Annotated in this window: 58 protein-coding genes (2 of these 58 running past the window's edge); 29 read left to right on the top strand and 29 right to left on the bottom strand. The window is 62.9% G+C overall.

Annotated elements, in window-relative coordinates; genetic code table 11:
• On the top strand, positions 1-684 hold the 3' portion of the coding sequence (locus D3242_RS23075; protein WP_064982729.1) for a GNAT family N-acetyltransferase. The gene continues 447 nt to the left of window position 1, outside the view; 684 of the gene's 1,131 nt are visible here — the last part of the coding sequence; its start codon lies beyond the left edge, outside the window; its stop codon occupies positions 682-684.
• Between the two features lie 50 nt (positions 685-734).
• Here the strand turns inward: D3242_RS23075 and D3242_RS23080 are convergent, their stop codons facing one another.
• The gene (locus D3242_RS23080) at positions 735-1,202 is read right to left on the bottom strand and encodes a peroxiredoxin (protein ID WP_038646379.1); all 468 of its coding nucleotides are present in this window, start codon (positions 1,200-1,202) and stop codon (positions 735-737) included.
• 95 nt (positions 1,203-1,297) lie between these two features.
• Here D3242_RS23080 and D3242_RS23085 point away from each other — a divergent pair, with 95 nt between their 5' ends.
• Entirely contained in the window at positions 1,298-4,678 is a 3,381-nt protein-coding gene (locus D3242_RS23085) for a DUF3971 domain-containing protein (protein ID WP_019857745.1), read from the top strand.
• Between the two features lie 6 nt (positions 4,679-4,684).
• Here D3242_RS23085 and tyrS read toward each other — a convergent pair whose 3' ends face one another.
• Positions 4,685-5,938: a tyrosine--tRNA ligase gene (tyrS, locus tag D3242_RS23090; protein WP_064982731.1), complete on the bottom strand. Its 1,254-nt coding sequence runs from the start codon at positions 5,936-5,938 to the stop codon at positions 4,685-4,687.
• A gap of 367 nt (positions 5,939-6,305) precedes the next feature.
• Between tyrS and D3242_RS23095 the strand changes: the two genes are divergently transcribed.
• The 4 genes from D3242_RS23095 (at position 6,306) to D3242_RS23110 (ending at position 9,932) form a co-directional block, all read left to right on the top strand.
• Positions 6,306-7,040, top strand: coding sequence for a glycosyltransferase family 2 protein (locus D3242_RS23095; RefSeq protein ID WP_027051599.1), 735 nt, complete (start codon positions 6,306-6,308; stop codon positions 7,038-7,040).
• Positions 7,033-7,365: a lipid-A-disaccharide synthase N-terminal domain-containing protein gene (locus tag D3242_RS23100; RefSeq protein WP_010909058.1), complete on the top strand. Its 333-nt coding sequence runs from the start codon at positions 7,033-7,035 to the stop codon at positions 7,363-7,365. The genes D3242_RS23095 and D3242_RS23100 overlap by 8 nt, the downstream gene beginning before the upstream one ends.
• Before the next feature lie 41 nt (positions 7,366-7,406).
• Complete coding sequence (locus tag D3242_RS23105) at positions 7,407-9,056, top strand: ArnT family glycosyltransferase (protein ID WP_064982732.1); 1,650 nt, start codon at positions 7,407-7,409, stop codon at positions 9,054-9,056.
• A 285-nt stretch (positions 9,057-9,341) separates the two neighbouring features.
• Positions 9,342-9,932: a phosphatase PAP2 family protein gene (locus D3242_RS23110; RefSeq protein WP_223217740.1), complete on the top strand. Its 591-nt coding sequence runs from the start codon at positions 9,342-9,344 to the stop codon at positions 9,930-9,932.
• Here D3242_RS23110 and D3242_RS23115 read toward each other — a convergent pair.
• On the bottom strand, positions 9,929-10,579 hold the full coding sequence (locus D3242_RS23115; protein ID WP_038646392.1) for an FMN-binding negative transcriptional regulator: 651 nt from the start codon (positions 10,577-10,579) through the stop codon (positions 9,929-9,931). The genes D3242_RS23110 and D3242_RS23115 overlap by 4 nt on opposite strands.
• Before the next feature lie 21 nt (positions 10,580-10,600).
• A complete protein-coding gene (locus D3242_RS23120) occupies positions 10,601-11,275 on the bottom strand; it encodes an alpha/beta hydrolase (RefSeq protein WP_027046762.1) in 675 nt (224 codons plus the stop codon).
• Between the two features lie 240 nt (positions 11,276-11,515).
• On the opposite strand from D3242_RS23120, the gene D3242_RS23125 reads away from it, so the two are divergent.
• From D3242_RS23125 to sufA, 7 genes are all read left to right on the top strand, one after another.
• Positions 11,516-12,679 (top strand): cysteine desulfurase family protein, encoded by a 1,164-nt coding sequence (locus D3242_RS23125; protein ID WP_064983521.1) that lies wholly within the window; start codon positions 11,516-11,518, stop codon positions 12,677-12,679.
• Between the two features lie 187 nt (positions 12,680-12,866).
• Complete coding sequence (gene sufB, locus D3242_RS23130) at positions 12,867-14,384, top strand: Fe-S cluster assembly protein SufB (RefSeq protein ID WP_019857752.1); 1,518 nt, start codon at positions 12,867-12,869, stop codon at positions 14,382-14,384.
• 27 nt (positions 14,385-14,411) lie between these two features.
• Positions 14,412-15,167, top strand: a complete 756-nt coding sequence (gene sufC, locus D3242_RS23135) for a Fe-S cluster assembly ATPase SufC (RefSeq protein ID WP_064982734.1) — start codon at positions 14,412-14,414, stop codon at positions 15,165-15,167.
• Between the two features lie 19 nt (positions 15,168-15,186).
• Positions 15,187-16,455: a Fe-S cluster assembly protein SufD gene (gene sufD, locus D3242_RS23140; RefSeq protein WP_051112893.1), complete on the top strand. Its 1,269-nt coding sequence runs from the start codon at positions 15,187-15,189 to the stop codon at positions 16,453-16,455.
• A gap of 4 nt (positions 16,456-16,459) precedes the next feature.
• The gene (locus D3242_RS23145) at positions 16,460-17,704 is read left to right on the top strand and encodes a cysteine desulfurase (protein ID WP_064983522.1); all 1,245 of its coding nucleotides are present in this window, start codon (positions 16,460-16,462) and stop codon (positions 17,702-17,704) included.
• An 8-nt stretch (positions 17,705-17,712) separates the two neighbouring features.
• The gene (locus D3242_RS23150) at positions 17,713-18,105 is read left to right on the top strand and encodes an SUF system Fe-S cluster assembly protein (protein ID WP_027046765.1); all 393 of its coding nucleotides are present in this window, start codon (positions 17,713-17,715) and stop codon (positions 18,103-18,105) included.
• A gap of 102 nt (positions 18,106-18,207) precedes the next feature.
• Positions 18,208-18,588, top strand: coding sequence for a Fe-S cluster assembly scaffold SufA (gene sufA, locus D3242_RS23155; protein ID WP_023810316.1), 381 nt, complete (start codon positions 18,208-18,210; stop codon positions 18,586-18,588).
• 127 nt (positions 18,589-18,715) lie between these two features.
• Here the strand turns inward: sufA and D3242_RS23160 are convergent, their stop codons facing one another.
• A complete protein-coding gene (locus D3242_RS23160) occupies positions 18,716-19,213 on the bottom strand; it encodes a GFA family protein (protein ID WP_064982735.1) in 498 nt (165 codons plus the stop codon).
• 89 nt (positions 19,214-19,302) lie between these two features.
• Here D3242_RS23160 and D3242_RS23165 point away from each other — a divergent pair, with 89 nt between their 5' ends.
• Positions 19,303-19,626, top strand: coding sequence for a TfoX/Sxy family protein (locus D3242_RS23165; protein WP_010909072.1), 324 nt, complete (start codon positions 19,303-19,305; stop codon positions 19,624-19,626).
• A gap of 1 nt (position 19,627) precedes the next feature.
• On the opposite strand, the gene D3242_RS23170 is transcribed toward D3242_RS23165, so the two are convergent.
• Both D3242_RS23170 and D3242_RS23175 read right to left on the bottom strand, forming a co-directional pair.
• Entirely contained in the window at positions 19,628-20,545 is a 918-nt protein-coding gene (locus D3242_RS23170) for a pseudouridine-5'-phosphate glycosidase (RefSeq protein ID WP_027046767.1), read from the bottom strand.
• 64 nt (positions 20,546-20,609) lie between these two features.
• Positions 20,610-21,554 (bottom strand): carbohydrate kinase family protein, encoded by a 945-nt coding sequence (locus tag D3242_RS23175; protein ID WP_019857763.1) that lies wholly within the window; start codon positions 21,552-21,554, stop codon positions 20,610-20,612.
• Between the two features lie 281 nt (positions 21,555-21,835).
• On the opposite strand from D3242_RS23175, the gene recA reads away from it, so the two are divergent.
• The 4 genes from recA to D3242_RS23195 all read left to right on the top strand — a co-directional run bounded on the left by recA (position 21,836) and on the right by D3242_RS23195 (position 27,641).
• Complete coding sequence (recA, locus tag D3242_RS23180; protein ID WP_010909075.1) at positions 21,836-22,933, top strand: recombinase RecA; 1,098 nt, start codon at positions 21,836-21,838, stop codon at positions 22,931-22,933.
• 259 nt (positions 22,934-23,192) lie between these two features.
• Positions 23,193-25,859, top strand: a complete 2,667-nt coding sequence (alaS, locus tag D3242_RS23185) for an alanine--tRNA ligase (RefSeq protein ID WP_064982737.1) — start codon at positions 23,193-23,195, stop codon at positions 25,857-25,859.
• Between the two features lie 10 nt (positions 25,860-25,869).
• Entirely contained in the window at positions 25,870-27,165 is a 1,296-nt protein-coding gene (locus tag D3242_RS23190; protein ID WP_064982738.1) for an SDR family oxidoreductase, read from the top strand.
• On the top strand, positions 27,162-27,641 hold the full coding sequence (locus D3242_RS23195; RefSeq protein WP_019857766.1) for a DUF2269 family protein: 480 nt from the start codon (positions 27,162-27,164) through the stop codon (positions 27,639-27,641). Before D3242_RS23190 ends, D3242_RS23195 begins: the two co-directional genes overlap by 4 nt.
• A 14-nt stretch (positions 27,642-27,655) precedes the next feature.
• Here the strand turns inward: D3242_RS23195 and D3242_RS23200 are convergent, their stop codons facing one another.
• The 3 genes from D3242_RS23200 to D3242_RS23210 all read right to left on the bottom strand — a co-directional run bounded on the left by D3242_RS23200 (position 27,656) and on the right by D3242_RS23210 (position 30,868).
• Positions 27,656-28,282, bottom strand: coding sequence for a glutathione S-transferase family protein (locus D3242_RS23200; protein ID WP_064982740.1), 627 nt, complete (start codon positions 28,280-28,282; stop codon positions 27,656-27,658).
• 80 nt (positions 28,283-28,362) lie between these two features.
• Positions 28,363-29,574 carry an NADP-dependent isocitrate dehydrogenase gene (locus D3242_RS23205; protein ID WP_038646407.1) on the bottom strand — a complete coding sequence of 404 codons (1,212 nt, stop codon included), beginning with the start codon at positions 29,572-29,574 and terminating at the stop codon, positions 28,363-28,365.
• Positions 29,575-29,890: 316 nt separating this feature from the next.
• Positions 29,891-30,868: a right-handed parallel beta-helix repeat-containing protein gene (locus tag D3242_RS23210; protein WP_064982741.1), complete on the bottom strand. Its 978-nt coding sequence runs from the start codon at positions 30,866-30,868 to the stop codon at positions 29,891-29,893.
• A gap of 549 nt (positions 30,869-31,417) precedes the next feature.
• Here D3242_RS23210 and D3242_RS23215 point away from each other — a divergent pair.
• Both D3242_RS23215 and murI read left to right on the top strand, forming a co-directional pair.
• Entirely contained in the window at positions 31,418-32,329 is a 912-nt protein-coding gene (locus D3242_RS23215) for an RNA methyltransferase (RefSeq protein ID WP_064982743.1), read from the top strand.
• The gene (murI, locus tag D3242_RS23220) at positions 32,322-33,110 is read left to right on the top strand and encodes a glutamate racemase (RefSeq protein ID WP_064982745.1); all 789 of its coding nucleotides are present in this window, start codon (positions 32,322-32,324) and stop codon (positions 33,108-33,110) included. The genes D3242_RS23215 and murI overlap by 8 nt, the downstream gene beginning before the upstream one ends.
• 81 nt (positions 33,111-33,191) lie before the next feature.
• On the opposite strand, the gene D3242_RS23230 is transcribed toward murI, so the two are convergent.
• Positions 33,192-34,574, bottom strand: a complete 1,383-nt coding sequence (locus D3242_RS23230) for an RNB domain-containing ribonuclease (RefSeq protein WP_064982747.1) — start codon at positions 34,572-34,574, stop codon at positions 33,192-33,194.
• A 162-nt stretch (positions 34,575-34,736) separates the two neighbouring features.
• Between D3242_RS23230 and D3242_RS23235 the strand changes: the two genes are divergently transcribed.
• Positions 34,737-34,925 (top strand): DUF3008 family protein, encoded by a 189-nt coding sequence (locus D3242_RS23235; RefSeq protein ID WP_010909084.1) that lies wholly within the window; start codon positions 34,737-34,739, stop codon positions 34,923-34,925.
• A 95-nt stretch (positions 34,926-35,020) separates the two neighbouring features.
• Here the strand turns inward: D3242_RS23235 and D3242_RS23240 are convergent, their stop codons facing one another.
• Positions 35,021-35,218, bottom strand: a complete 198-nt coding sequence (locus D3242_RS23240; protein ID WP_027042433.1) for a hypothetical protein — start codon at positions 35,216-35,218, stop codon at positions 35,021-35,023.
• Positions 35,219-35,589: 371 nt separating this feature from the next.
• Between D3242_RS23240 and rpsD the strand changes: the two genes are divergently transcribed.
• From rpsD to D3242_RS23260, 4 genes are all read left to right on the top strand, one after another.
• Positions 35,590-36,207: a 30S ribosomal protein S4 gene (gene rpsD, locus D3242_RS23245; protein ID WP_013895883.1), complete on the top strand. Its 618-nt coding sequence runs from the start codon at positions 35,590-35,592 to the stop codon at positions 36,205-36,207.
• A 134-nt stretch (positions 36,208-36,341) separates the two neighbouring features.
• The gene (ttcA, locus tag D3242_RS23250) at positions 36,342-37,208 is read left to right on the top strand and encodes a tRNA 2-thiocytidine(32) synthetase TtcA (protein ID WP_064983523.1); all 867 of its coding nucleotides are present in this window, start codon (positions 36,342-36,344) and stop codon (positions 37,206-37,208) included.
• Between the two features lie 10 nt (positions 37,209-37,218).
• Complete coding sequence (locus D3242_RS23255) at positions 37,219-38,046, top strand: inositol monophosphatase family protein (protein WP_064982748.1); 828 nt, start codon at positions 37,219-37,221, stop codon at positions 38,044-38,046.
• Between the two features lie 69 nt (positions 38,047-38,115).
• The gene (locus D3242_RS23260) at positions 38,116-38,523 is read left to right on the top strand and encodes a cell envelope integrity protein TolA (protein WP_064982750.1); all 408 of its coding nucleotides are present in this window, start codon (positions 38,116-38,118) and stop codon (positions 38,521-38,523) included.
• A 10-nt stretch (positions 38,524-38,533) separates the two neighbouring features.
• Here the strand turns inward: D3242_RS23260 and D3242_RS23265 are convergent, their stop codons facing one another.
• The 6 genes from D3242_RS23265 to D3242_RS23290 form a co-directional block, all read right to left on the bottom strand.
• On the bottom strand, positions 38,534-39,802 hold the full coding sequence (locus D3242_RS23265) for a multidrug effflux MFS transporter (RefSeq protein WP_019857778.1): 1,269 nt from the start codon (positions 39,800-39,802) through the stop codon (positions 38,534-38,536).
• A 137-nt stretch (positions 39,803-39,939) separates the two neighbouring features.
• The gene (grxD, locus tag D3242_RS23270) at positions 39,940-40,275 is read right to left on the bottom strand and encodes a Grx4 family monothiol glutaredoxin (RefSeq protein ID WP_019857779.1); all 336 of its coding nucleotides are present in this window, start codon (positions 40,273-40,275) and stop codon (positions 39,940-39,942) included.
• A 153-nt stretch (positions 40,276-40,428) separates the two neighbouring features.
• Positions 40,429-40,662 carry a BolA/IbaG family iron-sulfur metabolism protein gene (locus D3242_RS23275; RefSeq protein ID WP_010909092.1) on the bottom strand — a complete coding sequence of 78 codons (234 nt, stop codon included), beginning with the start codon at positions 40,660-40,662 and terminating at the stop codon, positions 40,429-40,431.
• A 122-nt stretch (positions 40,663-40,784) separates the two neighbouring features.
• Complete coding sequence (locus D3242_RS23280) at positions 40,785-41,309, bottom strand: hypothetical protein (protein ID WP_064982751.1); 525 nt, start codon at positions 41,307-41,309, stop codon at positions 40,785-40,787.
• Complete coding sequence (purL, locus tag D3242_RS23285) at positions 41,306-43,537, bottom strand: phosphoribosylformylglycinamidine synthase subunit PurL (RefSeq protein WP_064982754.1); 2,232 nt, start codon at positions 43,535-43,537, stop codon at positions 41,306-41,308. Before purL ends, D3242_RS23280 begins: the two co-directional genes overlap by 4 nt.
• Before the next feature lie 162 nt (positions 43,538-43,699).
• On the bottom strand, positions 43,700-45,112 hold the full coding sequence (locus D3242_RS23290; protein WP_064982755.1) for an aminotransferase-like domain-containing protein: 1,413 nt from the start codon (positions 45,110-45,112) through the stop codon (positions 43,700-43,702).
• A gap of 92 nt (positions 45,113-45,204) precedes the next feature.
• Here D3242_RS23290 and D3242_RS23295 point away from each other — a divergent pair, with 92 nt between their 5' ends.
• On the top strand, positions 45,205-45,456 hold the full coding sequence (locus D3242_RS23295; RefSeq protein WP_064982757.1) for a DUF1127 domain-containing protein: 252 nt from the start codon (positions 45,205-45,207) through the stop codon (positions 45,454-45,456).
• A 9-nt stretch (positions 45,457-45,465) separates the two neighbouring features.
• Here D3242_RS23295 and D3242_RS23300 read toward each other — a convergent pair whose 3' ends face one another.
• The 7 genes from D3242_RS23300 to purC form a co-directional block, all read right to left on the bottom strand.
• Positions 45,466-46,107: a Pr6Pr family membrane protein gene (locus D3242_RS23300; protein ID WP_019857785.1), complete on the bottom strand. Its 642-nt coding sequence runs from the start codon at positions 46,105-46,107 to the stop codon at positions 45,466-45,468.
• 2 nt (positions 46,108-46,109) lie between these two features.
• Complete coding sequence (locus tag D3242_RS23305) at positions 46,110-46,517, bottom strand: hypothetical protein (protein WP_019857786.1); 408 nt, start codon at positions 46,515-46,517, stop codon at positions 46,110-46,112.
• On the bottom strand, positions 46,514-47,179 hold the full coding sequence (locus D3242_RS23310; protein ID WP_027046772.1) for a glutathione S-transferase family protein: 666 nt from the start codon (positions 47,177-47,179) through the stop codon (positions 46,514-46,516). Before D3242_RS23310 ends, D3242_RS23305 begins: the two co-directional genes overlap by 4 nt.
• Positions 47,180-47,249: 70 nt before the next feature.
• A complete protein-coding gene (purQ, locus tag D3242_RS23315; RefSeq protein WP_064982759.1) occupies positions 47,250-47,918 on the bottom strand; it encodes a phosphoribosylformylglycinamidine synthase subunit PurQ in 669 nt (222 codons plus the stop codon).
• Positions 47,915-48,169, bottom strand: a complete 255-nt coding sequence (locus D3242_RS23320; protein WP_038646196.1) for a hypothetical protein — start codon at positions 48,167-48,169, stop codon at positions 47,915-47,917. Before D3242_RS23320 ends, purQ begins: the two co-directional genes overlap by 4 nt.
• An 18-nt stretch (positions 48,170-48,187) precedes the next feature.
• A complete protein-coding gene (gene purS / locus D3242_RS23325; RefSeq protein WP_023759521.1) occupies positions 48,188-48,430 on the bottom strand; it encodes a phosphoribosylformylglycinamidine synthase subunit PurS in 243 nt (80 codons plus the stop codon).
• Between the two features lie 43 nt (positions 48,431-48,473).
• Complete coding sequence (gene purC / locus D3242_RS23330; protein ID WP_010909103.1) at positions 48,474-49,268, bottom strand: phosphoribosylaminoimidazolesuccinocarboxamide synthase; 795 nt, start codon at positions 49,266-49,268, stop codon at positions 48,474-48,476.
• Positions 49,269-49,543: 275 nt separating this feature from the next.
• Between purC and D3242_RS23335 the strand changes: the two genes are divergently transcribed.
• Complete coding sequence (locus tag D3242_RS23335; RefSeq protein ID WP_010909104.1) at positions 49,544-49,864, top strand: DUF1476 domain-containing protein; 321 nt, start codon at positions 49,544-49,546, stop codon at positions 49,862-49,864.
• Between the two features lie 164 nt (positions 49,865-50,028).
• Positions 50,029-50,802, top strand: a complete 774-nt coding sequence (locus D3242_RS23340) for an HpcH/HpaI aldolase family protein (protein ID WP_019857791.1) — start codon at positions 50,029-50,031, stop codon at positions 50,800-50,802.
• Positions 50,803-50,840: 38 nt separating this feature from the next.
• Here D3242_RS23340 and D3242_RS23345 read toward each other — a convergent pair whose 3' ends face one another.
• On the bottom strand, positions 50,841-52,019 hold the full coding sequence (locus D3242_RS23345; RefSeq protein ID WP_019857792.1) for an acyltransferase family protein: 1,179 nt from the start codon (positions 52,017-52,019) through the stop codon (positions 50,841-50,843).
• A gap of 166 nt (positions 52,020-52,185) precedes the next feature.
• Positions 52,186-52,734, bottom strand: coding sequence for an RBBP9/YdeN family alpha/beta hydrolase (locus D3242_RS23350; RefSeq protein WP_064982760.1), 549 nt, complete (start codon positions 52,732-52,734; stop codon positions 52,186-52,188).
• A gap of 245 nt (positions 52,735-52,979) precedes the next feature.
• On the opposite strand from D3242_RS23350, the gene D3242_RS23355 reads away from it, so the two are divergent.
• A complete protein-coding gene (locus D3242_RS23355; RefSeq protein ID WP_064983524.1) occupies positions 52,980-53,792 on the top strand; it encodes a VOC family protein in 813 nt (270 codons plus the stop codon).
• Between the two features lie 79 nt (positions 53,793-53,871).
• On the opposite strand, the gene purB is transcribed toward D3242_RS23355, so the two are convergent.
• Both purB and D3242_RS23365 read right to left on the bottom strand, forming a co-directional pair.
• Positions 53,872-55,179 carry an adenylosuccinate lyase gene (gene purB, locus D3242_RS23360; protein WP_038646437.1) on the bottom strand — a complete coding sequence of 436 codons (1,308 nt, stop codon included), beginning with the start codon at positions 55,177-55,179 and terminating at the stop codon, positions 53,872-53,874.
• Between the two features lie 158 nt (positions 55,180-55,337).
• Positions 55,338-55,448, bottom strand: the end of a protein-coding gene (locus tag D3242_RS23365; RefSeq protein WP_038646439.1) for a hypothetical protein. It continues 402 nt past the right edge of the window; 111 of the gene's 513 nt are visible here — the last part of the coding sequence; its start codon lies off the right edge, out of view — the gene reads right to left on this strand; the stop codon is at positions 55,338-55,340.

A 55,448-nucleotide genomic window follows, 5' to 3' on the forward strand; every position in this document is an offset into this window, starting at 1 on the left:
GCCTCGCACCTTCGACCCAACCACCGCAGTGAAATCAGCTACCGTGTCGTCGGCCCCTGGCAAAGTGGGGCGGAATGGTTCGAGACGCTGTCCAAGAAGGCCCGGCAGAACTACCGTCGCGGCCGCAAATTCATGGAGGAAGGTGGGGCGGTGCGTTTCCGCCTGCTGGGTGCGGACGACCCGCGCGAGCCGGTGCTCGCACGGGTCGCGGTGCTGAAGCGCCTCTGGCTCGCCCGGCATGGCCGTGCCTCCGACCTGTTCGACGAGGGCTCGCCCGTTCTCGCCGCGCTGGTTTCGGTGCTGGCTGAGCTCGGGCTGTTGCGCATCTTCGTGCTGGAACTCGACGACACGATCATCGCCGTCTCGATCAATTTCGAGCAGCACGGCACGATGATGGCTTTCGTCACCACCTATGATCCCGAATATGAGCGCGCCTCGCCGGGCATGGTGCTGATGATGGACTATATCCAGTGGTCGCTCGACCGTGGCCTTGCCAAAGTCGATTTTCTCTGCGGCGGCGAGGATTTCAAGCGGCGCTTCGCCACGCAATCAGCCAGGCTGTCGTCGATGATCGGCGCGCGCGGTCTGCGCGGTCATCTCGCCGCGCTGGCTGATCGTGTGGTCCATGTCACGGAATCCTGGCGGGCACAGCCGCAGCCGAAAGCGCAAACGTCGGACGAGTAAGCCCATTCCCGCGCGACCGGAATTGTCGATAGCGTCCTGAGCTTTGACGCTCAAAGCGCGCGAACGGCTTCCAGCACTTCCTCGGCATGGCCCTTGACCCGGACCTTGCGCCAAATCCTGGCAATCCGCCCGTCACGGCCGATCAGGAACGTCGCTCGCTCGACGCCCATATATTTGCGGCCATACATCGATTTCTCGACCCACAGATGGTAGGCCTCGATCACCTTGCGCTCCTCGTCGGCGGCGAGGTCGACGGTGAGGTTGTATTTCGATTTGAACTTGTCGTGCTTCTTGACGTTGTCGGGTGACAGACCGATCACGACGGCGCCTGCCTTCTCGAATTCCGGTTTCAGCTGCGAAAAGCTGATCGCTTCCTGGGTGCAGCTTGTTGTGTCGTCCTGTGGATAGAAGTAGAGCACCACGGGTTTGCCGGCCGACGCGGTCAGGCTGAGCGAGCCGCCGCCGTCCCGCGGCAGATCGAATTGCGGCGCAAGATCGCCCACGTCGAGGTCAGCCATATCGATGCCCTTGTTTGAGGTTACGCGCGACGCCACACCGATATAGTGTCGACCGGGGATTCGTCCACGAGCGAATTTGTACAACGGAAGATTGCGTGGATCAGGAGCAACCGCAGCACGAGAAGATCCGGTTCAGGCGTGACGAGATCACCGACCTGGGGGCTTTGCCGTCCGCGTGCCGCGTTCCACCACTCGGCCAGGCGTCGATCGGCCGCGGCTTCCGCATCCTTTCGCGCGTGTTCGCCGGCATGGTCGCGTTCATGGTGCTGGCCGCGGTCGTTGTCTATCTGGTCGGGGCATCCGGGGTCGGCTCCGAGCGGCTTCGGGCGGAAGCGGAGACCGCCATCGAGAAACTCGCCGGTGTCGATGTTAATGTGGCGGTCGGGCCGGCGCGCATCACGCTCGACAGTTCGAGCTTCGTCGCGCTCCAGGTCAGCGACGTCAGCCTGAGGACATCAGACGACAAACCTATGGCGGACGCTGGTCGCGTCCGCTTCGGCATGCGCCTGATCCCGCTTCTTTGGGGAGAGGTGCGGCTGACCAGCGCCAGGATATCGGACGCACACATCGTTGTGGCGGCGATGCCGTCCGGCGGCGACTGGACAGCGCAATTGCGCAACGAGGACGGCCTCGTCGATCCGGAGAGACTGTCCGACGCGCTGTTCGGCAACATACATCGCGCGCTCGACGCCGTACGGGAAGATTCGATGCGCCGGATCGATCTCAGCAATGTCGAATTCCTGCTGCCCGACGCGGGGGCGATCAAGTTGGTCAAGATCGCCGACGCAACCGTCTTACAATCGGGGCCGGGCGCTGTGGAGTTTTCCTCGGAGGCGGATGTCGACGGCAGAAAGGTAACGGTTGCCGCCTCCGCCACCCGAGATGTCGCTGCGCATCGCGTGACGGCGCTGAATGCGAGCGTCGATCTGGTATCTGCCGACGAAACCGCTGCCGGCGCCGGGAAGCTGGGCGCGATCGCGTTGAAGCTGACAGGAGCTGAAGGGTCCGGCACCAATGAATCACGGCTGACGGCCTCTCTGTCGTCCGCCGGGTCGGTGCTCGATCTTGGCACGCGCGGCTTGCTCCCGGCCGATGTCGATGTCGACGCGACGCTTGTCCACGGCAGCAACAAGATCCAGGTCGACAGGCTGCTGCTGAAAACCGGCCGGTCTTCTTTCAATTTCGGCGGCTCGATAGGGCCAAAGCCGGCGACAGGGGCGGCGGGCGAGGAACCCTCCTATCGCTATGACCTGACCAGCGACGGGTCGACCCTGGCGCCATCGGAATCGCCCGAGCCCGCGCTGACCTTCCTCGCCCGCATTGCCGGCGTCTATCAGACCAAGAGCCATAAATTGGTGGCCGAGCAGATCGCCGTTCGGTCCGCTGCCTCAGGCGAGGTGCTCGGCACCGCGGCCGTGGCGTTCGTTGACGGCAAGGCCCCCGGGGTCAATCTGGCGCTCAACGTCCATGACATGCCGGTCTCGCACGTCAAGCAGCTGTGGCCATGGTTCTCGGCGCGCAATGCGCGGTTGTGGGTGCTGGATAATCTGTTCGGCGGCCGCGTCGTCGACGCCGACCTCCAGTTCCAGGTCGTGCCGGATCGCCTCGGCAACGGCGTGCCGCTTTCGGCCGAGGAGGTGTTCGGCCGCTTCCAGATCGAAGGCTCGCGTTTTGATACGGCCGGCCGTATTCCGCCGATACGCGACGCCGTCGGCGTCGTCGCCTTCCACGGCAATGACGTCGACATTTCGCTCTCCTCGGGCACCGTTTACATGCCCAGTGGCCGCACCGTGGCGGCCAGCAACGGTACGCTGGCGGTCAAGGCGGCGAACCGCCCGCCGGTCATCGGCGCCCTCGACATCGATGTGGAGGGCGAAGCGCCGGCTGTCGCCGAACTCGCCTCCTACGAGCCGATCAACGCCATGCGCCATGTCGGCTTCCTACCGGAGGACCTGTCCGGCAGCGTCACCGGCCATGTCCGGGCGGACATTCCGCTGCAGTCCGGCGTCGATACCTCGAAACTCGACTGGCTGGTGTCGCTCGACTACACCGGCCTGTCGCTGGCCAAGCCGTTCGAGGGCCAGACCGTGACGGATGCCGACGGCTCGATCACCGTCGATCCCGAAAAAGCGGTGATCTCCGCCAAGGCAGCGCTCAACGGCATTCCTGCCGAACTCGACCTGATCGAGCCGTTGGCGGACAACGGGCCGGCGCGCAGCCGCAAGGTGGCCATGGTGCTCGACGACAAGGTCCGTGCCGCGGCCATGCCAGGCCTGACGCCGCTGCTTGGCGGAACGGTGAAGGTCGCGATCGACAAGAGCGGCGATGGCAACCAGAACGTGTCGGCCGACCTGACCAATGCCAGGCTGGACATTCCCTGGGCCGGCTGGAGCAAGGGGGCAGGGGTTCCCGCTAACGTCACCTTCGTCATGACCAAGGCCGGGGACACCACGACACTGTCCGATTTCAGCCTCGACGGCAAAACATTCTCGATCGACGGCAGCATCGTGCTGATCAACGGCGCCCTGTCGTCGGCCAAGTTCGGCAAGGTCACCTTGAACCGGGGTGACGATGTCGCGATTTCGGTGAAACGGTCAGGCAAGGGCTACGCCGTCGACATCAATGGCAACGCGCTCGACGCCCGTTCGCTCATCAAGCAGTTCACATCCGATGTGGACACCGCGACCAAGACGACCGGAACAGACAACATTTCCGTCAGCGCCGACGTCGAGCAGCTCACAGGCTTCCATGACGAGCAATTGTCCAATTTGAAGCTCGACTACAGCGCGGCCGGCTCAAGGGTGAACGGGCTGAAGGTCAGCGCCACGGCAAGTTCGGGCGCGGCCATCACCATCAGCAACACAACCGGCGACGGCCGGCGCTCGCTCAACGTGAAGTCAGCGGACGCCGGCGCGATATTGAGGTTCCTGAACGTCTACGAGCATATGGAAGGCGGCTCGATCATGCTGGCGCTGACCGGGGCCGGCGACGGGCCGATGAAGGGCAAGGTCGACACCAGCAACTTCTTCATCGTCAACGAACCGAAGCTCGCCTCCATCGTCTCGACCACGCCGGCCGGCGACAACCGCAGCCTCAACCAGGCGGTCAAGGGCAATCTCGACACGTCGCGGGTCAAGTTCGAACGCGGTTATGCCGAGATCGAGAAAGGCAGCGGCTATCTGAAGCTGGCCAATGGCGTGCTGCGCGGTCCGCGCATCGGCACGACGTTCCAGGGCATCCTCTACGACCAGAACAACAATATGGACATGACCGGCACCTTCATGCCGGTCTATGGCCTCAACCGCATCTTCGGCGAATTGCCCATCGTCGGCGCGCTGCTGGGCAACGGCCGCGACCGAGGCCTGATCGGCGTCACCTATCGGCTCAGGGGCAATGCCAACAAGCCGGTGCTCGACGTCAACCCGCTGTCGGTGATCGCGCCGGGCATATTCCGGTCGATCTTCGAATATCGATGAACGGCCTCAGGCCGGCCGCACCAGAACGTGTTTTTTCTTGCCCAATGAGAGCTTTACGACGTTTTCCGGACTCAAATCCTGTAGCGTGACCATACGGCGGTCGTCATTGACCGTCTGGTCGTTGATGCGAACCGCTCCGCCTTGGATGTGGCGCCGCGCCTCGCCATTGGACGAAGCCAGCCCGGCCGTGACCAGCAGCGACAGGATGCCGATGCCGGCTTCGAGTGCTGCCTTGTCGGCCCCGACGGTCGGCAATGTGTCGGCGAGCGCCCCTTCCTCGAACGTCTTGCGCGCGGTTTCCTCGGCCTGGTTTGCCGCCTCGCGGCCGTGGACGATCGCAGTCGTCTCCGTGGCCAGGATCTTTTTGGCCTCGTTGATCTCGGAGCCGCCAAGCGCGGCCAGGCGCGCGATCTCGTCGAGCGGCAGGCGGGTGAATATCTTCAGGAAGCGCTCGACATCGGCATCCTCGGTGTTGCGCCAGTACTGCCAGAAATCATAGGGCGAGAAGAGGTCGCCGTTGAGCCAGACCGCACCCTTTGCCGACTTGCCCATCTTGGCGCCTGACGATGTCGTGAGCAGCGGCGTGGTCAGGGCGTAAAGCTGCGGCGTGCCCATGCGATGGCCGAGATCGACGCCATTGATGATGTTGCCCCACTGGTCCGATCCGCCCATCTGCAGGCGGCAGTTCTGGCGCCGGGCGAGCTCGACGAAATCGTAGCCCTGCAGGATCATGTAGTTGAATTCGAGGAACGACAACGACTGCTCACGGTCGAGCCTGAGCTTGACGCTGTCGAAGGTCAGCATGCGGTTGACGGAGAAATGCCGGCCGACGTCGCGCAGGAACTCGACATAGTTGAGCTTCATCAGCCAGTCGGCATTGTTGACCATGATGGCGTCGTTCGGGCCGTCGCCGAAGCGCAGGATGCGGCCGAAGATGCGCTTGATGCCTTCGATGTTGGTGGCGATCGCCTCGGGCGTCAAAAGGCTGCGCTGGTCGTCGCGGAAGGACGGGTCGCCGATCATCGACGTGCCGCCGCCCATCAGTGCGATCGGACGGTGTCCGGTTTCCTGCAGCCAGTAAAGCATGGTCGCCGAGATCAGATTGCCGATATGCAGGCTGGTGGCGGTGGCGTCGTAGCCGACATAGGCGGTGACCGTTTCCTTGGCGAAAAGCTCGTCGAGGCCGGTCTCATCCGAAATCTGGTGGATGAAGCCGCGCTCGCTCATCGTGCGCAGGAAATCGGATTTGAAGGCAGGCATGTTTTCTTTCCCGAAAGCGTCCGCCCGGTCCGGCGGGGGCATATGTGAACGGGCGCGTTTAGCATCCAAGCGCGATCAGCAAAAGTGGAATCCGGTTTTGCGTCAGATCGCGCGCCAACCGGGAGGTTGCGATCAGCAAAAGTGGAATCCGGTCTTGCGCCGGATTGCCTCTGCGCCAAGGATCATGAGTTCCTGACGATCACCGGTTGTTGAAACGGTGCATCGCGCCTTACGGCACGAATGCTTGCTTCATCGTTTCGGCTGGCGTAATGAGGCGCCGCGCCAAAGGTTCTTGCAGCCCACGACCTCGAGCGGCACCGCACGGCATCCATCAATGCCACATTCGACGACAGAGCCCCGACGCGACATGCCGGACGCATTGATATCCATCGTCATTCCTTGCAGGAACGAGGCGGCAAACCTGCCGCTCTTGATCGACGAGATCGAGGCGGCGATGGCCGGGCGCGACTTCGAACTGATCATCGTCAATGACGGCTCGACCGACGAGACGGCTGCCGTGCTTACCGAACAGGCGGCGCTTCGTTCCTTTCCGGTGCGGGAACTGCGGCACCAGAAATCCGCCGGCCAGAGCCTTTCCGTGCGCTCGGGCGCCTGGGCGGCTCGCGGCGGCATCGTCGCCACCATCGACGGCGACGGCCAGAACGATCCGCAATACATTCCGGTGCTGGTCGACGCCCTGCGGCAGGCCGGGCCGGATTTCGGCGCCGCCCAGGGGCAGCGCCTCAAGCGCCGCGACAGCAAGGTCAAGCAACTGGCGTCGCGCTTCGCCAACTGGCTGAGAAACGCCATCCTGCATGACGAGACCCGCGACACCGGCTGCGGCCTGAAGGCGGTTCACACCGACATCCTGCGCAAACTGCCGTTCTTCGACGGCACCCATCGCTTCGTCCCGGCCCTGGTCATCCAGGAAGGCTATCGCGTCGTGCATTGCGATGTCGTGGATCGCTCGCGCCGGCACGGCAAGTCGAATTACGGCATTTTCGACCGCGGCCTGCAGGGCGCGCTCGATCTCGGCGGTGTCTGGTGGCTGCGCCGCAGGCGCCGCAGAATGCCAAAAGTAGAGGAAATCAAGCGTGTTTAACGTGCTTCAGGAACTGGGGACCTGGCTTCACCAGGTTTTCATCAAGCAATTCGATGCGTGGATCCTGCTCGGCTTCGTTGCGCAGTTCTTCTTCACCATGCGCTTCGTCGTACAATGGCTGGCTTCGGAAAAGGCCAAGCGCAGCGTCGTGCCGGTGGCCTTCTGGTTCTTCTCCCTGTTCGGCGGCGGCCTGCTTCTGATCTATGCCATCCAGCGCCAGGATCCGGTCTTCATCGCCGGCCAGGCCATGGGCATGTTCATCTATATCAGAAATCTCTGGCTGATCGCCAATGAGCGCAAGGCGGCGATGACCAAGGTCGATTGAGCGGCCCGTCACTGCGAGAAAATGGTTAGAGAGGCTGATGCATGGCGCTGAACAGGAACTACATTTTTCTCTTCCTGTTCAGCCTGGCGATGACGCTTTCGGGGCTGGCATCGCTGCCGCCGATCGACCGTGACGAGTCGCGCTTCGTTCAGGCGACCAAGCAGATGGCCGAGAGCGGCGACTATGTCGACATCCGCTTCCAGGAGGCCTCGCGCTACCAGAAGCCGATCGGCATTTACTGGCTGCAGTCGGCGGCGGTGACGCTGAGCGGCAAAGGCGCCGAGGCGCCGATCTGGGTCTATCGCACGATCTCGGCACTGGGCATTGCCATCGCGGTGCTGGCGATCGCCTGGACGGGAACCAATCTTTTCGGCGCCAATGCCGGCATCGCCGCCGGCCTGGTGATGGCGGCGATCTTCGCCACGGCCTTCGAGGGGCGCGACGCGAAGACCGATGCGATGCTGCTGGCCTGCTGCGTGGCGGCGCAAGGCGCGCTGGCGCAGATCTATTTCGCGTCGCGCCGCAATGAACCGGTCGCCGGTCATCTCTGGTGGATTTTCTGGATCGCGCAAGGCGCGGCGATCCTCATTAAGGGGCCGATTGCGCCGCTGTTGTCGGCGCTGACCATCGCGGTGCTGTTCGCGTTCGAACGTGACGGTCGCTGGCTGGCGAAGCTCAGGGTCGGACGCGGCCTGTTGCTCGTCGTGGTCATCGCACTACCCTGGCTTGCCGCGATCACCTGGAAAAGCCATGGCGCCTTCCTGCAGCAAGCCGTCGGCAAGGACATGCTCGGCAAGGTCGCGTCGGGCGAGGAATCACACGGCCTGCCCCCTGGTTTTTACATGCTGACCTATTCGCTGTTCATGTGGCCTTTCGGGCTGATCGCGGTCGGCGCCGGCCTCCAGGCCCTCAACCGTATGCGCGACGATGTCAGGCTGCGCTTCTGCCTCGCTTGGTACATCCCGTTCTGGCTGGTGTTCGAGCTGATCCCGACCAAGCTGCCGCATTATGTGCTGCCGGCCTATCCCGGCATGGCTCTGCTGATCGGCTGGCTGCTGATGTTGCAGCCTGAGGACGCCAATGCACCGCTCAAGCGCTGGCAGCAATGGCTGTGGTGGTCGACCGCATTTGGTCTCGTCGTGGTCAGCCTCGGCCTGGCGGCGGTCTGCATTGGAGCGCCGATCTATCTCACCCACAGCTTCTCCTGGTGGAGCATACCGGCGGCCGCCGCCGCACTGGGCACGGGCTATTTTGCCTTTTCGCGGCAGTTGCAGGTGCCGCTGCCCCGCATCGGAGCCACCGCCGCCTGTGCCGGCATCACCTATGCCCTGCTGTTCGGCGTCATCGCCCCATCGCTGAAGCCGATCTGGCTGAGCCCGGCGATCAAGCAGGCGGTGCTTGCCAACAAGCCTTGCGCCACGACGGTGCTGGCCTCGGCGCGTTATCAGGAGCCGAGCCTGGTGTTCCTGGTCGGCACCAAAACGGTGCTGACCGATGTCGGCGGCGTGGCACAGCATCTGCTTGCCGATCCTGCCTGCGCGCTGGGGCTGGCGCCGATCGAGGACGAGCAGAAACTGAATGGCATGCTGTCGGTGCAAGGCAAATCGATGAACCGGGTCGCGGAAGTTGATGGCCTCAACTATTCGTCGGGAGACAAATTGTCGCTCGGCCTCTATCGTGTGGCCCCATGACGGCTCGTCGATGCCCATGACGGCAACAATGGGGTCGAATTCCCAATGCTCGTAAAATCGCGCCCTACAGTTTCCGGTCGGCTCCTTGGGGTAGGGCGCCGATCCCTGAGCAATTTTCGCGACACCACGCAGATCGTCAGAAGGCGCTTTGCCGCTCGTCCCGCGCGCTACCCCAACATCGCATGGCCGGTCTGGCTCGTCGTTTGGGTGTTGCTGACGGCGGCGGCCTTTGTTCGCCTCGATACACCGGCAGGGATGGTCCACGGCCAATGGTCGGGAGCCGGGGTGGCTGAATTCCTGACCCAGTTCGCTCTCGGCGGCTGGTACCTGATCCCGTCGGCACTTTTGCTCGTTGGGGCCAATCTGACCGATTGGCGCAGCCTTTCACGGCGATCGCTGATGCTCGTCTACAACTGGACTTGCCTGGCTTTTCTGGTGCTGAGCGCCGTCGGCCTGTCGGGCCTGCTGGTCAATGTCCTGAAATATGCGATCGGCCGGGCCCGCCCGCTCTACTTCCAGGACTTTGGCGTGCTCGCCCTGCACCCCTTCGCCTTTGACGCGCGCTTCGCCGGTTTTCCATCCGGCCATGCCACGACGATGGGGGCGGTGTTCGGCGTTCTCCTGCTCTTGTTTCCGCGGCGTTGGTACATCGCCCTGGTGATCACCGCCTGCCTCGCCTCGACCAGGGTTTTCGTCGGCGCGCACTATCCGAGCGATACGGTGGCCGGCTTCGGCCTTGGCTGCACCTTCGCGCTGGCTTGCGGGCTGGTCTTTGCCCGGCTCGGCTTCATCTTCCGTCCGACGCCCTCAGGGTTGCCGGTCCGCAAGGCATCGTTCCGGCTGATTGCTCCGGAAAATAAGTCGTTGCCCGATTAATTGCTGTCCAGGCCGCCGTAGGACCTTACCAGGCGAGCCATGTCGGACGCGTCGGCGACTTCGCTTTCCAGCCCCTCCGCCACGCCGGCGCGATCGGCGACGGGGCGGTTCTGGCTGACCTTCCACTTGCCGTGGATCTCGCTGATCTCGATCTCCAGTCCGATGATGCCCTTGATCTGCGACTGGATGAAGGGCGGCGGCGCATCGGTCACCGCCCAGGGCGCCTCGCGGGCACCTTCCTGGGAAGCGGTCAGATCGCCGATCTGCCGCGCCAGCCACTCCTGGTCGTCGATTACCTTGGCCGCGCCGCGTACCTGCACGATGGCGTAGTTCCAGGTAGGCACCACCTTGCCGGTTTCGCGCTTGGTCTCGTACCAGGAAGGCGTCACATACGCGTCAGCGCCCTGGAAGACGATCAGCACGGGCGACGCCGGATTGTCGGCAATGAGGCGCCAGTGCGGGTTGGCCTTGGCCAGGTGAGCCCGCAGTCTCCCGTTCGGCGCCGCTGCGGCGTCGAGCAGGAAGGGAATGGCGTTGGCGACCGGGCCGTCAGGCCCGTTCGAGATCAGCATGCCGAGCGGATGCGCCCTGATCAGTCCATGCAGCACGTCGGGCCGCGTTTCCTGGAAATGGGGAGGCTCGTACATCGGTGCTGGCGCCTTTCCTGCTTATCTCAGCCGCTTGGGCCGCGGATCGGACAATTCGCCCGCCAGCCGGCGATCGAGATAGTCCGCGCATTCCTCGATCAAAAGATCGGCGTGGTTGGCGAAGAAGTGGTTGGCGCCGGGCAGGGTCTTCTGCGTGATGGTGATGCCCTTCTGCGTGTGCAGCTTGTCGACCAGGCCTTGCACATCCTTCGGCGGCGCCACCTTGTCGGCATCGCCATGGATGATCAGGCCCGATGACGGGCAAGGCGCCAGGAACGAGAAGTCATAGGTGTTGGGCTGCGGCGCGATCGATATGAAGCCCTCGATCTCCGGCCGGCGCATCAAAAGCTGCATGCCGATCCACGAGCCGAATGAATAGCCGGCGACCCAGCAGCTCTTGGAATCCGGGTGCAGCGACTGGACCCAGTCGAGTGCGGCGGCGGCATCCGACAATTCGCCGGTGCCGTGGTCGAATTCGCCCTGGCTGCGGCCGATGCCGCGGAAATTGAAGCGCAGCGTGGTGAAATCGCGCTTCTGGAACATATAGAAGAGGTCGTAGACGATCTTGTTGTTCATCGTGCCGCCGAACTGCGGATGGGGATGCAAGACGATGGCGATCGGCGCGCTCTTTTCCTTGGAGGGCTGGTAGCGCCCCTCCAGGCGGCCGGCCGGACCGGTGAAAATGACCTCAGGCATGAAATACTCCACTTGGGTAATACGAATGCGCGGCGCCCGGAACGAGTCTTCCTCTGGCCTTGACGCAGGGCGAGCGTCTTCTTAGAAGCTAGTTTAGAACTATTCAAAACTGAGTGACCAGACGTCGAGCCCGGCCACCCGCGCCGCAAGCCGCGTAAATAGGACGGCTCGCCTTGGAATTTCAAGGAAATAACGCCATACGACGACCGAATGGCTTCTGACGGGATCAACTGGACGAAAATGGCCGCAAAACGCGCCTATCTCGACTATAATGCCAGTGCGCCGCTGCTTCCAGCGGCACGCGAGGCTATGGTCGCGGCGCTTGACGTGGCGGCCAACCCGTCATCGGTCCATGCCGAAGGCCGCGCCGCGCGGCGCCTGATCGAGACGGCAAGGCGCGAGGTCGCGGCTCTGGTCAATGCCAGGCCCGAACATGTCGTTTTCACCTCGGGCGCGACGGAAGCCGCTTCGACTTTGCTGGCCCCTGAATGGCAGATGGGGCGCGGCAGCGTGCGCATGAGCCGGCTCTACGTCTGCGAGGCCGATCATCCCTGCCTGTTGAATGGCGGGCGCTTCCCGGCGGGGCAGGTGACGCGCATCGGCGTCGATGCCAACGGCATTGCCGACCTTGCGGCCTTGGCCGGGGCACTTGCAGGTCATGACAAGGCCGATGGCCTGCCGCTGGTCGCGATCCATGGCGCCAACAACGAGACCGGCGTGATCCAGCCGATCGATCGCATCGCCGAAATCGTCAAGGCCGCTGGCGGCATTCTTGTCGTCGACGCGGTTCAGGCCGCAGGCCGCGTTTCCATCGACATGTCAGCGGGTTACGCCGATTATTTGATTCTGTCTTCGCACAAGATCGGCGGTCCCAAGGGCATCGGCGCCATCGTCGCCGCCGCCGATCTGATGATGCCGAAGCCCCTGATCAATGGCGGCGGCCAGGAAAAGGGCCATCGCGGTGGCACGGAAAACCTCGCCGCCATATCAGGCTTTGGTGTCGCCGCACGCGAAGCACTGGCCGGACTGCCGGCGATCGATGCGGTGCGCCAGCACCGCGACGAGATCGAAGCCATCGTGAAAATGCTGGTGCCAGACGCGGAAATCTTTGGAACCGACGCGCCAAGGCTTGCCAACACGACATTCTTCGCTATTGCGGGCATCAAGGCCGAAACCGCGCAGATCGCCTTCGATCTCGCCGGTGTGGCGCTGTCGGCCGGCTCCGCCTGTTCGTCGGGCAAGGTCGGGCCGAGCCACGTGCTGAAAGCCATGGGCTATGGCGACAGTCTTGGCGCCTTGCGCGTGTCGATCGGTGCTGCGACGGGCGCCGAGGACATTGAATTGTTCCGAACCGCGCTGGCGGGAATTGCCCAGCGCCGTGCGGGCAGGGAACAGGCCGCCTGACGCGGTGAAAGGGAATTCAGGCTTCGCAGCCTGGTAGAGCCGTGCGTTTGCAAGTGGCCGGGTGAATTTCCGGTCGAAACGCACTATATGGAACTTACGCCACTTCGGCGCCTCCAGGGGCTGCCGTTCGCGGTGCCATAGTTTGAAAACTGCCGGGCCTTGACCCCGGCGTGGATGGAGAACGCATATGCCTGCTGTGCAGGACACGATCGATCGGGTCCGAAAGATCGACGTCGACCAATACAAATACGGATTCCAGACTGAAATCGCTGTCGACAAGGCCCCCAAGGGCCTGAGCGAAGACATCATCCGTTTCATTTCGGCCAAGAAGGACGAACCGTCCTGGATGCTGGAATGGCGTCTGGAGGCCTATCGGCGCTGGCTGACGCTGGAAGAGCCGACCTGGGCGCGCGTCCACTATCCGAAGATCGATTTCCAGGACATCTACTACTATGCCGCGCCCAAGAGCACGCCCGGCCCGTCCTCGCTCAGCGATGTCGATCCGGAACTCTTGAAGGTCTACGAAAAGCTCGGCATTCCGCTGCGCGAGCAGGAGATCCTCGCCGGCGTGCAGAAGACCGACGCCTCGGAGCTCGAGGAGCCCAGCGACAACGTCTACAAATCCGGCCGCGTCGCCGTGGACGCGGTGTTTGATTCCGTCTCCGTCGTCACCACCTTCAAGAAGGAGCTGGCGCAGGCCGGCGTCATCTTCTGCTCGATCTCGGAAGCCATCCGCGAGCATCCGGAACTGGTTCAGAAATATCTCGGCTCGGTCGTGCCGACCTCGGACAATTTCTACGCCACGCTGAATTCGGCTGTCTTCACCGACGGCTCGTTCGTCTTCGTGCCCAAGGGTGTGCGCTGCCCGATGGAGCTGTCGACCTATTTCCGCATGAACGAGAAGAACACCGGCCAGTTCGAGCGCACGCTGATCATCGCCGAGGAGGGGGCGTACGTCTCCTATCTCGAAGGCTGCACTGCGCCGCAGCGCGACGAGAACCAGCTGCATGCCGCAGTCGTCGAACTGGTGGCGCTCGACGACGCCGAGATCAAATATTCGACCGTGCAGAACTGGTACCCCGGCGACGCCGAGGGCAAGGGCGGCATCTACAATTTCGTCACCAAGCGCGGCGACTGCCGTGGCGACCGCTCGAAGATTTCGTGGACGCAGGTCGAGACCGGTTCGGCGATCACGTGGAAGTACCCGAGCTGCATCCTGCGCGGCGACGACTCTTCCGGTGAGTTCTATTCGATCGCCGTTTCCAACGGTTATCAGCAGGTCGACTCGGGCACCAAGATGATCCATCTCGGCAAGAACACGTCGAGCCGCATCATCTCCAAGGGCATCGCCGCCGGCTTCTCGCAGAACACCTATCGCGGCCAGGTCTCGGCGCACCGCAAGGCGACCAACGCGCGCAACTTCACTAACTGCGACAGTCTGCTGATCGGCGACCAGTGCGGCGCGCATACTGTACCTTACATGGAAGCCAAGAACTCGACGGCGCAGTTCGAGCATGAGGCGACGACTTCGAAGATTTCCGAGGACCAGAAATTTTACGTCATGCAGCGCGGCATTCCCGAGGAGGAAGCCATCGCGCTGATCGTCAATGGCTTCGTCAAGGATGTCATCCAGCAACTGCCGATGGAGTTTGCCGTCGAGGCGCAGAAGCTGATCGGTATCTCGCTTGAGGGCTCGGTCGGCTGACCGGACAGATATTCAGGAAACAAAAGAATGCTTGAGATCAAGAACCTGCATGCCCGCATCGTCGATGACGGCACCGAAATCATCCGCGGCCTGAATCTGACGGTGAAAGCCGGCGAGGTCGCCGCGATCATGGGCCCGAACGGCTCGGGCAAATCGACGCTGTCCTATATCCTTGCCGGCCGCGAGGACTATGAAGTCACCGAAGGCGACATCCTCTACAACGGCCGGTCGATCCTCGAAATGGATCCGGCCGAGCGCGCCACGTCGGGCATTTTCCTCGCCTTCCAGTACCCGATGGAGATACCGGGCGTGGCGACCATGGAATTCCTGAAAGTGGCCATGAACGAGCAGCGCAAGGCGCGTGGCGAAGAGCCGCTGAAAATCCCCGAATTCCTCAAGCGGGTGAAGGAAGCCGCAGCCTCGCTCAGCATGGACATGGCGATGCTGAAGCGCCCGCTCAATGTCGGCTTCTCCGGCGGCGAGAAGAAGCGCGCCGAGATCCTGCAGATGAAGCTGCTGGAGCCGAAACTGTGCGTGCTCGACGAGACCGATTCCGGCCTCGACATCGACGCGCTGAAGATCGTTTCCGACGGCGTCAACGCGCTGCGGGCACCCGACCGGGCCTTCCTGGTCATCACCCACTACCAGCGCCTGCTCGAGCACATCGTGCCTGATAGCGTGCACGTGCTCTATAGAGGCCAGGTCATCAAGTCCGGCGACAAGTCGCTGGCGCTCGACCTCGAAGCCAATGGCTATGCCGGCGTGATCGGCGAAGCCGCGTGAGATGCCAGAGGCAAGACTGATGAATATGCACACACAACCGCAGCGGACACCGGCCGAGACAGCGTTGATCGACGCGTTCGGCGACCGGCTCTCGCTGCTGCCGGGCGACGGCGCGGTGATGCTGAAGCGCGACGACGCGATTGAGGCGATCAAGCACGGCCTGCCGACGCGGCGCGTCGAATCCTGGCATTACACGGACCTGCGCCGGTTGTTGAGCGTGGTGCCGGACTTCGACCCCGCCGCCATGGCCAAGGCCATCGCGCCGATCGTCGAAGGCTCCGCCGTCCTGCCGGTCCTGAACGGCAAGTCCGACGCGAAGGTGCCGGCCATCGAGGGCGTTGCCGTCCAGTGCCTGTCGGAAAAGTTGATTGATGGCAGCATCGCGCCGGGGCTCGATCCCTATGGCAGCGACGATGCGATCGGAGCGCTGAACACCGCCTTCGTTGCCGATGGCTATTTTGTCGACATCGCCGATGGCGCCGAACTTGAAAAGCCGATCGAGCTGCAGAATGTGCAGGCCGGCGGCCAGACCCATGTGCGCCTGGCCGTTCGCGTCGGCGCCGGCGCCAAGGCCGTTATCGTCGAGCGTCAGGCGGGTGATGGCGCCGCGCTGGTCAGTTCCGTCAGCCAGCTGGTGCTTGGCGAGGGTGCCGAGGTGACATGGCTGATCGTCCAGGAGCAGCCGGACACGGCGACGCATCTGGCGCAGTTCAAGGCCCATATCGGCAAGAACGCGAAACTGACGCTTTTCGTGATGAACGCTGGCGGCAAGCTTGTGCGCCAGGAGGTCATGGTCAAGACGACGGGCGAAGGCGCTGATTTCAAGCTGCGCGGCATCAACCTTCTGGCCGGCGACACCCACTCCGACGTGACGATGGTGCTCGACCACGCCGTGCCGCATACGACCTCGACCGAGGTCATCCGCAACGTGGTGACGGGCAAGGCACGCGGCGTCTTCCAGGGCCGCATCAACGTCCACCAATATGCGCAGAAGACGAATGCCAAGATGGCCTGCAACACGCTGTTGTTGTCGGACGATGGCGAGTTCTCGACCAAGCCTGAGCTCGAAATCTTCGCCGACGACGTCGTCTGCGGCCACGGCGCGACGGTGACCGAGATCGACCACGACCATCTGTTCTACCTGATGGCTCGCGGTGTCGACGAGAAGTCGGCTCGCGGTCTGCTGGTCAAGGCCTTCGTGGCCGAGGTGATCGAGGAACTGGACGACGAGACGATCGTCGAGGCGCTGGAAGCGAGACTCGACGAATGGTTTGTGACGCACGGGTGAAATGATGAACGCTCCAGGCAAGATCGGAGATTTCTACGACGTCGAGGCGATCCGCCGCGACTTCCCGATCCTGTCGCGCGAAGTCTATGGCAAACCGTTGGTCTACCTCGACAATGGCGCCTCGGCGCAGAAGCCGCAGGTGGTGCTGGACACGATCCAGCATGCCTATTCCCAGGAATACGCCAACGTCCATCGCGGCCTGCATTTCCTGTCCAACGCAGCGACCGATGCCTATGAAAAGGCGCGCGAGACGGTGCGCCGCTTCCTCAACGCGTCGAGCACCGACAACATCGTCTTCACCTCCAACACGACCTCGGCGATCAACACCGTCGCCTATGGCTATGGCATGCCCAATATCGGCGAGGGCGACGAGATCGTGCTGTCGATCATGGAACACCACTCCAACATCGTTCCCTGGCATTTCATCCGCGAGCGGCAGGGCGCCAAGCTGGTCTGGGTGCCGGTCGACGATCTCGGCGTCTTCCACATTGAGGAGTTCGAGAAGCGGCTGACCGACCGCACCAAGCTAGTCGCCATCACGCAGATGTCGAATGCGCTGGGCACGGTGACGCCGATCAAGGAGATCGTGCGCATCGCGCACGCGCGTGGTATTCCCGTCCTTGTCGATGGCAGCCAGAGCGCCGTGCATATGCCGATCGACGTGCAGGATCTCGACTGCGACTTCTTCGTCTTCACCGGCCACAAGGTCTACGGTCCGTCTGGCATCGGCGTGCTCTACGGCAAGAAGGACATTCTCCAGGGCATGCGCCCCTTCATGGGCGGCGGGGAGATGATCGAGGAGGTGACGGAAGACATCGTTACCTACAACGAGCCGCCGCATCGCTTCGAGGCCGGCACGCCGCCGATCGTCCAGGCGATCGGGCTGGGTGCCGCCCTCGACTACATGGAAAAGATCGGCCGCGAACGGATCGCGGCGCACGAGGAAGACCTCAAGACCTACGCGCACGAGCGGCTGCGCGCCATCAACTCGCTGCGCATCTTCGGCGATGCGCCGGGCAAGGGCGCGATCATTTCCTTCGAACTGCAAGGCATTCATGCCCATGACGTGTCGATGGTGATAGACAGGCAGGGCGTGGCAGTGCGGGCCGGCACCCATTGTGCCCAGCCGCTGTTGAAACGCTTTGGTGTAACCTCCACATGCAGGGCATCGTTCGGCATGTACAATACCAGGGCCGAAGTCGACGCTTTGGCCGAGGCGCTTGAAAAAGCGCGAAAGTTCTTTGGGTGATGACGACCATGGACGATGTGAGCACAACCGAAGAGACCGCGCCGGAAACGGCTGCAAATGGCATCGTATCGGCCTCGGCCATTCCCGCCGACGAACTGGCGCGGCTGACCGACGACATCGTGTCGGCGCTGAAGACGGTCTACGACCCGGAAATTCCGGCCGACATCTACGAGCTCGGCCTCGTCTACAAGATCGACATCGAGGACGACCGCTCGGTCAAGATCGACATGACGCTGACCGCGCCGGGTTGCCCGGTGGCCGGTGAAATGCCGGGCTGGGTCGAAAATGCCGTCGGCGCCGTCGAAGGCGTGTCCGGCGTCGAGGTCAACATGACCTTCGACCCGCCCTGGTCGCCCGACCGTATGTCGGAAGAAGCGCAGGTGGCGGTGGGGTGGTACTAGCGTCGAGCCTGGTACACTTGCGCCAGGGGTAAAACTTCACCATTTTAGGTGAGGAATCATTCGGCAGGCCTTTAACCTGCATGGAATGGAGAAGGAAAGAGAATGGGACGCTTCGCCGTCATCACGATGACCGAAAAGGCCGCAGACCGGGTGCGCGAGATCGTGGCTACCCGTGACAACGCGCACGGCATCCGCCTCGGCATCAAGAAGGGCGGCTGCGCCGGCATGGAATATACGGTCGACCTGGTGACCGAGCCCAACACCAAGGACGACCACATCGAGCGCGACGGCGCCCACGTCTATGTCGCGCCGGAGGCCGCGCTTTTCCTGTTCGGCACCGAGATGGATTTCGAGCAGACGACGTTGCGCACCGGCTTCACCTTCCGCAACCCGAACCAGAGTTCGGCCTGCGGCTGCGGCGAGTCGGTCGAACTCAAGCCGGCCGACCTCAAGGCGCTGGCCGAAGCACGCGCTTCGGCCTGATCTTCCTTCGCCCCGTCTGCGGGGAGAAGGTGTCACGAAGTGACGGGTGAGGGGCAGCACTGGCCCCTCCAAGGTTGGCACCGCCGCGGCTAGCCTCATCTTGTCCCCGTAAACGGGGCGAAAGCCGCTAATCCACCCACATCCCCATCCGCTTGTGCCAGTCGGCGATCGATTCCTCGGGGTAGACGTCGAACGTCTTGTCGCCCTTGCCGATATCGGGTTCGACCCAGTTCGCCTTGTATTTCAGCATCAGATGCACCTTTTCAGGCGGCCTCGGCAGGTCGCTGTCGATGGCCGAGGCGAAGGGGTGCACCAACTCCGGCCAGGTCGGGTCGTAAAGCCAGAGCGCCGACCCGCATTTGCGGCAGAAATTGCGCTCGCCCGTCGAAACCTCGCAATGCGGATGCTCGTCGTCCTCGATCTCGGCACGGTATACGCCAAGGCTCCTCTTGCCCCTGATGTTCAGCGTCTCATAGGCGGCGCCGAGATTGATGGCGAACCCGCCGCCGCCCTGCTGCTTGCGGCAGATCGAGCAGTAGCACAGCATGAACGGTACGGGCGTGTGGCTCTCCACCTCGAAACGCACCGCGTTGCAGCGGCAGGACCCCTTGAGCAGAAGCGGCATGACAAAAACTCCGATGGAATGGTCTTAACCTGTCAGCATGGTTCTGGTTGCGCGATGACAATGTCAAATGCCGGTGACATGATCGCGGCATGGACAATGAACGCATCGCCGAACTGTTCTCAGGGCTGGGCCCGGTCAGCATCCGCAGGTTGTTCGGCGGCAAGGGCATCTATTTCGACGGCGTCATCATCGCCATCGTGCTGCGCGGCGAGTTGCTGCTCAAGGCCGACGAGCAAAGCGCGCCCGATTTCGAAGCCGAGGGCTGCAAGCAATGGGCCTATACCGGCAAGCGCCACGGCAAGCTGGTCGCCATGCCCTATTGGAGCATTCCCGACAGCGCCTTTGACGATCCCGACGAGATGACGGTGTGGGCGCGCCGCGCCTATGAGGCAGGGCGGCGCGCAGGCAAGTGAACTACAGCGCCTTGGCGATCTCGGCAGCCAGCCGCGCATTGTTTTCGACCAGCGCGATATTAGTCTTGAGGCTGCGGCCGCCGGTCAACTCCAGGATTTTTCCCAGCAGGAACGGCGTCACCGCCTTGCCGGTCACGTTGAGCGCCTCGGCCGCCTTTTGCGCGGCGTCGATATAGCCCGCCATCTCTTCAGCAGGGATTTCGTGGTTTTCCGGCACCGGATTGGCGATCAACATGCCGCCACCCAAGCCCAGTGCCTGCCGCGTCCGGAAGAAATGCGCGATCTCTTCGGGCTTATAAAGGGTCAGCGGGGCGCGGAACGGCGACTGCCGCGACCAGAAGGCGGGCATGGTCTCGCAGCCATGGCCGACGACAGGCACGCCTCGCGTCTCCAGCACTTCCAGCGTCTTTTCGATGTCGAGGATCGCCTTGGCGCCGGCCGAGACGACGATGACCGGCGTGCGCGCCAATTCGTCGAGATCGGCGGAGATGTCGAAGCTCTTCTCGGCGCCCTTGTGCACGCCGCCAATGCCGCCGGTGGCGAACACTTTTATCCCGACCATTTCAGCCGCGATCATGGTGGCGGCGACTGTCGTGCCACCCGTGCGCCCTTGCGCGACTGCAAAGCCGAGGTCGGCGCGCGACAGCTTCATGGCGTCACCGGTCATGGCCAGCGATTCGCGCTCGCCGTCGGACAGGCCGATCTTGATGCGGCCGCCAACCACGGCGATCGTCGCCGGTATGGCGCCGCCGTCGCTGATGATCTTCTCGACATTGGCCGCCATGGCGCCATTGTCGGGGTAGGGCATGCCATGGGTGATGATGGTGCTTTCCAGCGCCACAACCGGGCGCCCGGCGGCCAGGGCTTGCGCCACCGGTGCGTGGATGTCGATGAAGGGGCGGGCGGTTTCGGGGCTCATCTGGATCTCCAACTCGCGGTGCGGCGCATGCCGGCAATACAGCGGCACTATGAATTTGCCGGTCTCATGCCACTTCCTGCGCGTCCGGCACAAGTGCCAGCGCTTCCGCGAAGCTTGCCGCGGTAAAATCAGGGATGGCGTCGGCGCTTTCGATGGCCAGCGTCGCCGCCGCGACGCCTTCGCGCAAGGCCTGGCGCAGCGGCAGGCCGCGCAGCAAGGCTGCCACCGTCGCACCCGCCAGCGCGTCGCCGGCGCCGGTGACGTCGGCGACTTTTCTGGGGGCAGGCGGTTGGATCGAAAAAGCGCCTGTCTCGTCGAAACCCAGCACCGGCGCGCTGCCTGCCGTCACGACGCCGCTGGCAAGGCCGCTGCATCGCAAACCGTCGACGACGTCTCGCTCGGCGGCATTTGCATTGACGCCGGCCAGCGCGACGGCCTCGCGCCGGTTCATGAAGACCAGCGCCAGCGCGCCGAGCACCGGTATCAGCCGCACGACCTTGGCCGGCGAAATGGCAATGGCATAGACCGGCTTGCCGGCGGCAAGCGAAACCAGCCGCTCCAGTGCCGAAGACGGCAGATTGGCATCGCACAGTATGGCATCGGCGGCTGCGATCGCCTCACGGACCTTGGAGCGCCTCATCTGCTTGGGAAACGCCAGATCGTACAGCGCCATGTCGGCGAAGCCGACGATCAACTCGCCCTCGCGATCGATCAGCGCCGTATAGCTCGGCGTCGTGCGGTCGAGGAAGACCGCCGACAGGTCTGCGATGCCTGCCTCGGCGATGGCTCGCGAAATGGTGTCGGCCCCGGCATCGCCGCCGCGCATCGACATCAGCGAGCCCGATACGCCGCGCCGCACCGTGCTGCGCAGCGCGTTGAACACGCCGCCGCCGACATCCTCGCGCATCGTGCCGGGATTGGACGCGGCCGGCACGTAGGCGCCGGACACCTGGCCACGCCGGTCGATATGGGCGCCGCCCACGGCCAGTATCTCTATGGATTTCACCATGCTGGCGATATGCCCTTTGTTATTGCGACTGCACAAGCGCTAGACTGCGCCGCAGACCTTCGCCAGCAAGATGGCGATTCGGCGGATCGATACAATCGAACAGTCTGGCCCAATGTGGGGCGCGTTCCTGTTCGATCTCTTGGTACGAAAAAAGAACAAATCCGGATATGACTTGTTTTTCAGATATTTGATCCCTCTTGCCAAACGAGAACAAAAAAGGTACAAAATGGCAGGGATTACGGATTGTCCGGCCTTCATTGACGACCAAGGGGTGATGTATCATGGCTCAGAATTCTTTGCGGCTTGTAGAGGATAAGGCAGTGGACAAATCAAAGGCTCTGGATGCGGCGCTGTCGCAAATCGAGCGGGCTTTCGGCAAGGGCTCGATCATGCGGCTCGGCGCGAACGAGCAGGTCGTCGAGATCGAAACGGTGCCGACCGGCTCGCTCGGCCTCGACATCGCGCTCGGCGTCGGTGGCCTGCCGCGCGGCCGCATCATCGAGATCTACGGGCCGGAAAGCTCGGGCAAGACGACGCTGGCGCTGCACACGGTGGCCGAAGCCCAGAAGAAGGGCGGCATCTGCGCCTTCGTCGACGCCGAACACGCGCTCGACCCGGTCTATGCCCGCAAGCTCGGCGTCGATCTTGAAAACCTGCTGATCTCGCAGCCCGACACCGGCGAGCAGGCGCTGGAGATCTGCGACACGCTGGTGCGTTCCGGCGCCATCGACGTGCTGGTGGTCGATTCGGTTGCGGCACTGACGCCGCGCGCCGAAATCGAGGGCGAGATGGGCGATTCGCTGCCCGGCCTGCAGGCCCGCCTGATGAGCCAGGCGCTGCGCAAGCTGACCGCCTCGATCTCGCGATCCAACACCATGGTCATCTTCATCAATCAGATCCGCATGAAGATCGGCGTCATGTTCGGTTCGCCCGAGACCACGACCGGCGGCAACGCGCTGAAATTCTACGCGTCGGTGCGCCTCGACATTCGACGCATCGGCTCGGTCAAGGACCGCGACGAGGTCGTCGGCAACCAGACCCGCGTCAAGGTGGTCAAGAACAAGCTGGCGCCGCCCTTCAAGGTGGTAGAGTTCGACATCATGTATGGCGAGGGCGTGTCCAAGACCGGCGAGCTGGTTGATCTCGGCGTCAAGGCCGGCGTGGTCGAGAAGTCCGGCGCCTGGTTCTCCTACAATTCGCAACGCCTCGGCCAGGGCCGCGAAAATGCAAAACTGTTCCTGCGCGACAATCCCGATACGGCACGCGAGATCGAACTGGCGCTCAGGCAGAATGCCGGGCTGATCGCCGAAAAGTTCCTCGAAAATGGCGGGTCTGAAGGCGGCGACGACGGTTTTGAGGACGAAGCCGGCGCGATGTAGGGCAACGGACAGAGTTCGGCCATAAAGTCGGCCTATGACCTGATGCTTAAGTAATCGAGTTCTTTAGTACCGCGTCCAAAACCGCCGGCCTTCGCGCCGGCGGTTTTCGTTTTTGGGGCCAATAGACTCCCAGGATTGGCCCAGTTCCGTGTTTCTGGACAGGCTGGAGCGTGCCCGCTAAAAGGCCAAGTCTATTTCTGGAAAGCAGACACCAGTTTCCGCCGGCCGCGCCGGCGGTTTTCGCGAAAAGGCAGCAGTCATGAGTGGCGTGAACGAGATCCGGTCGACCTTTCTCGACTATTTCCGCAAGGAGGGCCACGAGGTCGTGGCCTCGAGCCCGCTCGTGCCGCGCAACGATCCGACATTGATGTTCACCAATGCCGGCATGGTGCAGTTCAAGAACGTCTTCACCGGTCTGGAGAAGCGGTCCTATTCGCGCGCCACCACCGCCCAGAAGAGCGTTCGCGCCGGCGGCAAGCACAACGACCTCGACAATGTCGGCTACACCGCGCGCCACCTGACCTTCTTCGAAATGCTCGGCAATTTCTCCTTCGGCGATTACTTCAAGGAGCGTGCCATCGAGCTTGCCTGGAACCTGATCACCAAGGAGTTCGGGCTGAAGAAGGACAAGCTGCTGGTCACTGTCTATCACACCGACGATGAGGCGGCCGGCTTCTGGAAGAAGATCGCCGGCTTCTCGGATGATCGCATCATCCGCATCGCGACCTCGGATAATTTCTGGGCGATGGGCGACACCGGTCCCTGCGGGCCGTGCTCGGAAATCTTCATCGATCGCGGCGAGCACATCTGGGGCGGTCCTCCCGGCAGCCCCGAAGAGGATGGTGATCGCTTCCTCGAATTCTGGAACCTGGTGTTCATGCAATATGAACAGGTGACGAAGGAGGAGCGCATCGACCTGCCGCGCCCGTCGATCGACACCGGCATGGGGCTGGAGCGCATGGCCTCCATCCTGCAGGGCGTGGAAAGCGTTTTCGAAACCGACCTGTTCCGGCATTTGATCGATGCGGCGTCCTCCGCGCTCGGGCGCGCGCCTGACGCGGAAACGGTGGCCTCCTACCGCGTCATTGCCGATCATTTGCGCTCGTCGTCCTTCCTGGTCGCCGACGGCGTGCTGCCTTCGAACGAAGGCCGCGGCTATGTGCTGCGCCGCATCATGCGCCGCGCCATGCGCCACGCGCAGCTGCTCGGCGCGAACGAACCGCTGATGTGGAAGCTGGTGCCGGCTCTGGTGCGCGAGATGGGCCAGGCCTATCCCGAGCTGCTGCGCGGCGAACAGCTGATCACCGAGACGCTGAAGCTCGAGGAGACGCGCTTCCGCAAGACGCTGGTGCGCGGCCTCGGCCTGCTCTCCGAGGCGACGGAAACGCTGCATGCCGGCGACATGTTGGATGGCGAGACGGCTTTCAAGCTTTATGACACCTACGGTTTCCCGCTTGACCTGACGCAGGACGCGCTGCGCCAGCGCAACATCTCGGTCGATCTTGCCGGCTTCACCAATGCGATGGAGCAGCAGAAGGCCGAGGCGCGCAAGCATTGGACCGGGTCTGGCGAGGCCGCCACTGAGACGGTGTGGTTCTCCGTGCGCGAACAGACCGGCGCCACCGAATTCCTCGGTTACGAGACCGAGCAGGCGGAAGGCCTGATCCAGGCGCTGGTCAAGGACGGCAAGACCGTTGACAGCGCCGGAAAGGGCGACGCCGTTGCGGTGGTCGTCAACCAGACGCCTTTCTATGGCGAGTCCGGCGGCCAGATGGGCGATACCGGCATCATCTCCGGCGAAGGGTTCTCGATCGAGATCGCGGACACGCAGAAGAAGGCCGACGGGCTGTTCGTGCATCTGGGCAAGGTGGCGAGCGGCACGGCCAGGACGGGCGCTGCCGTCGAGCTCAAAGTCGACCATGCGCGCCGCACCAGGCTGCGGGCGAACCACTCCGCCACGCACCTGATCCACGAGGCGCTGCGCGAGGTGCTAGGCACTCATGTCGCGCAGAAGGGCTCGCTGGTCGCGCCCGAGCGTCTGCGCTTCGACATCTCGCACAACAAGCCGATCTCGGCCGAGGAACTCGAAGAGGTCGAGCGCATGGCCAACGAGATCGTCGTGCAGAACGGCCCGGTGACCACGCGCCTGATGTCGGTCGACGACGCGATTGCGGAAGGCGCCATGGCGCTGTTCGGCGAGAAGTATGGCGACGAGGTGCGCGTCGTGTCGATGGGCACGGGCCTGCACGGCGCCAAGGCCAACCGGCCCTATTCGGTCGAACTCTGCGGCGGCACGCATGTCAGGGCGACCGGCGATATCGGCCTGGTCCGCGTCGTCTCCGACAGCGCGGTCGCCGCCGGCGTGCGCCGTATCGAGGCGCTGACCGGCGAGGCGGCCAGAAAACATCTCGACGAGCAGGATCGGCGTCTGAAGGCGGCGGCAGCCGTGCTGAAAATCTCGCCCGCCGACGTGCCGGCCCGCGTCGAGGCTTTGCTCGAAGAGCGCAAGAAGCTCGAGAAGGACCTGACCGAAGCGCGCAAGAAACTGGCGCTGGGCGGCGGTGCCGCGGCGGGTTCACCCTCGGAGAACGAGACGGTCGCGGGCGTTGGCTTCCTCGGCAAGGCGGTCTCCGGCGTCTCGCCGAAGGATCTGAAGCCGCTGGCCGATGCCGGCAAGACCTCGCTCGGCTCCGGCGTCGTCGTCTTTGTCGGTGCCGGCGAGGACAACAAGGCAAGCGTCGTCGTCGCCGTTACCGACGACCTCGTCGGCCGCTTCAGCGCCGTCGACCTGGTGCGCGTCGCCTCCGCCGCCTTGGGCGGGCAGGGCGGTGGCGGGCGGCCCGACATGGCCCAGGCCGGCGGCCCGGATGCCTCGAAGGCCAATGATGCGATCGCGGCTGTGAAGGCGGCGCTCGAAGCCGCCTGAAAGCCATGACATGAATGTTCTCGTCCTCGGTGGCTATGGGTTGATCGGGGACGCCGTCATTGGCCGTTTGCTTCGCGACGGTCATGATGTGACCGGCCTCGGTCGCGATGTTCAGGATGCCGGGCGACGCCGGCCGGCGGTTCGCTGGATCGCGGCGGATATGTCGAAACTGCTTGCCGCTGAAGACTGGCTGCCGGCGGTTGCGGGTATGGACGCGGTGGTCAACGCGGCGGGCGCCTTGCAGGACGGCCCACGCGACCGCCTCGACGCCGTTCACCGGGGCGCGGTGGTGGCACTCGTTGCTGCCTGCGAACAGGCCGGTGTGCACCGCTTTGCGCAGATCTCCGCGATCGGCGCCGATCTCGCTTCGGCAAATCCTTTCTTCAGCACCAAGGCGCAAGGCGACCAGGCCGTCGCAAGCTCCTCGCTGGCGTGGACCATCCTGCGGCCGGGCCTGGTGATCGCGCCCGCCGCCTATGGCGGAACGGCACTTCTGCGTGCCCTTGCGACATTTCCGGGTTTTGTTCCGGCCGTCATGACGCGCCAGCCGATCCAGACCGTGGCGGTCACCGACGTTGCCGAAGCGGTGTCACGGGCGGTCGCCGGATCGCTGCCGCCCCGACTTGCCGTCGATCTCGTTGAAGCCAATGCCAGACCGCTCGCCGAGGTCTTGACCGCCTTGCGTGCGTGGCTTGGCCTGCAGCCCGCAAGAGTGGTGCCGATGCCTGCCATTCTCGGCCGGCTTGCGGGCGCGGTTGCCGATATGCTTGGCATTCTTGGCTGGCGGTCCCCGCTGCGCAGCGCAGCCCTTGCTGCCGTGGCGCGCGGCGTCACGGGCGACGCAGCGGCTTGGAACCGAATTTCCGGCCGTCCGCTTCAGCCGCTGGAAGCAACGCTGGCCGATATGCCCGCCAATGTCCAGGAACGATGGTTCGCCCGCCTCTGGCTGGCAAAGCCTGTCATCTTCGCTTGCCTGTCCTTGTTCTGGCTTGTTTCGGGTGTCGTCGGCCTGATCCGGCAAGAGGCAGCGGCGGATATCCTTGTTTCGCACGGCGTCTCGGCGAGCCTCGCTCACATCTTGGTTCCGGTCGGAAGTGCTGCGGATATCCTGGTTGGCGCGGCTGTCGTGGTTCGATCCCTGGCCCGGCACGCGCTGCTGGCGATGATTGCGATCACGCTGTCCTATCTGGCGGGCGCGACGCTCCTTGTCCCCGGCCTATGGCTCGATCCACTGGGACCGCTGGTCAAGACGATCCCGGCGCTTTGCCTAGTGCTGGTGGCGCTCGCGGTGCTCGACGAGCGATGAGCCTCTGGGCCGACATATTGCGCTGGGCGCATGTTATCGGCGCCACAGTTCTGTTCGGCACTGGCGCCGGCATCGCCTTCTTCATGCTAATGGCGCAACGCAGCGGACGCGCCGACCTCGTCGCCCATGTCGCGGGCACGGTCGTCATCGCCGACACGATTTTTACGGCGACCGCCGTCATCGTGCAGCCGATCACGGGCGTGCTGCTGGCTCAGGCACTGGGCTGGCCGCTCAACGAAGGCTGGATCGTTCTGTCCTTGCTGCTTTATGTCGTCACCGGCCTGTTCTGGCTGCCGGTCGTCTGGATTCAGATCCGGATCCGCAACCTGGCGCGGCAGGCGGCCATCGAAAACGCGCCGCTGCCCGCCGAAGAGAAACGCCTGTTTCGCATCTGGTTTGCTTGCGGCTTGCCGGCTTTCGCCGCCGTGCTTGCCATTCTCTGGCTGATGGTGACCCGGCCCGAGATAGGGTTTTAGCGCCGCCTTGGTTCTCAATCGGCCTTTTCGGTCATGGCAAAGGCTTGTCTGGCCGCGATGCGGTCCCACCAGGCCTGAATCTCGGGAAACTCGGCCAGCAGCTTCTGCCCGTCGGCAACCTTGAGGAAATAGGCGATGATCGGCGCGGCATGCAGGTCGGCCAGTGTCACGTGATCGCCGAGCAGCCAAGGTCCGGGAGCCTTGAGTGAGGTGAGTACCCTGAGGACCGTTTGGGCCTGGCTCAGGCCGCTAGCGATCAGGGTCTCATCCGGCTCTGGCTTTTCGAGCCGCTCGACGGCAACGTCCCAGACCATGGCGCGGTAGCCATAAGCGTCGAGCATGCCCGTCATCTGGCCCATCCTGGCGCGGCCACGCGTATCGGCGGGCTGCAGCGCCGGACCGTCGAAAGCCTCATCGACATAGCGGGTAATCGCATTCGTCTCGAAAAGGCGAAAACCGTCATGCTCGAAAGCCGGGATGCGGCCGAACGGGTGATGTTCGAGATACCAGGCCGGGATGCCCTCGGCGGCGAAGATGTCGAGCGGCATGAGTTCGTAGTCGATGCCCTTCTCCTCCAGCGCCATCCGCGCGATGCGCACATAGACGCTGTAGTCCGCGCCATAGAGGATCGGCTTGGTCATGCTGTCAGCCCTTCGCTTTCGCTGGCCCAAAAAAGGCGAAGGCTCCTTTCGGAGCCTTCGGCATGTGTAAAGCTGGGTTCTTAGGCCATCGCCTTCTGCAAGTTCTCGTCGATTTTGTCGAGGAAGCCGGTGGTCGAGAGCCAGGGCTGGTCGGGGCCGATCAAGAGCGACAGGTCCTTGGTCATGAAGCCGGACTCGACGGTCTGGATGCAGACCTTTTCCAGCGTCTCGGCAAAACGCTTCAGCTCGGCATTGTCGTCGAGCTTGGCGCGGTGCGCCAGCCCGCGCGTCCAGGCGAAGATCGAGGCGATCGAATTGGTCGAGGTTTCCTCGCCCTTCTGGTGCTGGCGGTAGTGGCGGGTGACGGTGCCGTGCGCGGCTTCGGCTTCCACCGTCTTGCCGTCGGGCGTCATCAGCACCGAGGTCATCAGGCCCAGCGAGCCAAAGCCCTGCGCCACCGTGTCGGACTGCACGTCGCCGTCGTAGTTCTTGCAGGCCCAGACATAGCCGCCCGACCATTTCAGGCTCGAGGCCACCATGTCGTCGATCAGGCGGTGCTCGTACCACAGCTTCTTCGCCTTGAACTCGGCCTCGAATTCAGCCTCGTAGACTTCCTGGAAAATGTCCTTGAAGCGGCCGTCATAGGCCTTGAGGATGGTGTTCTTGGTCGACAGATAGACCGGATAGTTGCGCAGCAGGCCGTAATTCAGCGAGGCGCGGGCGAATTCGCGGATCGACTCGTCGAGATTGTACATGGCCATGGCGACGCCGGCGCCGGGCGCGTCGAACACGTCATGTTCGATCACCTTTCCGTCCTCGCCGACGAACTTGATCGTCAGCTTGCCCTTGCCGGGGAAGCGGAAATCGGTGGCGCGGTACTGGTCGCCGAAGGCGTGGCGGCCGACGATGATCGGCTTGGTCCAGCCCGGCACCAGGCGCGGCACGTTCTTCATGATGATCGGCTCGCGGAAGATGGTGCCGCCGAGGATGTTGCGGATGGTGCCGTTCGGCGACTTCCACATCTTCTTCAGCTTGAACTCCTCGACGCGCTGTTCGTCGGGGGTGATCGTCGCGCATTTCACGCCGACGCCGTATTTCTTGATGGCGTTGGCCGAATCGATGGTCACCTGGTCGTTGGTGGCGTCGCGATGCTCGATGCCGAGATCGTAATATTCGAGCTTGAGGTCGAGATAAGGGTGGATCAGCTTGTCCTTGATGAACTGCCAGATGATGCGGGTCATCTCGTCGCCGTCGAGTTCGACGACCGGGTTCGCCACCTTGATCTTCGCCATGGAAAGAATGCCTCGTTCAACAGTTGGGGGATGGCGGGTCGGCCCCGCCAGGATAGGGACTTCGCCTATAGCAAAGCGATCCGGGCGGCGCAAACCGGGGCAATGCGGAAGCAGGCTGCTGCTGGCGCAATTCCAGGAAAAGTGTGAAGCGGTTTTTCGTTCGAAATTGCCGCAAAACAAGGGGACGGAGCGGTTCGGCGTTTCCGCGAACGGTGAACCGATCCTGCAATCGTGAACAAAACCGATGCCGCACCGCCCATCGAGAGGCAGGCGGCATCGCCTTTGTTTCATGCTGCCGCACGCAGGCGGCAGGCGCTTATTGCAGCGGCGTGCCGCCAGGGCCGGGGAAGGCCGTGATCGGCGTGCCGTCGGCCACGTTGCCGGAGATCATGTTGTTCTTGAACGACTGGACGGCGCCGCTGCCGGTGTTGCTGACACCGCTGACATTGCCGAACACCGTCGAGGCGCCGAGAAAGGCGATGGCGCTGCCGGCGCCGCTGGCGGCGGCGCCGTTGGCGTTGACGCCGACGCCGGCATCGGAACTGATCGTGGTGTTGACGATCGTCGCGCGTACCGACGATGCCGCGGCGACGGACTTGACCGCCACTCCGTTGCCGGTGTTGCCGCTGACCAGGCTGTCGGTCAGTGCCATATTCATGGCAGAGGTGTTGCCGGTGCCGTCGACAAGAATGCCATTGGCGCTGTTGGTCAGTTCCACCCTGGACAGGATGGCATTGATGCCAATGGCGCCAGTCGTTTTGATGAGAATGGCGCCACCGGCCGCCTCGGCTATCCGCGTATTGATTATGTAGAGTTCGCTGGCACCGTTGGGAAGAAATTCGACGCCATTGCTGGTCACCCGCTCGATGTTGCAGTCCTCGATATGCAGTTGACCTTGGCCGGTCATCCGCACGCCGTCGAGTCCGGTGCCCGCGCCGTCTATGTCGAGACCGCGAAGATGCACGACGGAGCCGACAGGCGTGTTTATGATGATGCCGTTCACGAGCGCCGAAAGCACACCGCCTTCAGTCGTTCTGCAGTCGATGGTGATGGATTTGGTGATGGTGACCGCGCCAAATCCGCCCGGGTCCAGACAGTTGATCTCGCCGGCCGTCGCCGTCTTCGAGATGGCGCCGGCAAACGTCTTGCAAGGTGCCGTTCGGCTGCATGGATCGGCATCGTTGCCGACGCCGGAAACCCAGGTGCGGGTCGCTTGCGCGGAAGCCGGAGCAATCAGGAAGACTGATGCCAGAAGCAACACAGCGATTAAAAGGAAAAATCGTAAGACGTTCATTTGCCCCTCCTGACGTTTGGCCAACACCCGTGTCGGCCATTGAAAACCCGTGTCGAGACGCTTGGGGCATAGATAAATGACAGGAGCGTGCAAGACACGCTCCGTCTTCAAAATGCATTCTCCGATACAGCTTGACCCCAAGCGGTTTTGATATTGCAATTTCCTAAGATTATGTCACAGCGACAGGCGCATCGCTGTATTTAAATATACATATAGCTAATAGGTTATTTCTTTAACCGGAAGATGTTGCCGATAAGAAGAGTAAGGCCGGGCCATCAGGGAGTATAGGGTTGGATAGCTTGTCGTCGCCAGAGTGCCGCGATGCCCACATCTCCACCATCTCTTGAGAAGAAGGAGCACATGGCTGGTCTGCTTGTACGGGCGCGTGACCATTTGCTCGAGCCCGCCGATGGAGCGAATTTGGATTTCTTGCGCAAACACAGGGGTGGCGAGACAAGGCTATTTGTCGCCAGGTCACCGACAACTCTTCAAAAAGCCGTATCGATATGGCAGGACGCGGTGACCTCGTAGCGCAATCATCTGGAACACATGACCGGAACAGACTTTCAGCGTGGCCCCGGCGGTCCGGCGATCATCCTCGTCGAGCCGCAGCTCGGCGAGAACATCGGCATGGTCGCGCGCGCCATGGCCAATTTCGGCCTGTCGGAACTGCGTCTGGTCAATCCGCGAGACGGCTGGCCGAGCGAGAAGGCGCGCGCCGCCGCCAGCCGTGCCGACCATGTCATCGACGCCGTGAAGGTGTTCGACGATCTGGCCTCGGCGCTTGCCGACCTGAATTTCGTTTTCGCCACAACCGCCAGGCAGCGCGACGGCTTCAAGGCTGTGCGCGGGCCGGTGGAAGCGGGCAGGGTGCTGCGCGCCCGCCATGGCATGGGGCAGCGCACCGGCATCCTGTTCGGCCGCGAGCGCTTCGGTCTCTACAATGACGAGGTCGGGCTCGCCGACGAGATCGTCACCTTTCCCGTCGATCCCGATTTCTCCTCGCTCAACATCGCACAGGCCGCGCTGCTGATGTCTTATGAGTGGATGAAGTCCGGCCTCGAGGACGAGACCAAGACCAATTTCACCGGGCCGCAGATGAAGCCGGCCAGCAAGGAAGAGCTGCACGGCCTTTTTGCCTATCTCGAAGGCGCATTGGAAGCGCGCGGCTATTTCCGACCGGCGCCGAAGAAGCCCAAGATGGTCGACAATCTGCGCGCCGTGCTGACGCGCGCCGGCTTTGCCGAGCCGGAGCTGAAGGTGCTGCGCGGCATCATCTCCTCGCTTGACAGATTTTCGCCGGCAATGCCGCGCGGCGACGGCTCGCCGGGCGATGATCCAAGGCGGCTTCCGGCCGCCGCGCGCGCCGGCAAGGCAGAGGCAGATCGCCAGGCGCACAAGCCTATGGGTGACGATGAGGACACGCCGCCGCTGGGCGGCAAGGGAACCGACAATGACTGACCAGCCGATCCTGATGTTCGATTCCGGCGTCGGCGGGCTGACTGTGCTGCGCGAGGCGCGCGTGCTGATGCCGGACCGGCGCTTCGTCTATGTCGCGGACGATGCGGCCTTTCCCTTCGGCGCCTGGGAAGAACCGGCACTGCGCACCCACATACTCGAACTCTTCGCCAAATTGCTCGACCGGTTTGCGCCTGCGATTTCCGTCATTGCCTGCAACACCGCCTCGACGCTGGTGATCGATGCGCTGCGCGAGAGATTTCCCGGCCATCCCTTCGTCGGCACCGTGCCGGCGGTCAAGCCGGCGGCGGAGCGCACCCGCTCCGGTCTGGTCTCCGTGCTGGCAACGCCGGGTACGGTGAAGCGGCAATACACGCGCGACCTGATCAGCAAATGGGCGCAGAAATGCCATGTCCGCCTGGTTGGCAGCGACAGGCTGGCGGGCCTTGCCGAAGTCTATATGCGCGAGGGCTTTGTCGACGAGGAAGCCGTGCGTGCCGAGATCGCGCCCTGTTTCATGGAACATGAGGGGCTCAGGACCGACATTGTCGTGCTGGCCTGTACGCACTATCCGTTCCTGGTCAACCGCATGCGCAAGACCGCGCCATGGCCGGTCGACTGGATCGATCCGGCCGAAGCGATCGCAAGGCGTGCCCTTTCGCTCTTGCCGCCGGTCGACGGGGCGCTGCCGCAAGGCGAGCCTGACATCGCCGTCTTCACGTCAGGCAAGGCGGATTTCGCAGTCGGCCGGCTGATGCAAGGCTTTGGACTGTCCGTGAGCTAATGCATGTCGCCCAAAAGTGACCTCGGTTTTGGGAAAACGACATGCATAAAATCAAGACCAAAGCGGCGGAACGCCAGCTGCTCAAACAGGTTCGAAGACGACGCTGCGTTGATCCGGATCGGCCGAGGCCAGCTTTAGCGTCACGCCGTCGCCCTGCCTGAGACCGGAGGCCGTTATGGTGGCAACGACAGGCATGTCGGCAAGCTGAACGCGCACGCCATGGTCGACGAAGTCGGTGACGACGGCCTTAAACGTTTCCCCTTCGCGCCCCCTGAGCATCACCGCCTCGGCAAGATCGATGGCCGCATGGTTGATTTGCGAAGCGCGGGCATCCCCACGTCCCATCACCTTCGGCAGTCCGGCGAACGCATCGGTGACAGCCTGCGGCACGGGCTGGCCGTTGGCGATAGCCAGCGCGCAGCGCACGACATAGCGATCCGCCAATCGCCTGAGTGGCGCGGTTGCATGAGCATAGGTCGCAGCCATCGCCTCATGCCAGGGAACGACACCCTCCTGGTAGGGCTGGTAGGACGCGCCATTGCCCGCCCGGCGGATTTCCAGCATCAACGCCGCCTGTTTCGGATCAGCCGGATCGAGTGTGTGCTGGTAGTCGCGCAGGCTGGTGGAGGCCGGCCAGGACAGACCGAGCGCCCGTGCCGCGTTGCGCAGTCTCTGCACCTTGGAAGCATCCGGCCCAGACATCACACGGAACAAGCCGGTCTTGTGCGCGAACATGGCGTCGGCGATCGCCATATTGGCGGCCAGTGAAAGCGCGGCGTTGTCTTGTTCGGATTGCAGGATCGGTCTGAACGAAAGCCGGAAGCTGCCATCGGCAAGCCTTTCCACCTCCTGCTCGGGCGGGTCGACGCGCGACGCGCCGCGACGCTCTTCGTTTGCCGCCATGCGCCGCGCCATTTCGGCGAAGTCGGCCGGAACGTCGGAGGCCTTTACGCTGTCATAGGCGAGCTTCGCGCGGCTTTGGATGATTGCCCGCTCCGCGCCGTCCAACTTTACCGCGCCATCCTTAGCGACCCGAACGGTGAAGATAACGGCTGGACGTGGTCCGTCCGGCAACAGGCTCGCCGCGCCCTCGGCAATTGCCGGCGGATAGAGCCCGGCCTTGCCGTCCGGCAGGTACAGCGTCTCGCCTCGCGTCCAGGCTTCGCGATCCAGCGCGTCGCCGTCCTCGACGAACCATGCAACGTCGGCAATGGCATAATACAAGAGAAGATCGCCGCCGCTTGCCTCGATCCAGAACGCCTGGTCAAGATCGGTGGAGGCCGCCGGATCGAGCGTAACGAAGGGCGTGTCCGTTCGATCGGCATGCTGGTTCGGCACGCGTCTGGCCGCCGCCTCCGCTGTGGCCATCACGTCAGCCGGAAATCCATCCGGCACGTGGAATTCGGTGCGGATTTTCGCCAGGCCGGTGGAGAGCGCTTGTGAGGGGTCTGTCAGAGACTTCATTCAGCCGTCCTACACCAGGGTTTCGGACACGGGAAGGCTGCCGACGAATTCGCCAAAGCTGGCTGCCTGACCGGCGGCGATCGGACGAGAAACGGGGCCATCGGCACTGGAACCGCCGCCGAAGAGCGGCGTTTCCCTGCCTGATAGCAAAGGAGAACCGCCATGCCAGCCACCTCGAAAGCCCAGCAGAAAGCCGCCGGCGCCGCACTCTCCGCCAAGCGCGGCGAGACGAAAAAGAGCGAGCTCAAAGGCGCTTCCAAAGGAATGTACGAATCCATGAGCGAAAAGCAGCTTGAGGAATTCGCCGAGACCAAGCGCAAGGGGCTGCCTGAAAAGAAGTCGAAAGACTGAGTGTCGTTCGTGAAACGCCGACCCAAGCAAACAAGGCCCGCAGCGGAACCGCGGGCCTTGTTTCTAGTGCAAAGTCCCTAGGCGGATGTTTTGCCTTACCAGCGATGGCAGCGCCGTATCCGCTCGACGATCACCCTGCGGTGGCCATGCCGCCACACCACCCTTTTCTTCACGATGATGCGGCAGACCTGTTTATGGCCGTGCCAATGGCGCGCCATGGCCGGTTCCGGCGCAACCGCCATCGATCCGGCCAACACCGCGGCACCGGCCAAGGTAAGGAAGAACTTCTTCATGCTGATTGGACTCCTCTAGCTCCAGATCCCTTCCTGGTGCCGTTGGCGCAAACCTCCCGCCACATCCGGCATCGCTCAACGCCGGGAACGCTATAGGGTTGCGTTGCGCCGCGCCACTCACAAGCTTGACACCGGTTAAATCTCGGTTTAACCAGCCGCCAACGCCGGGCAGCGATGTCCGGTGTTTGTTTTGTATGCGCAAGACCGGTTGCCTTGGTTCTGGTTTTGTTTGAACTGACGTGTCCCGTGGGTTTTCCGCCGCGTTGCGTGGGAAAGCCCTGTCAGGTCTCGAAAACGGAGGCCAGAGGAGGGCGCGTTTCCTTCACCCGGACCATGAGGTGCCGGGTGTGTTGTTTTGAAAAGGGAATGCGATGAGCAAGCGCGAATCCGCGAAATACAAGATCGACCGTCGTCTCGGCGAAAATATCTGGGGCCGCCCGAAGTCCCCGGTCAACAAGCGTGAATACGGCCCCGGCCAGCACGGCCAGCGCCGCAAGGGCAAGCTTTCCGACTTCGGCCTGCAGCTGCGCGCCAAGCAGAAGCTGAAGGGTCACTATGGCGACGTTTCGGAAAAGCAGTTCCGCAAGGTCTATGAAGAGGCCGACCGCCGCAAGGGCGACACCTCGGAGAACCTGATCGGCCTCCTCGAATCGCGTCTCGACGCGGTCGTCTACCGCGCCAAGTTCGTGCCGACCATTTTCGCGGCCCGTCAGTTCGTCAACCACGGCCACGTCAACGTCAACGGCAAGCGCGTCAACATCGGCTCGTACCGCTGCAAGCCGGGCGACGTCGTCGAAGTGCGCGAAAAGTCGAAGCAGTTGGTCATCGTCCTGGAATCGGTCGGCCTCGCCGAGCGCGACGTGCCGGACTACATCGAAGCCGACCACAACAAGATGGTCGCGACCTTCTCGCGCATCCCTGGCCTGGCGGACGTTCCGTTCGCGGTCCAGATGGAGCCGAACCTGGTCGTCGAATTCTATTCGCGCTAAGCGAACGCTTTTTAGCGATACCGAAAAGGCCGCCCTCGAGGCGGCCTTTTTGTTTGGCGCATCCGCTTTGCCGTTTCGATTTTCCGGCCAATGCGCTAATCCGGGCGGACATCACATTCCGGGGCCGCCGCGCCATGAACATGCTGCCAGACATCGAGACGCTTGAGCCGACCGCCGAAGGCGGCTTCCACCCGCTGTTCGCCGATGTGCCATCCTCGGTCGAGTTCAACAAATTGCGCAAGCGGCTGCTGCGGCTGACCCGCCAGGCGATCGAGGATTTCGCGATGGTGGAGCCGGGACAGCGCTGGCTGGTCGCGCTGTCGGGCGGCAAGGATTCCTACGGCCTGCTTGCCTTGCTGCTCGACCTCAAATGGCGCGGGCTGCTGCCGGTCGAATTGCTGGCCTGCAATCTCGATCAGGGCCAGCCGAATTTCCCCAAGCACATCCTGCCCGACTATCTCAACGCCAACGGAATTGCCCACCGCATCGAGTACCAGGACACCTATTCGGTGGTCACCGACAAGCTGCCGCAAGGCAGCACCTATTGCTCGCTCTGTTCACGGCTGCGGCGCGGCCATCTCTACCGCATCGCGCGCGAGGAGGGGTGCTCGGCACTGGTGCTCGGCCATCATCGCGAGGACATTCTCGAAACCTTTTTCATGAACTTGTTCCATGGCGGCCGTCTCGCCGCCATGCCGCCAAAGCTGCTCAACGACGAAGGCGACGTCATGGTGCTGCGGCCGCTGAGCTATTGCGCCGAGATCGACCTCGAAAAATTCGCCGCGGCGATGCGGTTCCCGATCATTCCTTGCGACCTCTGCGGCAGCCAGGAAGGTCTCCAGCGCAACACCATGAAGGCGATGCTGGAGGATATCGAAAAGCGCATGCCCGGCCGCAAGGACACCATGATCCGCGCCCTGTCCAACACCAGGCCGTCGCATCTCCTCGACAGGAAACTGTTCGATTTCGCCGCCCTGAACCAGACCCTCATCACAGGATAAGACGCATCCGATGACATTTGACGACAACGCGATCGACTGGCTGGCCAACCTGCTGGCCGAGGCCGCCGACACCGAAATCATGCCCCGCTTCCGCCGGCTGGGCGATGGCGACGTCAGGCAGAAGACCTCAGCCGCCGATCTGGTGACGGAAGCGGACGTCAACGCCGAGCGGCTGATCACCGCCAGGCTGCGCCAGCGTTATCCCTCGGCCATGGTTGTCGGCGAGGAAGCCTGTCCCGACGACCCGACGCTGCTCGATGGCCTGGGCGACGCCGATCTGGCCTTCGTCATCGACCCGGTCGACGGCACCTTCAATTTCGCCTCCGGCGTGCCGCTGTTCGGCGTCATGCTCGGCGTCGTGGTCAAGGGCGAGACGGTCGCCGGCATCATCCATGATCCGGTCGGCAAGGACTGGCTGATCGGCGCCAAGGGTGCGGGCAGTCATATCCGCCATGCGCATGGTACGCTGGAGACAGTGCGGGTTGCGGCGAGCGCGCCGATCTCGCAGATGACCGGCGCGGTTTCCTGGCAGTACATGGCCGAGCCCGACCGCACGCGGCTGGCCTGCAACCAGACCAAGACGCTGTCGCAGTTCAACTACCGCTGCGCCGCCCACGAATACCGCTTGCTGGCGAGCGGCCATGGCCATTTCGTCGTCTACAACAAGCTGATGCCATGGGATCATCTGGCCGGCGTGCTGATCCATGCGGAGGCCGGCGGCCATGCCGCGCGCTTCGACGGCACAGCCTATCTGCCGTCGCATGTCGGCGGCGGCCTGCTGGTCGCCCCCGATCCTGAAAGCTGGCAGGAGTTGCGCCGAGAGCTGTGGGCTGGGTAGGATCACTTCCAGAGGCCGGCGCTTGACCGTGCGCGGCCGAAGAGTTGGTGCTTTCGCGCAGGCCCTCGGATGAAACCTCGGTTCGCAATTTTCGCGGCGGCTCTCGCTGCCGTCTTGTTTGCAAGCGCCAACACGGCAATCGCGCAAGAGCGCCCCTGCCACAGCACCGATCCGGTCGACACCCTCAAGGAGATGTCGGAGGCTATCTATGCCTGCTGGATGCCGCCAGCGGGAACCGCGGGCATGTCCCTGACGCTGCAGTTCTCGCTGCGCCGCAACGGCACGCTGATCGGCAAGCCTCGCGCCACCTATTCGGATCTGGGGACCGATCCGCAACTCAGCCGGGCCTTCGTGGCATCCATACTGAAGGCGCTCGACGATGCGCTGCCATTGCCCTTTTCGGACAGTATGGGCGGTGCAATCGCCGGGCGCATGCTTGCGCCTCGATTCACGGCGGCACTTGTAGGTGCATCCTGACGCACGTGGTCTAATGCAGGTCGGTGACATGCCCTGAAATGGGTGGATTGTGCGGCTGGAACATCTTGCCGCGCTCAGCGATGAGGATCATCAGCAGCGCCGCGACCGAGACGCTGCAGAATCCGGCGGCAAGCGGCGTCACCGTGCCGTTGAAAGCCTGGCCGATCAGCGTGCCGAGAATGCCGCCGAGAAACGTCTGCATGAAACCCAGTATGGACGATGCCGTGCCGGCCAGTTGGCCGAGCGGCTCCATCGCCAATGCGTTGAAATTGGCGCCAAGCGCACCGAAGGGAAGCATGGCGCTGGCAAAGAAGGTGATGAACAGCCAGAGCGGCATCTTGATTTCCAGCGAAACCACCAGCCAGGCCAGGCTGATGACCAGAAACAAAAGCAGCGCGCTCTGCGACAGCCGGCGCATGCCGATGCGGCCGACAAGCCGCGAGTTCAGGAAATTGGAGAAGGCGAGCACGCCGGCGACCCCGGCGAAGATGACCGGGAACATCTCGCCGACGTTGAAGATGCCGACATAGATCTGCTGCGCCGAGGCGATGAAGCCGAACATGGCGGCGAAGATGAAAGTGCTGGCAAAGGCGTAGCAGAGCGCGATGCGGTTGGTGAGCACGATGCGGAATCCGCCGAGGACGGAGGAAACCGTCAGTTGCCGGCGATATTCGGGCCGCAGCGTTTCAGGCAGGCGCAGCAGCGACCATGCCGACACGATCAGCGCGCCGACGGCCATGGTAACGAAGATATAGTGCCAAGTCGCGAACAGCATGATGAACTGGCCGATGCCCGGCGCAATGACCGGTATGGCCATGAACACCATGAAGATCAGCGACATCACCTCCGCCATGCGCCGGCCTTCGAACGTATCGCGCACGATCGAGACCGCGATGACGCGCGTGGCCGCCGCGCCGATGCCTTGCACGGCGCGGCACATCAAGAGCGTTTCAAAGCTTGGCGCGATGGCGGCGGCGGCGGCTGCCGCCACATAGATGATCAGCCCGGCGACGAGCGGCGAGCGGCGGCCGAACCGGTCGGAGATCGGCCCGAAGAACAGCTGGCCGCCACCAAAACCCAGAATGTAGGCGGTGACCACATATTGCCGGTGGTTTTCATTCTCGACGCCGAGCGAGGCGCCGATCTGCTGCAGCGCCGGCAGCATGATGTCGATGGCCAGCGAATTCAGCGCCATCAGCGCCGCGCACAGCGCAATGAACTCCCAGCGCGGAATAGGCAGTTTGCTTGCCGATTGCGGCGCTGTTGATTGCTGGTCCACGGCAAGTCCGATCTCTCAAACGAAAACGCGCCGGCGGGCCGGCGCATTGGCTCGTCTTGGTCCCGATACCGGGACATAAAGATTGCCGAGGTGGGGCTGCCCCGGTGTTCAATGCAGTCGTTACGACATGCCCAAAATCAGGCGGCGCCTTTGACGCCGACGCCCTTTTCGACCAGGAAGGTCTGCAACTCGCCGGCCTGGAACATCTCGCGGACAATATCGCAGCCGCCGACGAATTCGCCCTTGACGTAGAGCTGCGGGATCGTCGGCCAGTTGGAATAGTCCTTGATGCCCTGGCGCAGTTCAGCCGAATCCAGGACATTCACGCCTTTGTAGTCGGCGCCGATATAGTCGAGGATCTGGACTACCTGTCCGGAAAAACCGCACTGCGGAAAACCGGGCGTGCCCTTCATGAAAAGCACGACGTCGTTGCCCTTCACTTCATTGTCGATGTAGTCGTTGATACCGCTCATGGAATATCCTTTCACGCCTGTGTGAGTCAGGCTCGAAGCATGTCTTTCAAATAAACCCATAGGTTGCCCGAAACAAGACATTAGCCGCGCCATGGCCGAAATGGCGCAAAGGATGGGCGGGTTTGGGCCAAGCGGGTGTTGGCCGGAACGGCCTCAGTCGGGAACGCTGGTCTGCAGCGCAAGTGCGTGCAGCACGCCGCCCATATTGCCCTTCAGCGCATCATAGACCATCTGGTGCTGCTGGACGCGGCTTTTTCCCCGAAAGCTCTCGGCGACGACTTCAGCCGCATAGTGGTCGCCGTCGCCGGCGAGGTCGCGGATCGTCACCTTGGCGTCCGGAATGCCGTCCTTGATCAGTTTTTCGATGTCGTGGGCATCCATTGCCATTGCAGAATTCCTATTTCGGGCGGGCGGCAATGTGGCCGCCCTTGCGATGAGAGTCGGGGTAAACCTAAAGCCTTTCCGGCCGCGATTGAAGCCGTTCCATCCGCCGCCGGCGCGATTGTCGCCTAGGACGCATTCTCCTCCGGATCGACCGCATCGGACGCTGGGTCGTCTTCGCGCATCGAGAAGGTGCGGCCAAGACTGAAAACCAGGATATAGAGGGGGATGTTGACCGCAAGATTGGCGATCGGCAGGTAGCCGGTGATCTGCCAGACGGGCGAGAAGAACGGTTGGCCATAGCCGTCGCAGACAAGCGACGAGCCATATTCCCACAAGGCGCCCAGAACGGCCGCGACGGCGAAAAGCTTGATGCAGGTGACGATCCGGTTTGTTCGTGCCGGGTCCGGCAGAAGCCGGTTCCAGAACACCAGACAGACGATCGGAACCGCATAGATGAGGTTCTGCAGCACCAGCATAGGCAGCGTGCCGTTGGCCGCGTCAAGGAACTCGGCGCGCGTTTCCAGCCGCGGGCAAACCTCGCTCGAGGTTGTCGACAACAGGAAAAAGACGAACGGCCCGAGGAACCAGAAGAAGAACAGCGACGGCCAGAAAACGACTGCAAGCAGCGCCCGGGCAGCCAGTGTGCTCAACTGGCCTGGTCCATGAAGCGCGGGAACCAGCCTTCATGGGCGGCCTTCAAATCGCTGACCGGGATTGCCCTGGCATCGCCGAGCTTCAGCGCATCGCCTCCGGTCGAGCCGATCCACGGCGCGAAGATGCCGAGTTCGCCCTGCTGTTTGCGGATGGCGTCCCATTCCTCGCCATGCGGGTCGATCGACAGCGTCAGCAGATAGCGGCCCTGATCCTCGCCGAACCACACGGGGATCGGATCGGTGCCGACAAGGCCGGGAACAGTCGCGCCGATGCCCGACGCCATCGCCATTTCGGCCAGCGCCACGGCGATGCCGCCATCGGAAACGTCATGCGCCGCAGTGACGATGCCGGAGGCGATCAGCGTGCGCACATGGTCGCCGACGCGCTTCTCATGCGCGAGGTCGACCGGCGGCGGCGGACCGTCGGTGCGGCCATGGATGTCCCGGAAATAGACGGACTGACCAAGATGCGTGCCCCAGGAGGCTGGCGCGCCGACCAGCAGGATCATCTGGCCCTCAGCCGCAAAGCCGATGCGCACCATCTTCGACCAGTCAGCGATCAGCCCGACGCCGCCGATGGTCGGTGTCGGCAGGATGCCCTGGCCGTTGGTCTCGTTGTAGAGCGAGACATTGCCCGACACGATCGGGAAGCCGAGCGCGCGGCAGGCGTCGCCGATGCCTTTCACCGCGCCGACCAGCTGGCCCATGATTTCGGGCCTTTCCGGATTGCCGAAATTGAGGTTGTCGGTCGCCGCCAGCGGCAGTGCGCCGGTGGCTGTCAGGTTGCGCCAGCACTCGGCCACGGCCTGCTTGCCGCCTTCATAGGGATCGGCTTCGCAATAGCGCGGCGTCACGTCCGACGAGAAGGCGAGCGCCTTGGTCTCATGGCCTTCCACCCGCACCACGCCGGCATCGCCACCGGGAAGCTGCAGCGAATTGCCCTGGATCAGCGTGTCGTACTGCTCCCAGACCCAGCGGCGCGACGACAGGTCCGGTCCGCCGAGCAGCTTCAGCAGCGCATCGGCAACATCGGCCTGCGGAATGTCGTTGGCGGCGAGCGGCGCCGGCTTCTTCGGCTCGATCCAGGGGCGGTCATATTCCGGCGCCTTGTCGCCGAGATCCTTGATCGGCAGATCGGCGACCTGGTCACCCTGATGCAGCACGCGGAAGCGCAGATCGTCGGTGGTCTTGCCGACAATGGCGAAGTCGAGGCCCCATTTGTGGAAGATCGCCTCGGCTTCCTTTTCCTTCTCCGGGCGCAGCACCATCAGCATGCGCTCCTGGCTTTCCGACAGCATCATCTCGTAGGCGCTCATGCGCTCCTCGCGCACCGGCACCTTATCGAGATCGAGCTCGATGCCGAGGTCGCCCTTGGCGCCCATCTCGACCGCCGAACAGGTGAGGCCGGCCGCACCCATGTCCTGGATGGCGATGACGGCGCCCGAGGCCATCAGCTCGAGGCAGGCCTCGAGCAGGCACTTTTCGGTGAAGGGGTCGCCGACCTGCACGGTCGGGCGCTTCTCGTCGATCTTGTCGTCGAACTCGGCCGACGCCATGGTGGCGCCGCCGACGCCGTCGCGGCCGGTCTTGGCGCCGAGATAGACGACCGGCAGCCCGACGCCCTTGGCTTCCGACAGGAAGATGGCATTGGTCTTGGCGAGGCCCGCGGCAAAAGCGTTGACCAGGATGTTGCCGTTGTAGCGGGCGTCGAAATTGACCTCGCCGCCGACTGTCGGCACGCCGAAGGAATTACCGTAGCCGCCGACGCCCGAAACCACGCCGGCGACGAGATGCCTGGTCTTGGGGTGGTCAGGCGCGCCGAAGCGCAGCGCGTTCATCGCCGCGATCGGTCGTGCGCCCATGGTGAAGACGTCGCGCAAAATGCCGCCGACGCCGGTCGCCGCGCCTTGATAGGGCTCGATGAAGGAGGGGTGGTTGTGGCTCTCCATCTTGAAGACGACGCAGTCGCCGTCCCCAATGTCGACCACGCCGGCATTCTCGCCCGGCCCCTGGATGACCTGCGGTCCTGTCGTGGGCAGCGTGCGCAGCCACTTCTTGGAGGATTTATAGGAGCAGTGCTCGTTCCACATTGCCGAGAAGATGCCGAGCTCGGTAAAGCTCGGCTCGCGTCCGACGAGGTCCAGGATGCGCTGATATTCGTCGGGCTTCAGCCCATGCGCGGCAATGAGCTCTGGGGTGATCGGCACGGAATTGGAAATGGTCATGGGCGGTGATTTATGTCCATGGAGCGGGGATTTTGAGTCCCCTCTTATCGCAAGCTTTGCAGCCGATACACCCGTCGACGAGCGAAAAACGCACGAAAACCCGACAAAGCCACAGGGCAGTCCGAATGGGTGGTATTCCCAGGCGCCCAAGGCGCTCGAGGTTCAGGAGAAGCTGTCGTAGCCGGCGCGGCCTTCGTCGAGGAGACGGCGGATGACGGCGACGCCGTCGGCGACATCGCCGCGCTGTTTCGGCTGCGAAGTACCGAAGCGGACGCCATGAAAGACCTGTTCGGAGCGGCCGGCCTTGAACTCGTCCTCGTCGTCTATCAGCACGCCATGTTCGAGACAGGCATTCTTGAAGGTGCCGGAAAGCCATGGGTCGGGCAAAGTCAGCCAGACAAAGGGCACCTTGTCGTGTGACTTGAACGCGAAGCCGGCCAAGGTCTCGCGCACGATCGCGATGCGGGCGCTGATTTCGGCGATGCTGCGCTTGCGGATATCGCCGGCCTGACCGGAAAGCACCAGCCTTGTGTTCACCTCCGCCAGCAGGAAGGGCATGCCGCCAGTGATCATCTTGTGGGCGATGCGGATCCGGTGGCGATAGGCGGGAGGACAGGAGAGCCAGCCGCCGCGGATTCCGGCCGCCACCGATTTCGACAGGCCGCCGGCGACGATGGTTCTCTCCGGGGCATATTCAGCGAGCAACGGTGTCGGATCGTCGGTCAGGTGGCCGTAAAGATCATCCTCGATCAGGATGACGTTGTATTCGCGCGCGACACGCGCGATCGCCTCGCGGCGCCCGGCGGACAGTGTCGTCAGGGTCGGATTCTGCGCCGTCGGCATCAGGAAGATCATCCTCGGGTGCTTTTGCGCGCAGACGCGCTCGAAATCGGCCGGGTCGAGGCCTTCGTCATCCGACGCCACCAACGCCGTGCGCCGGCCGATCAGTCCGGCGCTACGCGAGATCTGCGAATAGGTGAGGTGTTCGAAGGCGACATAGTCGCCCGGCGTGGTGAGTGCGGCGATCGCCGCCATCACCGCGGCATGGGTACCAAGCGTCGGAACGATGCTGTCGGCGGCCGGGCGGAAGGTGTTTCTCGACAGCCAGCGGGTGCCGGCTTCGTACCAGCGGGCAGGAAAATCGCGCGTATAGCTCGAGATTTCATGGGGATGATCCTGCGCGGTGCGCGACAGGACTTCGGCGACGATAGCGCCCTGGCCGACATCGGGCGCCGCCGTGCTGTCGAAACGCAGCTTGTCCTGGGGCGCATCGACATAGCGCGTGCCTTCCACGCTGACGTCGGGTGTCTCCGGTTTCACGCCGTCGGCGCGCCGGCCAAGCACATAGGTTCCACGCCCGACTTCGCCGCTCACCAGCCCGCGCTCACGCAGCAATTGGTAGGCTCGGCCGACCGTGCCAACCGTGGCGCCGATGTCATAGGCGAGGTCGCGCTGCGGTGGCAGTTTTGTCCCAGCGCCGATCACGCCCTGGTCGATGCCCGCTTCAACGGAGTCCGCAAGGCGTTGGTAGAGCGGTCCGGCGCCGCCGGTCAGATCTGGAAGCCAATTTGTCATGGTGACAATTTTCTATATTGCACCGAAATATGAGTCAATACATATCATCGCGCACCAAAATGGGTGCAATTGAGCGTCTTGGCAGAAAGAAAATGGATACAATCGCGACAATCCGCCATTCCAGAGCCGCGGTTCCAGGCGAGGCGCTGCGTCCGGCCGGCCAGCGAGGCTTTGTCGGCAGTCTGGTGCGTCTGGTCAGCTCGCTGGCACGATGGATCGGCCATTTGCTGGAGCGCCGGCGCGGCCGGCTGGCTTTGCTGGAGATGACCGACGATCAGCTCAAGGATATCGGCATCTCTCGCTGTGATGCCCATCGTGAGGGCATCAGGCGCTTTTGGGAATAGAGGCCAATCTCAACGGACCCTTTTGGCCTCGCGATGGCCGATGCCGCGATCGATAAAAGCGGCAATGATAGAGATCACCAGGAACAGCGCGGTGATGGCCAATGCCGCAATGGCTACGCTGGCGGCGCCGTTCTTGGCGACATCGAGGAAAGGGTAGGGCACTTCACCCGCGATCGGTGCCCGTACCAGCGCATAGGCAAGATAGGCGATGGGGTAGAGCATCCACCAGGAAATGTCGCTCCATCTCGTTCTGCCGTCGGCCCCAGCTACCAGCCACCACAGCACGAACAGGACTGGCGTCACATAGTGCAGCAGCACATCACAGAGCAGGAACAGGCCTTGCGGCTGCCAGAGCCGTGCCAGAACCGTGGCATAGACGATGAAGACGACGGTGATCGAAACCGCAACACCCGCACGCATCCGCGGCCCGGCGAAAGCCGGCAGCCAGGCATAGCCGGTGGATGACAGCAGGGATGTGTACACCAGCACAGCGCCGATGTTGGTCAGGATGGTGAAGAAGCTGAACAGGAAGACGATCGAGCCGAGCAGGCTGCGGCCGGCTTCCATCGACGCTGGGATGCTGATGCAGAACTGCAGGACGAGGCCGACCAGACCAATGGCCAGACCCGTCACCTGCAGGAAGCGGCCCATGCTCAGGCGGTGGCGGCGCAGGCCGGATTGCCCGTCTGCCAGCGGGCAATGTCCGAGCCGATGCGTGCGCCGAGCGGGTCGTTCATCAGCGGTCCGAACACGTCGACGCGGCTCGAATTGCCTTGCGCTTGCACAACCAGCAACGGCTTGCCGCCATAATGCTTGGCCGGCACCAAAAGGAAACGCGGCGTGCCGCTGAACGAGTTCAGTTCATTGGCCATCTGATATTGCTTGAAGGCCGGGTCCTTGCTGGCGATCCAGCATTTGTGGGCCGCGATTGCCACTTGTTCCATGGCCAGCAGTGCCGCACTTTTGCCTGAGGGCGCCGGCGTGCTCTTCGGGGTCGATTGGCATGACGCCAGGGCAAAGCCTGCGGCTGCGACGAGAACGATCGTCTTGCTCTTGATCAAGCGGCACCCATCTCGAGTTCGGTCAGAGAGATCTTCAGGCCGTCGGTCATCTCGCCCCAGACCCGCGACAAGGCCGGATGCTGCGAGGCGATCTGCTGATAGGCATCGAATTTGGGATAGGCGTCGAGCAGGTCGTGGCGACCGGTCATGGCGCGGAAATTGTTGAAGATGAAACGGGTCGGCGTCAGCCAGGCGTCGGCAAAGCTGATGTCGTTGCCCAGCGCGAAGGGGCCTTGCGCCATGCGTGCCTCGATCGCCGCCAGCCCGTGATGCAGGCGGGCGAATTGGGCGTCGATCTCGGCATTGTTGCGCTTCGGCACGAAATGCAGCTCGAATAGCTTCATCATCGGCGTCAGTACGTCGAGATCTGTGATGCGGGCGAACATGCGTACCAGCGCGCGGTCCTTGGAATCGGGCGGCAGCAGCGCCGGTTCCGGAAACCGTTCCTCGAGATATTCGGCGATGACAACCGATTCGACGATGGTTTCACCCGAGCCGGTGATCAGCACCGGAATCCGGTTCATCGGCGAAATGGCGCGAAACGCTTCGGGGATTGGAAAACCCGGCGGCGGCGCGATGATCTTGAGGGGCACGTCCTTGATATAGGCCAGAGCCCGCACGATCGACGAATAGGGCGACAACGGCCGCGAATAGAGTTTCATGACCGTCTCTCTCCCCAGAGCAATGGACTCGATGTCCGTGTAAAGCTTGCCGCATTCGCGGCTGAGATCGTCAAGCGGCGAGACCGAGCGCGCCTTCGAACAGCGCCCGGCCGTCGCTGCCGCCATGGGCGGCCTCGATCAGGTTTTCCGGATGCGGCATCAGGCCGAGCACATTGCCTTGTTCGCTGATGATGCCGGCAATGTCGTTGATCGAGCCATTGGGATTGGTGCCCTCGGCATAGCGGAACACCACCTGGCCTTCGCCTTCGAGGCGGGCAAGGGTTTCGGCATCGGCGAAGTAATTGCCGTCATGATGCGCCACCGGCGAGCGGATGATCTGGCCCGGCTGGTAACGGCGGGTGAACATGGTGTTGGCGTTGGTGACCTCGAGCTTGACCTGCCGGCAGACGAATTTCAGCGAGGTGTTGCGCATGAGCGCCCCCGGCAGCAGGCCGGCCTCGACCAGGATCTGAAAGCCGTTGCAGACGCCGACGACTGCGACGCCCTTGGCCGCCTTTTCGGCGACGGCCCGCATGACCGGCATGCGCGCTGCGATCGCGCCGCAGCGCAGATAGTCGCCGAAGGAGAAGCCGCCTGGGATGGCGATCAGGTCGACGTCAGGGATTTCCGTGTCGGTCTGCCAGACGGTAACCGGCGGTTTTCCTGAAATCTTGGTCAGTGCCGCGATCATGTCGCGGTCGCGATTGAGGCCAGGCAGGAGGACGACGGCTGATTTCATTTTGGTTCAAAAGGCCTTTGAGCTTCGGCAAGTTCGCGCAGGTCGAGACGGCGGTCAATACGTTCGAGTCGATCATCCTGACGGGCGAGAATTCCGTAGATGTTGTGGATATCGCTTTGCGTCGCCACCATGTGACCCCGCATCACATTCAATTCCCGTTTCGTTTCAGAAACATCCTGACGAAGCTCAGCAATCTCGTGATGAACGCACTTCAGAAGCTCGAACATCAGCTCATTCGTAACTTCCGGCATAGTGGCTCCGGCACAACCTCAGGTTATGGCCACACTATAGTTCTCGATCACCGTATTCGCCAGCAGCTTGTCGCACATGGCTTTCAGATCGGCCTCGGCCTTGGCCTTGTCGCTTTCCGCCAGTTCGACGTCGAACACCTTGCCCTGCCGCACCGCGCCGACGCCGCCGAAGCCCAGACCGGACAGTGCGTGTTCGATCGCCTTGCCTTGCGGGTCGAGGACGCCGTTCTTGAGGGTGACGGTAATGCGGGCCTTGATCACGCTGGACATGCTCCTGTTCTAAGTATCGGATCGCAAGCCGCTATCAGTGCGGCTTGCCTTTGACGACGTCGGTCGAAGCGACAAGCACCGGGCCGGTCGGGCGCGGCGGCTCGTTCTCGTTCATGATGCCGAGGCGGCGGGCGACTTCCTGGTAGGCCTCGACGAGGCCCCCCATGTCGCGGCGGAAACGGTCCTTGTCGAGCTTGTCTTGCGTCGCCACGTCCCACAGGCGGCAAGAGTCCGGCGAAATCTCGTCGGCGACGACGATGCGCATCATGTCGCCCTCGAACAGGCGGCCGCATTCGATCTTGAAGTCGACGAGCTGGATGCCGACGCCCATGAACAGGCCGGAGAGGAAATCGTTGACGCGGATGGCGAGCGCCATCACGTCGTCGATTTCCTGCGGACTTGCCCAGCCGAAGGCGGTGATGTGCTCTTCCGACACCATCGGATCGTCGAGCGCGTCGGCCTTGTAGTAGAATTCGATGATCGAGCGCGGCAGGACGGTGCCTTCCTCGATGCCGAGGCGCTTGGACAGCGAGCCGGCGGCGACGTTGCGCACCACCACTTCGAGCGGAATGATCTCGACTTCCTTGATCAGCTGCTCGCGCATGTTGAGCCGGCGGATGAAGTGGGTCGGGATGCCCATGCGGTTCAAGTGGTTGAAGATGTGCTCGGAAATGCGGTTGTTGAGCACGCCCTTGCCGTCGACGACCTCGTGTTTCTTCTTGTTGAAAGCGGTCGCATCATCCTTGAAGAACTGGATGAGCGTACCCGGCTCCGGGCCCTCATAGAGGATCTTGGCCTTGCCTTCATAAATGCGGCGGCGATTTTTCATCTGATTTTTTCTCTGGATTTGCGGGCAGGCGGCAAGCGACCAGTTCCTGTCCGTCTGCCTATATTAGTGCGGCGACGGTTGGGTTCAATGCCGGGTCTATCCCAATCACACCGTTTGCTCAATCGGCAAATCCGTCCAATCAACCGCTTTCGGGACTGAAATGCCGCAGCGCAGCATATGACGAAGCGTATTGACCGGCTCGCGACCTTTTGGTTTGTGCTTTGGCAACACACATATCTCTTGCCAACGAATCGGATTTGACCCGGAGGGACGCCATGAGCAGCATGAAAGATCGCGAAGAAGGCTTCGAGCGCAAATTTGCATTCGACGAAGAGCTTCGTTTCAAGGCGTCGGCGCGCCGCAACAAGGCGCTCGGCCTGTGGGCCGCCGAAAAGCTCGGAAAGTCGGGTGCCGACGCCGATGCTTATGCCAAGGAAGTCGTTGTTTCCGACATCGAGGAAGCCGGCGATCACGACGTGTTCCGCAAGATCCGCAAGGATTTCGATGCCGCCGGTGTCGAGCAGTCTGACCATCAGATCCGCCGCACCATGGACGAACTGATGGCGCAGGCGATCGAGCAGATCAAGAACACCTGATCCGGGAAGACGCAGGTTTCGCAAAAATGTCCCGGTTTTGCGACGGAACCTGCGGCAAAGGACTGACTGGACCAATCGACCGCCCGGCCAAGCCGGGCGGTTTTTCTTTGCCTTCGCCGTGGTTTCCGGCTGAAACTGCCGACATTAACGAGGAAAGAGATTAGATGTCCCTGAAGTCCCGCCTTGCTGCCGATGAAACGCTGGTCACCGCCTGGTCCGGAGTGCCGGACGCCCTGACCGTCGAGATCCTCGCCAAACAGGGCTTCGATGCCATCACGCTCGACATGCAGCATGGCGGTCATCACGAGGACAGCGTGCTGCGCGGTCTTATGCCCGTGCTTGCCGCAAACAAGCCGGCGCTGGTGCGCATCCCCGTCGGCCGTTTCGACATGGCAAGCCGGGCGCTCGATTTCGGCGCCGAGGCGGTGATCGCGCCGATGGTGAATTCGGTGGCCGATGCAAGACTGTTCGCCGCGGCAATGAAATATCCACCGCTCGGCGAGCGCTCGTGGGGACCCACCTACGCCTTTCCGCGCCACGGCAAGGGCGACTATGCCGAATGGCTGCGCGACACCAATCAGCGCACCATGGCCTTTGCCATGGTCGAGACGCGCGCCGCGCTCGACGCGCTCGACGGCATTCTCGACACGCCCGGCATTGACGGCATCTTCCTCGGGCCGTCGGATTTCTCGATTGCCTGGACCAATGGCGCCACAGTCAGTTCGACGCTGGAGAGCATGATGGAGACGGTGGCGGCGGTGGCCGAGCGCACCCGCAAGGCCGGAAAACATGCCGCGATCTATGTCGTCGAACCAGCAATTGCCGGCCGTGTCGTCTCGATGGGCTATCGCCTGCTCGCCACCGGGTCCGAGCATGCGTTGATTTCATTGGGGGCAAAGACACTGTTGAAAGATATCAAGGATTCGATCGGAGCCTGAACCCGAACCGGACGAGCTGCCGTCGCGGCGCCGGGCGGTCAGGCGCTCGCTGCAGCAGGCGCCGCGGCGATAGGGCCGCCGCGCCTGAACCTGTTGAACAGGGCGCCGAGCACCTGGACCCACCAATTGTTGAAGATCACGAGCGGCAACGCCGCGAGGATCGAACCCAGCATGGCGGCGGCGGCACCAAGTGCGGTGGAACCGCTGACCAACAGAACCCATGATGCCAGTGAGCAGATAACGGGGAGATGCACGAGGTAGAGCGGGAAAGACAGGTCGCCCAGGAAACGTGCCGCCTTGCTCGAGAGCCATGCTGGAGGCTCGTCCACACTTAGCATAGCGTAGACCAACATGATGCTTGCCGGGATGGCCACGCAGGCTTGCCTCAGGCCGACATCATCAGAAACCGCGGTCTCAAGCAGCGCAAAGGGCCGGTATATGCCGACAGCACTCCCCGCGTAGCCCAGCAGCGTAAGGGAAACGATCACCATGGCGCCTCTTACCCAGCGATTCGGGCGCAAACCCATGGCGAGAAGCGGATAGAGCATGAGGCTGGCCGGAAAGGCACAAAAAAAGAAGCTGACTTGCAGCGCCAGGAACACGCCTGTTGCTATGCAGAACCAGGAAAGCAGCGTCCAGCGGCCCAGGAGGAAAAAGACGATGGGGGCGAGGGCGAAGGTCAACATGCTCCCCCAGAACTCGACCGTCATGGTCCACAGGCTGCTGTCATAATATTTGTCGCCGTAGATAAACGTCCGCCAGGCTCCTTGCTGGAACGCGTCGGCGAAACTCGCTGTCTCCGGCGAGAGCACCCTTGAAGCATTGCCGAATCTGCTCAGCCACTCGGATTGGGTGACCGCAGCCGCATTCTTGAAGAAATACAGATCGAGCTTGAAGATGAAACAGGATGCCAGAACCGTGACAAGCACTGGTCCGGCCAGACGAGGCAAACGCTTTATCGCACCCAGCAGCAGATCTTGCGCTTCGCGGGTCTGGAAATAGCGCTTCACAAGCACATAGGAAGAGAGGACGAAAAACAGGTAGACGGCAGAGCCGCCATTGAAGGCGATGAAAGCCAGACTTGTCTTGAGGGATTGCGCGGCGTTGTCTCCGTCTCCGCCCGCCGCCGACGGGGCGAAAGCACGCAAAATATGCCCATTCAAAACGACCAGCGCTGCAGCACCCCTCAAAAATTCGAGTGAAGCGTCCTTGCGCAAGCAAATACCTTCGTTTGAGCGTGAAGAATTGTTATTGAGCAATATCGCATATACGCGGTGAACAGAGTTCGCCGCGTATAAGAAGTATCGCGAGCCACCTTAAATTATTGTTTATTGGAGCTCGGGGGTTTCTTCGGGGACTCTGTGCGTCGACTTTGGGTCTGAATCACAGATCCGTCAGGAACTTGGCGAAGGTCATCGAGCCTTCGGGCCAAGGGCCGAAGCCGGAATCCTGGTTGAGATGGCCGGTCTCGCCGGCATCGATGAACAGCGAACCCCAGGCGCCGGCTATGTCCTCGGCGACATCGAAGGCACAGAACGGGTCGTTGCGGCTGGCGATCACGATCGACGGAAAAGGCAGCGGCTCGCGCGGGTAGGGGCCGAAGGTCATCAGGTGCTTCGGCTTGATCCCTGGGTTGGCGACATCGGGCGGCGCCACGAAGAAGGCGCCGGCGACCGGTTTGACGAATTGCGGGATGGCCTGCACGGCCGCAGCCACCCCTAACGAATGTGCGACGATGACCACCGGCTTCTCAGCCTCGTTGACCGCTTTGGCCACGCTCGCCGTCCAGTCCTCGCGCACCGGCTTCGACCACTCTGCCTGCTCGACGCGACGCGCCGTCGACAGTTTCGATTGCCAGCGGGTTTGCCAATGCTCGGGCCCAGAATTGGTGTAGCCCGGAACGATCAGGATATCTGCATCTTTGACTTTCATGGCGCTGAGATAGCGAGCGCGATTGCCTCATGCAACCGTTGATGGACGCGTTCCTGCTCGTAATGGTGAACACCATGTTCGCTTTTCGCCGTCTTGTGTGAACGATCGCGATCGACGATCTGTCGTTGGGAGAGAAACAGCCGTGGAGGACCGCGATTTTGGCGCTGACACGACGTACAATGATCGGCGGCGCCGGGCTCCTGGCATTGGGAGCTTCATCAAGCGTTGCCGCAATGGAGATTACGATGAGCGAACTGCCATTTGCCGCCACCACGCCGGTGAGCGTTGCCCGCGTCGGGCTGAAGGCGCGCGATGCCGAAAGCCTCGCCGCCTATTACCGCAGGGTCGTCGGCCTGCAGGAATTGAGCCGTGCCGATGGCGCGATCACGCTCGGCGCCGGCAGCCGTCCGTTGCTGGTCCTTGAGCCGGATGCTTCCGCCAAGCCGGACGATCCGCGCAGCGCCGGCCTGTTCCACACGGCCTTCCTGCTGCCCAGCCGTGCCGATCTCGGCCGCTGGATCAACCACGCCATATCAGACAAGATCGCCATCGAGGGTGCGTCCGACCATCTGGTCAGCGAAGCGCTCTACCTGACCGACCCCGAAGGCAACGGCATCGAGATCTATGCCGACCGTCGACCGCAGGACTGGAAATGGAACGGCGACAAGATCGCCATGGCGACCGAACGGCTCAACATTCCGGCTGTCGTCGGCGAAGTGCCGGCCGGCGATGCAGGCTGGCAAGGCGCGCCCGAAAACAGCATTGTCGGCCATGTCCATCTGCGTGTCGGCAGGCCGGAAGAGGCGGAAGCCTGGTGGAACCAGGAATTCGGCTTCGACACGGTGGCCAGATATGGCGGTCAGGCAGTGTTCCTGTCGTCAGGCCATTACCATCATCACATCGGCGCCAATGCCTGGCAGAGCGCCGGCGCCGGCCGTCGCGACCCGTCGCGCTCGGGCCTCGCCTGGGTCGAGATGCGTTCGAACAATGTGACCGGCGAAGCGACCCGTGAGGATCCCTGGGGCACGGTGATCAGGACCGTTCCTGGAAAGGCGTGATCGGCTTTGTCCCTCGCAGGTTCGGATACGAAAAGGCCCGCCGGAAAGGCGGGCCTTTTTCTTTGGCGCGTTTAGGTTCTCAAGCCTCCCCAAACACCCGCCTGAAGATCGTGTCGACGTGCTTGGTGTGGTAGCCCAGGTCGAATTTCTCGCGAATTTCCGCCTCGGGGAGCGCGGCGGTGACTTCCTTGTCGGCCAAAAGTTCCTCAAGAAAATCAGCGCCTTGCTCCCACACCTTCATGGCGTTGCGCTGCACCAGCCGGTAGGAGTCCTCGCGCGACAGGCCGGCTTGCGTCAGCGCCAGCATGACGCGCTGCGAATGCACCAGGCCGCGGAACTTGTTCATGTTCTTCAGCATGTTCTCGGGATAGACGACCAGCTTGTCGACGACGCCGGTCAGGCGTGACAGCGCGAAATCCAGCGTCACCGTGGCGTCCGGCCCGATCATGCGCTCGACAGAGGAGTGCGAGATGTCGCGCTCGTGCCAGAGCGCCACATCCTCCATCGCCGGCAGCGCCATGGAGCGCACCATGCGGGCAAGGCCGGTGAGGTTTTCCGTCAGCACCGGATTGCGCTTGTGCGGCATTGCCGACGAGCCTTTCTGGCCCGGCGAAAAATACTCTTCCGCTTCCAGCACCTCGGTGCGCTGCAGGTGCCGGATCTCGGTCGCCAGCCGCTCCATCGACGAGGCGATGACGCCGAGCGTGGCAAAGAACATGGCGTGGCGGTCGCGCGGGATCACTTGCGTCGATACCGGCTCCGGCTTCAGCCCTAGCTTTGCCGCGACATGCTCCTCGACATAGGGTTCGATGTTGGCGAAGGTGCCGACTGCCCCTGATATGGCGCAGGTGGCGATGTCTTCGCGTGCGTGCACCAGCCGCTCGCGGCAGCGCGAGAATTCGGCATAGGCCTGCGCCAGCTTGATGCCGAAGGTTGTCGGCTCGGCATGGATGCCGTGGCTGCGGCCGATGGTAACGGTGTCCTTGTGTTCGAAGGCGCGGCGCTTGAGCGCGGCAAGCAGGCCGTCAATGTCGGCGAGCAGAATGTCGCTGGCGCGGGTAAGCTGGACGGCAAAGCAGGTGTCCAGGACATCCGAAGACGTCATGCCCTGGTGGATGAAACGCGCATCCGGTCCGACGAACTCGGCAAGATGTGTGAGGAAGGCGATGACGTCATGCTTGGTGACGCGTTCGATCTCGTCGATCTTCTCGACGTCGAATTTCGCGGCACCGCCCTTTTCCCAGATGGTCTTTGCCGCTTCCTTCGGGATGACGCCGAGTTCGGCCAACGCGTCGCAGGCATGGGCCTCGATTTCGAACCAGATGCGAAACCGGGTTTCGGGCGACCAGATGGCGACCATTTCCGGCCGGGAATAGCGAGGGATCATCGGTCAGTCCTGATGTGTCTAGAGCAATTCCAGGAAAAGTGTGCAGCGGTTTTCCCACAGGGATTGCGAAAAAGAAGGAGTTAGAGCGGGTCGGCGGTTCTACCAAGCGCTGAACCGCTCAAGGTTAGCCCGCCTCCTAACAGAGACAGACAAAATGCTCAACGCCGCTGCTGTGCAAACCAGAGGCTGGCGGCAAACAAGGCGATGAACCCAAGCGGAAAATAGAGCCTGATGCCCAGCACCATGAACTGGTAGGACGCCACCGCCAT

This window comes from Mesorhizobium jarvisii, from assembly GCF_003601985.1.
In the GTDB taxonomy this organism is placed as follows: Bacteria; Pseudomonadota; Alphaproteobacteria; order Rhizobiales; family Rhizobiaceae; genus Mesorhizobium; species Mesorhizobium jarvisii.

Bases quoted from the DNA above. Each gene is read 5' to 3' on its own strand.
- D3242_RS23105 (WP_064982732.1), top strand. From the start codon at position 7,407: ATGGCGCTGAACAGGAACTACATTTTTCTCTTCCTGTTCAGCCTGGCG.
- tyrS (WP_064982731.1), bottom strand. From the start codon at position 5,938: ATGCCTGCCTTCAAATCCGATTTCCTGCGCACGATGAGCGAGCGCGGC.
- purC (WP_010909103.1), bottom strand. From the start codon at position 49,268: ATGAAAAATCGCCGCCGCATTTATGAAGGCAAGGCCAAGATCCTCTAT.
- D3242_RS23215 (WP_064982743.1), top strand. From the start codon at position 31,418: ATGACCGGAACAGACTTTCAGCGTGGCCCCGGCGGTCCGGCGATCATC.
- D3242_RS23255 (WP_064982748.1), top strand. From the start codon at position 37,219: ATGACATTTGACGACAACGCGATCGACTGGCTGGCCAACCTGCTGGCC.
- ttcA (WP_064983523.1), top strand. From the start codon at position 36,342: ATGAACATGCTGCCAGACATCGAGACGCTTGAGCCGACCGCCGAAGGC.
- sufA (WP_023810316.1), top strand. From the start codon at position 18,208: ATGGGACGCTTCGCCGTCATCACGATGACCGAAAAGGCCGCAGACCGG.
- grxD (WP_019857779.1), bottom strand. From the start codon at position 40,275: ATGAGCGGTATCAACGACTACATCGACAATGAAGTGAAGGGCAACGAC.
- D3242_RS23170 (WP_027046767.1), bottom strand. From the start codon at position 20,545: ATGAGCCCCGAAACCGCCCGCCCCTTCATCGACATCCACGCACCGGTG.
- D3242_RS23300 (WP_019857785.1), bottom strand. From the start codon at position 46,107: ATGGGCCGCTTCCTGCAGGTGACGGGTCTGGCCATTGGTCTGGTCGGC.
- recA (WP_010909075.1), top strand. From the start codon at position 21,836: ATGGCTCAGAATTCTTTGCGGCTTGTAGAGGATAAGGCAGTGGACAAA.
- D3242_RS23165 (WP_010909072.1), top strand. From the start codon at position 19,303: ATGGACAATGAACGCATCGCCGAACTGTTCTCAGGGCTGGGCCCGGTC.
- D3242_RS23340 (WP_019857791.1), top strand. From the start codon at position 50,029: ATGTCCCTGAAGTCCCGCCTTGCTGCCGATGAAACGCTGGTCACCGCC.
- D3242_RS23115 (WP_038646392.1), bottom strand. From the start codon at position 10,579: ATGTACGAGCCTCCCCATTTCCAGGAAACGCGGCCCGACGTGCTGCAT.
- D3242_RS23125 (WP_064983521.1), top strand. From the start codon at position 11,516: ATGGCCGCAAAACGCGCCTATCTCGACTATAATGCCAGTGCGCCGCTG.
- D3242_RS23350 (WP_064982760.1), bottom strand. From the start codon at position 52,734: ATGAAAGTCAAAGATGCAGATATCCTGATCGTTCCGGGCTACACCAAT.
- purL (WP_064982754.1), bottom strand. From the start codon at position 43,537: ATGACCATTTCCAATTCCGTGCCGATCACCCCAGAGCTCATTGCCGCG.
- D3242_RS23145 (WP_064983522.1), top strand. From the start codon at position 16,460: ATGAACGCTCCAGGCAAGATCGGAGATTTCTACGACGTCGAGGCGATC.
- D3242_RS23175 (WP_019857763.1), bottom strand. From the start codon at position 21,554: ATGGTGAAATCCATAGAGATACTGGCCGTGGGCGGCGCCCATATCGAC.
- D3242_RS23290 (WP_064982755.1), bottom strand. From the start codon at position 45,112: ATGACAAATTGGCTTCCAGATCTGACCGGCGGCGCCGGACCGCTCTAC.
- D3242_RS23310 (WP_027046772.1), bottom strand. From the start codon at position 47,179: ATGAAACTCTATTCGCGGCCGTTGTCGCCCTATTCGTCGATCGTGCGG.
- sufB (WP_019857752.1), top strand. From the start codon at position 12,867: ATGCCTGCTGTGCAGGACACGATCGATCGGGTCCGAAAGATCGACGTC.
- D3242_RS23095 (WP_027051599.1), top strand. From the start codon at position 6,306: ATGCCGGACGCATTGATATCCATCGTCATTCCTTGCAGGAACGAGGCG.
- murI (WP_064982745.1), top strand. From the start codon at position 32,322: ATGACTGACCAGCCGATCCTGATGTTCGATTCCGGCGTCGGCGGGCTG.
- D3242_RS23210 (WP_064982741.1), bottom strand. From the start codon at position 30,868: ATGAACGTCTTACGATTTTTCCTTTTAATCGCTGTGTTGCTTCTGGCA.
- D3242_RS23335 (WP_010909104.1), top strand. From the start codon at position 49,544: ATGAGCAGCATGAAAGATCGCGAAGAAGGCTTCGAGCGCAAATTTGCA.
- D3242_RS23080 (WP_038646379.1), bottom strand. From the start codon at position 1,202: ATGGCTGACCTCGACGTGGGCGATCTTGCGCCGCAATTCGATCTGCCG.
- D3242_RS23320 (WP_038646196.1), bottom strand. From the start codon at position 48,169: ATGCCGGAAGTTACGAATGAGCTGATGTTCGAGCTTCTGAAGTGCGTT.
- D3242_RS23235 (WP_010909084.1), top strand. From the start codon at position 34,737: ATGCCAGCCACCTCGAAAGCCCAGCAGAAAGCCGCCGGCGCCGCACTC.
- D3242_RS23240 (WP_027042433.1), bottom strand. From the start codon at position 35,218: ATGAAGAAGTTCTTCCTTACCTTGGCCGGTGCCGCGGTGTTGGCCGGA.
- rpsD (WP_013895883.1), top strand. From the start codon at position 35,590: ATGAGCAAGCGCGAATCCGCGAAATACAAGATCGACCGTCGTCTCGGC.
- sufD (WP_051112893.1), top strand. From the start codon at position 15,187: ATGAATATGCACACACAACCGCAGCGGACACCGGCCGAGACAGCGTTG.
- D3242_RS23260 (WP_064982750.1), top strand. From the start codon at position 38,116: ATGAAACCTCGGTTCGCAATTTTCGCGGCGGCTCTCGCTGCCGTCTTG.
- D3242_RS23195 (WP_019857766.1), top strand. From the start codon at position 27,162: ATGAGCCTCTGGGCCGACATATTGCGCTGGGCGCATGTTATCGGCGCC.
- purQ (WP_064982759.1), bottom strand. From the start codon at position 47,918: ATGAAATCAGCCGTCGTCCTCCTGCCTGGCCTCAATCGCGACCGCGAC.
- D3242_RS23295 (WP_064982757.1), top strand. From the start codon at position 45,205: ATGGATACAATCGCGACAATCCGCCATTCCAGAGCCGCGGTTCCAGGC.
- sufC (WP_064982734.1), top strand. From the start codon at position 14,412: ATGCTTGAGATCAAGAACCTGCATGCCCGCATCGTCGATGACGGCACC.
- D3242_RS23160 (WP_064982735.1), bottom strand. From the start codon at position 19,213: ATGCCGCTTCTGCTCAAGGGGTCCTGCCGCTGCAACGCGGTGCGTTTC.
- D3242_RS23275 (WP_010909092.1), bottom strand. From the start codon at position 40,662: ATGGCAATGGATGCCCACGACATCGAAAAACTGATCAAGGACGGCATT.
- purB (WP_038646437.1), bottom strand. From the start codon at position 55,179: ATGATCCCTCGCTATTCCCGGCCGGAAATGGTCGCCATCTGGTCGCCC.
- alaS (WP_064982737.1), top strand. From the start codon at position 23,193: ATGAGTGGCGTGAACGAGATCCGGTCGACCTTTCTCGACTATTTCCGC.
- D3242_RS23200 (WP_064982740.1), bottom strand. From the start codon at position 28,282: ATGACCAAGCCGATCCTCTATGGCGCGGACTACAGCGTCTATGTGCGC.
- D3242_RS23355 (WP_064983524.1), top strand. From the start codon at position 52,980: ATGAGCGAACTGCCATTTGCCGCCACCACGCCGGTGAGCGTTGCCCGC.
- D3242_RS23150 (WP_027046765.1), top strand. From the start codon at position 17,713: ATGGACGATGTGAGCACAACCGAAGAGACCGCGCCGGAAACGGCTGCA.
- D3242_RS23120 (WP_027046762.1), bottom strand. From the start codon at position 11,275: ATGCCTGAGGTCATTTTCACCGGTCCGGCCGGCCGCCTGGAGGGGCGC.
- D3242_RS23230 (WP_064982747.1), bottom strand. From the start codon at position 34,574: ATGAAGTCTCTGACAGACCCCTCACAAGCGCTCTCCACCGGCCTGGCG.
- D3242_RS23205 (WP_038646407.1), bottom strand. From the start codon at position 29,574: ATGGCGAAGATCAAGGTGGCGAACCCGGTCGTCGAACTCGACGGCGAC.
- D3242_RS23190 (WP_064982738.1), top strand. From the start codon at position 25,870: ATGAATGTTCTCGTCCTCGGTGGCTATGGGTTGATCGGGGACGCCGTC.